The organism is Flavobacterium quisquiliarum, from assembly GCF_019308285.1.
Lineage (GTDB): Bacteria > Bacteroidota > Bacteroidia > Flavobacteriales > Flavobacteriaceae > Flavobacterium > Flavobacterium quisquiliarum.
Window position 1 is genome coordinate 1 of sequence record NZ_WWEM01000043.1, and the last position, 57,671, is coordinate 57,671.

48 protein-coding genes (1 of these 48 running past the window's edge) are annotated in these 57,671 nt (G+C 33.8%); 32 read left to right on the forward strand and 16 right to left on the reverse strand.

Features of this window, described 5'->3' with window-relative positions; all coding sequences use genetic code 11:
- The 6 genes from GSY47_RS25610 to GSY47_RS25635 all read right to left on the reverse strand — a co-directional run.
- Window positions 1-869: sugar kinase (locus GSY47_RS25610; protein WP_219071621.1), on the reverse strand; the 869-nt coding region annotated here is incomplete at its 3' end.
- Window positions 870-882: 13 nt separating this feature from the next.
- Window positions 883-2,286: a glucuronate isomerase gene (gene uxaC, locus GSY47_RS25615; protein WP_179005522.1), complete on the reverse strand. Its 1,404-nt coding sequence runs from the start codon at window positions 2,284-2,286 to the stop codon at window positions 883-885.
- Between the two features lie 24 nt (window positions 2,287-2,310).
- The gene (locus GSY47_RS25620; RefSeq protein ID WP_179005520.1) at window positions 2,311-3,102 is read right to left on the reverse strand and encodes a gluconate 5-dehydrogenase; all 792 of its coding nucleotides are present in this window, start codon (window positions 3,100-3,102) and stop codon (window positions 2,311-2,313) included.
- A 4-nt stretch (window positions 3,103-3,106) separates the two neighbouring features.
- On the reverse strand, window positions 3,107-3,946 hold the full coding sequence (gene kduI / locus GSY47_RS25625) for a 5-dehydro-4-deoxy-D-glucuronate isomerase (protein WP_179005518.1): 840 nt from the start codon (window positions 3,944-3,946) through the stop codon (window positions 3,107-3,109).
- A gap of 99 nt (window positions 3,947-4,045) precedes the next feature.
- Window positions 4,046-5,362 carry an MFS transporter gene (locus tag GSY47_RS25630; RefSeq protein ID WP_179005516.1) on the reverse strand — a complete coding sequence of 439 codons (1,317 nt, stop codon included), beginning with the start codon at window positions 5,360-5,362 and terminating at the stop codon, window positions 4,046-4,048.
- Window positions 5,363-5,409: 47 nt separating this feature from the next.
- Window positions 5,410-6,879 (reverse strand): MFS transporter, encoded by a 1,470-nt coding sequence (locus GSY47_RS25635; protein ID WP_179005514.1) that lies wholly within the window; start codon window positions 6,877-6,879, stop codon window positions 5,410-5,412.
- 406 nt (window positions 6,880-7,285) lie between these two features.
- Here GSY47_RS25635 and GSY47_RS25640 point away from each other — a divergent pair, with 406 nt between their 5' ends.
- Window positions 7,286-8,224, forward strand: a complete 939-nt coding sequence (locus GSY47_RS25640; protein ID WP_179005512.1) for an alpha/beta hydrolase — start codon at window positions 7,286-7,288, stop codon at window positions 8,222-8,224.
- An 84-nt stretch (window positions 8,225-8,308) separates the two neighbouring features.
- Here GSY47_RS25640 and GSY47_RS25645 read toward each other — a convergent pair whose 3' ends face one another.
- The 3 genes from GSY47_RS25645 to GSY47_RS25655 all read right to left on the reverse strand — a co-directional run bounded on the left by GSY47_RS25645 (window position 8,309) and on the right by GSY47_RS25655 (window position 13,476).
- Window positions 8,309-9,760, reverse strand: coding sequence for a PepSY-associated TM helix domain-containing protein (locus tag GSY47_RS25645; RefSeq protein ID WP_179005510.1), 1,452 nt, complete (start codon window positions 9,758-9,760; stop codon window positions 8,309-8,311).
- 72 nt (window positions 9,761-9,832) lie between these two features.
- Window positions 9,833-11,059: a DUF4374 domain-containing protein gene (locus tag GSY47_RS25650; RefSeq protein WP_179005508.1), complete on the reverse strand. Its 1,227-nt coding sequence runs from the start codon at window positions 11,057-11,059 to the stop codon at window positions 9,833-9,835.
- Between the two features lie 32 nt (window positions 11,060-11,091).
- A complete protein-coding gene (locus GSY47_RS25655) occupies window positions 11,092-13,476 on the reverse strand; it encodes a TonB-dependent receptor (RefSeq protein ID WP_179005506.1) in 2,385 nt (794 codons plus the stop codon).
- 107 nt (window positions 13,477-13,583) lie between these two features.
- Here GSY47_RS25655 and GSY47_RS25660 point away from each other — a divergent pair, with 107 nt between their 5' ends.
- The 9 genes from GSY47_RS25660 to GSY47_RS25700 all read left to right on the forward strand — a co-directional run bounded on the left by GSY47_RS25660 (window position 13,584) and on the right by GSY47_RS25700 (window position 23,629).
- The gene (locus tag GSY47_RS25660) at window positions 13,584-14,615 is read left to right on the forward strand and encodes an AraC family transcriptional regulator (protein ID WP_219071622.1); all 1,032 of its coding nucleotides are present in this window, start codon (window positions 13,584-13,586) and stop codon (window positions 14,613-14,615) included.
- Between the two features lie 792 nt (window positions 14,616-15,407).
- Window positions 15,408-15,722, forward strand: coding sequence for a hypothetical protein (locus tag GSY47_RS25665; RefSeq protein WP_179005502.1), 315 nt, complete (start codon window positions 15,408-15,410; stop codon window positions 15,720-15,722).
- A 227-nt stretch (window positions 15,723-15,949) separates the two neighbouring features.
- On the forward strand, window positions 15,950-16,639 hold the full coding sequence (locus GSY47_RS25670; RefSeq protein WP_179005500.1) for a hydrolase: 690 nt from the start codon (window positions 15,950-15,952) through the stop codon (window positions 16,637-16,639).
- A 216-nt stretch (window positions 16,640-16,855) separates the two neighbouring features.
- Window positions 16,856-18,643 carry an amidohydrolase gene (locus GSY47_RS25675; protein ID WP_179005498.1) on the forward strand — a complete coding sequence of 596 codons (1,788 nt, stop codon included), beginning with the start codon at window positions 16,856-16,858 and terminating at the stop codon, window positions 18,641-18,643.
- A 5-nt stretch (window positions 18,644-18,648) separates the two neighbouring features.
- Entirely contained in the window at window positions 18,649-20,016 is a 1,368-nt protein-coding gene (locus tag GSY47_RS25680; protein WP_179005496.1) for an alginate export family protein, read from the forward strand.
- A 25-nt stretch (window positions 20,017-20,041) separates the two neighbouring features.
- Window positions 20,042-20,599 (forward strand): 2'-5' RNA ligase family protein, encoded by a 558-nt coding sequence (locus tag GSY47_RS25685; protein WP_179005494.1) that lies wholly within the window; start codon window positions 20,042-20,044, stop codon window positions 20,597-20,599.
- Window positions 20,600-20,774: 175 nt separating this feature from the next.
- Entirely contained in the window at window positions 20,775-21,698 is a 924-nt protein-coding gene (locus tag GSY47_RS25690) for a helix-turn-helix domain-containing protein (RefSeq protein ID WP_179005492.1), read from the forward strand.
- Window positions 21,699-21,913: 215 nt separating this feature from the next.
- Complete coding sequence (locus GSY47_RS25695; RefSeq protein WP_179005490.1) at window positions 21,914-22,642, forward strand: SDR family oxidoreductase; 729 nt, start codon at window positions 21,914-21,916, stop codon at window positions 22,640-22,642.
- 222 nt (window positions 22,643-22,864) lie between these two features.
- The gene (locus GSY47_RS25700) at window positions 22,865-23,629 is read left to right on the forward strand and encodes an SDR family oxidoreductase (RefSeq protein ID WP_179005488.1); all 765 of its coding nucleotides are present in this window, start codon (window positions 22,865-22,867) and stop codon (window positions 23,627-23,629) included.
- A gap of 193 nt (window positions 23,630-23,822) precedes the next feature.
- Here the strand turns inward: GSY47_RS25700 and GSY47_RS25705 are convergent, their stop codons facing one another.
- The 3 genes from GSY47_RS25705 to GSY47_RS25715 form a co-directional block, all read right to left on the reverse strand.
- On the reverse strand, window positions 23,823-24,296 hold the full coding sequence (locus GSY47_RS25705) for a PepSY-like domain-containing protein (protein ID WP_179005486.1): 474 nt from the start codon (window positions 24,294-24,296) through the stop codon (window positions 23,823-23,825).
- A gap of 132 nt (window positions 24,297-24,428) precedes the next feature.
- Window positions 24,429-25,133: a LytR/AlgR family response regulator transcription factor gene (locus GSY47_RS25710; protein WP_179005484.1), complete on the reverse strand. Its 705-nt coding sequence runs from the start codon at window positions 25,131-25,133 to the stop codon at window positions 24,429-24,431.
- A complete protein-coding gene (locus GSY47_RS25715) occupies window positions 25,130-26,167 on the reverse strand; it encodes a sensor histidine kinase (protein WP_179005482.1) in 1,038 nt (345 codons plus the stop codon). The genes GSY47_RS25710 and GSY47_RS25715 overlap by 4 nt, the downstream gene beginning before the upstream one ends.
- A gap of 174 nt (window positions 26,168-26,341) precedes the next feature.
- On the opposite strand from GSY47_RS25715, the gene GSY47_RS25720 reads away from it, so the two are divergent.
- The 6 genes from GSY47_RS25720 to GSY47_RS25745 all read left to right on the forward strand — a co-directional run bounded on the left by GSY47_RS25720 (window position 26,342) and on the right by GSY47_RS25745 (window position 36,257).
- On the forward strand, window positions 26,342-27,727 hold the full coding sequence (locus tag GSY47_RS25720; protein ID WP_179005480.1) for a TolC family protein: 1,386 nt from the start codon (window positions 26,342-26,344) through the stop codon (window positions 27,725-27,727).
- Window positions 27,728-27,739: 12 nt separating this feature from the next.
- On the forward strand, window positions 27,740-31,030 hold the full coding sequence (locus GSY47_RS25725; protein WP_179005478.1) for an efflux RND transporter permease subunit: 3,291 nt from the start codon (window positions 27,740-27,742) through the stop codon (window positions 31,028-31,030).
- A gap of 232 nt (window positions 31,031-31,262) precedes the next feature.
- Entirely contained in the window at window positions 31,263-32,351 is a 1,089-nt protein-coding gene (locus GSY47_RS25730; RefSeq protein ID WP_179005476.1) for an efflux RND transporter periplasmic adaptor subunit, read from the forward strand.
- Window positions 32,352-32,623: 272 nt separating this feature from the next.
- Window positions 32,624-32,893, forward strand: coding sequence for a hypothetical protein (locus GSY47_RS25735; protein WP_179005474.1), 270 nt, complete (start codon window positions 32,624-32,626; stop codon window positions 32,891-32,893).
- Window positions 32,894-32,977: 84 nt separating this feature from the next.
- Window positions 32,978-33,649: a hypothetical protein gene (locus tag GSY47_RS25740; RefSeq protein ID WP_179005472.1), complete on the forward strand. Its 672-nt coding sequence runs from the start codon at window positions 32,978-32,980 to the stop codon at window positions 33,647-33,649.
- Between the two features lie 109 nt (window positions 33,650-33,758).
- Window positions 33,759-36,257: a DEAD/DEAH box helicase gene (locus GSY47_RS25745; RefSeq protein WP_179005470.1), complete on the forward strand. Its 2,499-nt coding sequence runs from the start codon at window positions 33,759-33,761 to the stop codon at window positions 36,255-36,257.
- Between the two features lie 90 nt (window positions 36,258-36,347).
- Here the strand turns inward: GSY47_RS25745 and GSY47_RS25750 are convergent, their stop codons facing one another.
- Window positions 36,348-36,581: a hypothetical protein gene (locus GSY47_RS25750; protein ID WP_179005468.1), complete on the reverse strand. Its 234-nt coding sequence runs from the start codon at window positions 36,579-36,581 to the stop codon at window positions 36,348-36,350.
- A gap of 543 nt (window positions 36,582-37,124) precedes the next feature.
- On the reverse strand, window positions 37,125-37,673 hold the full coding sequence (locus GSY47_RS25755) for a type 1 glutamine amidotransferase domain-containing protein (protein ID WP_179005466.1): 549 nt from the start codon (window positions 37,671-37,673) through the stop codon (window positions 37,125-37,127).
- Window positions 37,674-38,169: 496 nt separating this feature from the next.
- On the opposite strand from GSY47_RS25755, the gene GSY47_RS25760 reads away from it, so the two are divergent.
- From GSY47_RS25760 to GSY47_RS25785, 6 genes are all read left to right on the forward strand, one after another.
- A complete protein-coding gene (locus GSY47_RS25760; RefSeq protein ID WP_179005464.1) occupies window positions 38,170-38,847 on the forward strand; it encodes a response regulator transcription factor in 678 nt (225 codons plus the stop codon).
- The gene (locus tag GSY47_RS25765; RefSeq protein ID WP_179005462.1) at window positions 38,844-40,202 is read left to right on the forward strand and encodes a sensor histidine kinase; all 1,359 of its coding nucleotides are present in this window, start codon (window positions 38,844-38,846) and stop codon (window positions 40,200-40,202) included. The genes GSY47_RS25760 and GSY47_RS25765 overlap by 4 nt, the downstream gene beginning before the upstream one ends.
- Before the next feature lie 96 nt (window positions 40,203-40,298).
- Complete coding sequence (locus tag GSY47_RS25770) at window positions 40,299-41,585, forward strand: TolC family protein (protein WP_179005460.1); 1,287 nt, start codon at window positions 40,299-40,301, stop codon at window positions 41,583-41,585.
- 27 nt (window positions 41,586-41,612) lie between these two features.
- Window positions 41,613-42,698, forward strand: coding sequence for an efflux RND transporter periplasmic adaptor subunit (locus GSY47_RS25775; protein ID WP_179005458.1), 1,086 nt, complete (start codon window positions 41,613-41,615; stop codon window positions 42,696-42,698).
- 33 nt (window positions 42,699-42,731) lie between these two features.
- Window positions 42,732-45,836, forward strand: coding sequence for an efflux RND transporter permease subunit (locus tag GSY47_RS25780; protein WP_179005455.1), 3,105 nt, complete (start codon window positions 42,732-42,734; stop codon window positions 45,834-45,836).
- Between the two features lie 176 nt (window positions 45,837-46,012).
- Entirely contained in the window at window positions 46,013-46,438 is a 426-nt protein-coding gene (locus GSY47_RS25785) for a hypothetical protein (RefSeq protein WP_179005453.1), read from the forward strand.
- A gap of 28 nt (window positions 46,439-46,466) precedes the next feature.
- On the opposite strand, the gene GSY47_RS25790 is transcribed toward GSY47_RS25785, so the two are convergent.
- A complete protein-coding gene (locus GSY47_RS25790; RefSeq protein ID WP_179005451.1) occupies window positions 46,467-47,279 on the reverse strand; it encodes a mechanosensitive ion channel family protein in 813 nt (270 codons plus the stop codon).
- A gap of 357 nt (window positions 47,280-47,636) precedes the next feature.
- On the opposite strand from GSY47_RS25790, the gene GSY47_RS25795 reads away from it, so the two are divergent.
- The 7 genes from GSY47_RS25795 to GSY47_RS25825 all read left to right on the forward strand — a co-directional run bounded on the left by GSY47_RS25795 (window position 47,637) and on the right by GSY47_RS25825 (window position 53,130).
- A complete protein-coding gene (locus GSY47_RS25795; protein ID WP_179005449.1) occupies window positions 47,637-48,110 on the forward strand; it encodes a hypothetical protein in 474 nt (157 codons plus the stop codon).
- 371 nt (window positions 48,111-48,481) lie between these two features.
- Window positions 48,482-48,826 carry a hypothetical protein gene (locus GSY47_RS25800; RefSeq protein WP_179005446.1) on the forward strand — a complete coding sequence of 115 codons (345 nt, stop codon included), beginning with the start codon at window positions 48,482-48,484 and terminating at the stop codon, window positions 48,824-48,826.
- Window positions 48,827-48,998: 172 nt separating this feature from the next.
- Window positions 48,999-49,553 (forward strand): LemA family protein, encoded by a 555-nt coding sequence (locus tag GSY47_RS25805; protein ID WP_179005444.1) that lies wholly within the window; start codon window positions 48,999-49,001, stop codon window positions 49,551-49,553.
- Window positions 49,553-50,509 (forward strand): DUF3137 domain-containing protein, encoded by a 957-nt coding sequence (locus GSY47_RS25810; protein WP_179005442.1) that lies wholly within the window; start codon window positions 49,553-49,555, stop codon window positions 50,507-50,509. The genes GSY47_RS25805 and GSY47_RS25810 overlap by 1 nt, the downstream gene beginning before the upstream one ends.
- 24 nt (window positions 50,510-50,533) lie before the next feature.
- Complete coding sequence (locus GSY47_RS25815) at window positions 50,534-51,010, forward strand: hypothetical protein (protein WP_179005440.1); 477 nt, start codon at window positions 50,534-50,536, stop codon at window positions 51,008-51,010.
- A gap of 797 nt (window positions 51,011-51,807) precedes the next feature.
- The gene (locus tag GSY47_RS25820; RefSeq protein WP_179005437.1) at window positions 51,808-52,125 is read left to right on the forward strand and encodes a hypothetical protein; all 318 of its coding nucleotides are present in this window, start codon (window positions 51,808-51,810) and stop codon (window positions 52,123-52,125) included.
- A 135-nt stretch (window positions 52,126-52,260) separates the two neighbouring features.
- Window positions 52,261-53,130, forward strand: a complete 870-nt coding sequence (locus GSY47_RS25825) for a hypothetical protein (RefSeq protein WP_179005435.1) — start codon at window positions 52,261-52,263, stop codon at window positions 53,128-53,130.
- Window positions 53,131-53,149: 19 nt separating this feature from the next.
- On the opposite strand, the gene GSY47_RS25830 is transcribed toward GSY47_RS25825, so the two are convergent.
- The gene (locus tag GSY47_RS25830) at window positions 53,150-53,587 is read right to left on the reverse strand and encodes a cupin domain-containing protein (protein ID WP_219071623.1); all 438 of its coding nucleotides are present in this window, start codon (window positions 53,585-53,587) and stop codon (window positions 53,150-53,152) included.
- A 723-nt stretch (window positions 53,588-54,310) separates the two neighbouring features.
- On the opposite strand from GSY47_RS25830, the gene GSY47_RS25835 reads away from it, so the two are divergent.
- From GSY47_RS25835 to GSY47_RS25845, 3 genes are all read left to right on the forward strand, one after another.
- On the forward strand, window positions 54,311-54,904 hold the full coding sequence (locus GSY47_RS25835; protein ID WP_068842436.1) for a TetR/AcrR family transcriptional regulator: 594 nt from the start codon (window positions 54,311-54,313) through the stop codon (window positions 54,902-54,904).
- Between the two features lie 249 nt (window positions 54,905-55,153).
- Window positions 55,154-56,371, forward strand: coding sequence for an efflux RND transporter periplasmic adaptor subunit (locus GSY47_RS25840; RefSeq protein ID WP_179006319.1), 1,218 nt, complete (start codon window positions 55,154-55,156; stop codon window positions 56,369-56,371).
- 12 nt (window positions 56,372-56,383) lie between these two features.
- On the forward strand, window positions 56,384-57,671 hold the 5' end (the start) of the coding sequence (locus tag GSY47_RS25845) for an efflux RND transporter permease subunit (RefSeq protein WP_179005431.1). It continues 1,877 nt past the right edge of the window; the window shows 1,288 of its 3,165 coding nt (coding positions 1-1,288); the start codon lies at window positions 56,384-56,386; its stop codon lies beyond the right edge, outside the window.

Genomic DNA, 57,671 nt, shown 5'->3' on the forward strand with positions numbered 1-57,671 from the left:
AGTCCATAAATCAATCCGCCCATGAAAGCATCACCGCTTCCAACTCTGTCCACTACTGGAGTAACTTCTTTTACTTTTGCACTGTAAACTGCTTTTCCATCATACAAGATTCCGCCGATTCTTTGGTGTGAAGCACTTACTGAATAGCGAAGCGTTGTTGCAGCAATTTTAAGATTCGGAATCAATTCAAACAGTTTATCATATACTGCCGGAAGTGACTTTTCATCCTGGTAATTCGGATTTACCTTAGGAATTCCCAGCATAAAATACGCAGTATCAATATCTCCTAAAATGACATTACTGTATTTTAACATTTCTGGCATTACTTCGCTTGGCGTTTTGCCATATTGCCAGAGTTTTGATCTGTAGTTTAAGTCGCAGGAAATTTTGATTCCTTTTTTATGAGCGACTTTTATTGCTTCCAAACAGGCTTCTGCTGCTGTTTGAGAAATAGCTGGCGTAATACCGCTCCAATGAAACCATTCAGCTCCTTCTAAAACTTTTTCCCAGTCAACCTGTCCTTTTTCAATTGTTGACATTGCACTGTGTGCACGGTCGTAAACTACGTTACTCCCGCGTGTTCCTGCACCGGTTTCCAGAAAATAGATTCCTAAACGTTCTCCTCCGTAAACAATGTTTTTAGACTCGACATTCATCTTTCTGATTTCTTTTAATGCAGAAAAACCAATTTCGTTTTCAGGTAATCTGGTCACAAATTCAGCATTTACACCATAATTCGCCAAAGAAACACATACGTTGAATTCTCCGCCTCCATATGTAGCACCAAATGCCGTAGACTGTGAAAAACGCAAATGTCTTTCTGTCGATAATCGAAGCATGATTTCTCCAAATGCAACTACTCTACTCATTGTAAATACTTAATTAAAAGTTGAAATATTCTTTTGCGTTGTTATATGAAATATCAGAAACTAATTTTCCAATCCATTCCATATCATTTGGAAGTTCTCCACGTTTAATTTCATCTCCTAAAAGATTACATAAAATACGTCTGAAATATTCGTGTCTTGGGAATGATAAGAAACTTCTAGAATCTGTCAACATTCCAACAAAACAGCTGATTAATCCCATATTGGAAAGCGCATTTAACTGCTTAGTCATTCCATCTTTTTGATCTAAGAACCACCATCCAGATCCAAATTGTACTTTTCCACGAACACTTCCGTCATTGAAGTTTCCAATCATAGTCGCCATAACTTCGTTATCAGCCGGATTTAGGTTATAGATAATCGTTTTGCTTAATTTATCTTTACTGTCTAAAGCATTTAAGAAACCTGAAAGTTTTTGTGCCTGAGGATAATCTCCGATAGAATCCCATCCTGTATCTGGTCCTAAAATTCTATGCATACGTGCGTTGTTGTTACGTAATGCTCCTAAGTGAAATTGCTGTACCCAACCAAATTCATGATACGTTTCGCATAAGAAAATTAAAACAGCACTTTGGAATTTCAAAGCTTCTTCTGGTGTTATGATTCTGTTTTCTCTTTTCTTTTTGAAAATGGCAGTAATTTCAGATTCTGTAAATTCTTCAAAATAAATTTTATCTAAACCGTGGTCGCTTAATTTACATCCGTTTGCATTAAAGAATTCAATTCTGTTTCTTAATGCAGCCTGTAAATCAGTAAAAGTATTAATTGCAATACCGGACACATCCCCTAATGTGTCCAGATATGCATTATAACCATCATTAGCAATTAAGATGGCTTTATCAGGTCTGAAAGCCGTACTCATTTTGATTCCAGTCGAATTGTTTGCGAATTTTTTGTGATATTCTAAACTATCAATTGGATCTTCTGTTGTACAAACTAATTCAGCGTTTACTTTTTTAAGAAGGTTTTGTGTGCTGTACGCCTGAGAATTGATTTTCTCTGAAGTTTCAATATAAATTTTCTCCGCCGATTTTTCATTCAGCAAATCATAAATATCAAAATAGCGCGCTAACTCTAAATGTGTCCAGTGGTACAAAGGATTACGCATCGTGTACGGAACTGTTTTTGCCCAGTTTAAGAATTTGTCTTTATCTGAACCATTTCCTGTTACAAACTGCTCGTTGATTCCTAAAGTACGCATAGCACGCCACTTGTAATGATCTCCATTAATCCATACATTCGTAATGTTATCAAAAATCTTATCCTCGGCAATAAACTGCGGGTTTAAGTGATTATGGTAATCAATAATTGGCTGGTTTTTAGAGTAATTATGATACAACTCTTCAGCGTATTTATTTTCTAATAAAAAATTGTCGTGTATGAATGTATTTGCGCTCATGTCTTTTTAAATATAATTTGAGAATTATTCTTCGTTTGAAGGTTTTCCAATTGTTGCAAGAATTCCACCGTCAACATATAAAATGTGACCGTTTACAAAATCACTTGCTTTGGAAGATAAAAATATTGCTGCTCCAGCTAAATCACCTGGATCTCCCCATTTTGCAGCAGGAGTTCTGCTAATGATAAAATCATTAAACGGATGCCCGTCAACTCTAATTGGTTTTGTTTGTTCTGTTGCAAAATAACCTGGTCCAATTCCATTAATCTGAACATTGTATTTTGCCCATTCTGTTGCCATGTTTTTAGTAAGCATTTTCAAGCCTCCTTTTGCAGCAGCGTATGCAGAAACTGTATTTCTTCCTAATTCGCTCATCATAGAACAAATGTTGATAATTTTGCCTTGTCTTCTTTGAATCATTCCTTTTGCAACATGCTTAGAAACGATAAACGGACTTACTAAATCAATATCGACCACTTCTCTAAAATCTGAAACTTCCATATCTAGAAGCGGAATTCTTTTAATAATTCCGGCGTTATTAATCAAGATATCAATTGGCCCAACTTCGTTTTCAATTTTTGCAACAGCTTCTTTTACTTCCTGCTCTTCAGTTACATTAAATTTGTAACCAACCGCATTAATACCTTCAGCTTTAAGTGCTGCCACAGCATTATCAATTTTTTCTTGAGAAGAATTTCCATTCACAACAATCGTTGCTCCTGCTTGCCCAAGTCCTTTTGCCATTGCCATTCCCAATCCGTGAGTACTTCCTGTAATAAGGGCAACTTTTCCTTGTATGTCAAATAAGTTTGTCATTTTCTTATCTTAAATCAGTGATTTTACAAACATCCATATCTCCGTAATCTAAATTCTCACCTGCCATTCCCCAAATAAAAGTGTAGTTGCTGGTTCCTGAACCTGAGTGAATTGACCAAGGTGGCGAAATTACTGCCTGATGATTGTTCATCCAGATATGTCTTGTTTCCTGAGGTTGCCCCATAAAATGGCAAACTGCTTGGTTTTCTGGAATATCTAAATAAAAATAAACTTCCATTCTACGATCATGTACGTGAGCTGGCATTGTATTCCAAACACTTCCTGGCTTCAATTCTGTCATTCCCATCTGTAATTGGCAAGTAATAACTACACTTCCAATAATCATTTGGTTCACGGTACGGTGGTTTGCCGTTTCCATTGTACCCAACTGTAATTTATTAGCTTCAGCTAAACTCACTTTCTTAGTAGGATAAGTAGTGTGTGCTGGTGCAGAATTTAAATAGAATTTAGCAGGATTGCTTTTGTCATCACTTTTAAAAATCACTTCTTTATTTCCAGCTCCGATATACAAAGCATCTTTAAATCCTAATTCATAAGCTGTTCCTTCCACAACTACAGAACCACTTCCACCAACATTAATAATTCCAAGTTCTCTTCTTTCTAAAAAATAAGGCGCTTTAAGCGGATCGATTGTTTCTAAAGCTAAATCACCTTTTACTGGAACTGCAGAACCTGCGATGTATCTGTCGTAATGAGAATAAACCAGTACTACTTCATCTTCCTGCATTAGATCATCAATTAAGAATTCTTCTCTCAATTGTTGAGTATCATATTTTTTTACAGCTTCTGGGCTTGACGCGTATCTTGAACTATATTTTGTCATAATTTCTATTTAATGTAATCGATTGCACAAAATTAATTTTTTATATTGAAAAACCATAATTCAAACCAAAAATTATTTCGTTTGAATCATTTTTGTTTTTTATAACTCCACTTTTTTCATTCTTGGAACTAGGATATGCATAATCAGCCAAGCCAATAAATACGAAGCTCCACAGATACAAAACATAATAAAATAACCTGTTTCTATCTTGCCTATTTTAGTGTAATAAACAAACATATTTTTTTGAATAAGCACAGTTAATAAAATTCCGCCAAGCGCTCCAAACATTCCACCCATTCCTGTAACCGATGCAGTAGCTTTTTTAGGAAACATATCTGAAACTGTTGTAAATATATTTGCACTCCAAGCTTGATGCGCTGAAACCGCTAAACCAATTACCAAAATTGCAAACCAAATATTTATTGCTCCTAATTGCTGTGCAAATAAAACTGGCAAAACTGCAAAAGCATACAACAACATACTTGTTTTTCTTGCCTTATAAGCCGGCCAATTGTTATTTATTAATTTTAGCGGAAGCCATCCTCCACCAATACTTCCTATACTTCCAATCATGTAAACTAGAGCGCAAGGCCAAATAATTTCAGTAGCTGTGAGTTTATATTGTTTCATCAAGAAATCTGGCAACCAGAACAAATAAAACCACCAAACTGGATCTGTCAATAATTTACCAATAGCAAAAGCCCATGTCTGGCGAAATGAAAGCAACTTTATCCAAGAAACTTTTTCTTTTGATTCTTCTACCGATTCTTCTAACTTATCTGATGTAATATATTCTAATTCAGCTTGAGACAACCGTTTGTGTTTTTGAGGTACTTCATACAATAAAAACCACAATGCCAACCAAACAAAACCAACAATACCTGTTATGATAAAAGCCCATTGCCAGCCATATTTTTCTGCTATATGAGGAACTGTTAACGGAACAATAATAGCTCCTATATTACTTCCTGAATTGAAAATTCCAGTAGCTAAAGCTCTTTCTTTCTGAGGAAACCATTCGGCTGTTGCTTTTATTGCTGCCGGAAAATTTCCAGCTTCTGTAACTCCTAAAAACACGCGGGCTATTAAAAAACCTCCAGTTCCTGTTGCCAATGCATGTCCAATTGCCGCTAAACTCCATAAACCGGTTGCAATTGCATACCCCAATTTAGTCCCTAACTTATCAATAATTCCTCCCGCAACCAGCATCCCTAAAGCGTATGCAATTTTAAATGCCAATTCGATATTAGAATAATCAATCACTTCTTGCTCTGGCGTCCAATGAAACGCTTCTGCCAAAAAAGGCCTAAGGTAACTTATTACATTCCTATCGAGATAATTGACAGTTGTAGCAAAAAATACTAAACTGCAAATAGTCCAACGGTATCTTCCTATTGCTGCATTAGCTTGGTTCATGATTTGGTTTTGGTTTAGGTTGGTTAGTTAGTGTCGAAAAATCTTGGTTAGAGATTTGTAATCGGACTGTATTTTGGAACCAATGTTTTCATTACGATCCAGCCCGTCAAATAACAAACTGCACAGATAGAAAAAATGATAAAATATCCAGCTTCAATTCCTTTGAATCCCATAAAAACCATGTTCGTATCTTTAGCATAATCAAACAAAACGCCTGATCCTTTATTAATCAAAGTTGATCCTACCCCACCTGCTAAACCTCCAATTCCTGTAATGGTTGCTATTGCTTTTTTAGGAAACATATCTCCCACTGTTGTAAAAATATTTGCACTCCAAGATTGGTGCGCTGCACCCGCAATTCCAATGATAATTACTGGCACCCAATAACTAATATATCCTAATGGCTGTGCGATCAAAGCTAATAATGGGAAGAAGGCAAAAATCAACATAGCTCTCATTCTTCCTTCATACGGATTCATTCCTTTTTTCTCTACGAAATAAGTTGGAAGCCATCCGCCAATAATTGACAACAACGTAATCATATAAAGAACAAATAACGGCAATGCAGCTTCTGTAGAATCCATTCCGTAAACAGAACTTAAATACGCCGGAGTCCAAAATAAGAAGAACCACCACACACCATCTGTCATAAACTTACCAAAAGCAAATGCCCAGGTTTGTTTGTATTTAAAACAATCCATTAGAGAAACTTTTGAAGTTGTTTCTGGTACATAGCCTACTAATTTACTATCCGCAATATCATCTTGCTGAATATATGCTAATTCTTCCGCACTTACTTTTGAGTGTCTCTCTGGTTTATCATACATAAACATCCAAAATCCCATCCAAACAAATCCTAACGCTCCGATGATTATAAATGACATTTCCCATCCGAAAGATTTTGCAATAAATGGAATTGTAATTGGTGCAGCCAACGCTCCAACTGTCGCTCCTGCATTGAAAATACTAGTTGCAAAAGCTCTGTCTTTTTTAGGAAAATATTCTGCTGTAGTTTTAATTGCCGCAGGAAAGTTTCCAGCCTCTCCTACCGCCAAAACAAAACGAGCGAAAATAAATAATGCAACACTCACATTAATTACCATCGCTGTATCGCTAACTGTACTTATAATCTCTTTTGAACCATGAAAACCTACAAACCAATTTCCTGTAATGATTCCTGAAGTTGCAATTCCACAGAATGCATGAAGACAAGCTCCTACAGACCAAATTCCGATTGCCCAAAGAAATCCTTTTTTCGTATCCAACCAATCTACAAATCTTCCTGCAAATAATAAAGAAACAGCATAAAAAATAGAAAATAAAGCAGTGATATTTCCGTAATCGTTATTAGTCCAATGAAATTCTGGCGCAATAAAATCACTCCATGTTAAAGAAAGTACTTGTCTGTCTAGATAATTAATAGTTGTTGCAAAAAATAATAAAGCACAAATACTCCAACGGTATTTGCCTGCAGCTTTGACGCTCTCATTTACTGCAACAGTTTCGGTTTGATTCATAGTAAGTGGGTATTATAGTTTTGTAATTTTTGGTAATTTCAGCAACACTATTTACCTCTATTTAAAAATATTAAAATCAATAAATTAACAGTTCTAAAAAGAAATAATGTAATCGATTGCACAAATATAGTTTTTAATCTCTACAATCCAAATAAATTGTATAAAAAATAATTTAAGGTTTTCAAATAAACATATTACATAAAAAAAAGAATACAAAATTACACATTAAACAATATATTTGTTAAAAGAGACCAGGTGAAATTCATCCTTTTTACGGGGTAAAATTGTCCTAAAATAGTTGATTTTATAAGCCATTTTTAACAATTCCATCGAATTTAAGCCATCGGTTGCATTTATTACAACATACACGTATAAAATATTACAAACCAAATAATTACACTCGATATTGAAGACTAAAAAAACAAAAAGACTAAGAGGAATTACATTAAGTTTTCTTCTTTTTTCAGGAGCATTTTCTCTAAGTGCACAAAATCAGGTAATTCCATTATGGAATAAAATTCCTGATGAAATTAAAGCAGTTGATTATAAAGAAAAAGAAGTACTTAAGGACGGGAAAATGCAAAGTACAAGTCAGGTTTCTGTACCTACATTAAGTATTTTTATTCCGAAAGAAGCAAAATCAAATCAAACAGCCGTTGTAATTTGTCCGGGCGGTGGTTACACACATTTAGCTTTTGAGAAAGAAGGAACAAAAGTAGCAGAATGGTTCAATAGCTTAGGAATTGCTGCATTTGTGCTAAAATACCGCATGCCTACCGATTTAACTATGAAGAATAAAAATGTCGGCCCACTGCAAGATGGACAGGAAGCCATTCGTTATGTAAGACAGAATGCAGCAAAATGGAATATTGATGCAAATAAGATTGGAATTTTAGGTTTTTCAGCCGGAGGACATTTAGCGTCTACCGTATCAACTCATTATGATGATAAAGTTTATGATTCGGCTTTTAAAGTAAGTGCTCGACCTGATTTCTCTCTTTTGATTTATCCTGTGATTTCAATGCAAAATGAGACTACACATAAAGGTTCGCAGATTAATCTTTTAGGAAATAATCCATCACAAGATCTTTTAGATTCATTTTCAAATGATAAAAAAGTGACTGCTAAAACACCACCAGCATTCTTAATTCATGCTACCGACGATACTGTAGTAATACCCGAAAACAGTATCAACTATTATCTGGCTTTGAAAAAAAATGGAGTTACAGCGGAGTTACATTTATATGAAAAAGGCGGACACGGCTTTGGTTTAGGAGTCAATGACACTAGTAAATTCTGGACAAGAGATTGTGTGGAATGGCTTAAAGCGAATGGTTACAACTAAAAATAAGAAAGGCAAAACTTTTTCAAGTTTTGCCTTTTAATCAAAAAAAAAACAAAAAGGAATTAAAAAAACCATTTTAATATTCTAAGCAGTAACTTCTTGTTCTGCGTTATTTTTCAATTTAGAAACAGGAATTGCCTTGCTTGCTACTTTTGGTTTTGCAGCAGGTGCTTTCTTCTTACCAAATTTCTGTTTACCCCACCAAATGATAAATCCTGTAATAGGCAAACTGGCAGAAATTAAACTGGCTAAAAATGCAATAATTTTACCTGTTAGGCCCAGAACACTTCCTACATGAATATCATAATTCATTCTTCGGATTTTGTCTGGAATATTAGCTTCAATATATTTCCCTGAAAATGGGGTCTTAATCGAAATCTCTTTTAGCGACTGCTGATCAAAACTATAACGATCCATGTTGTAATAGGTGTTTTTCTGTTTGTAAACAAAAGCCCCAATAGGATCTGCAGGTTTTCCCGGAATACTAATCATGATTCCAGCGGCTTGAGGATTTTCTTTTTTAATATTCAACATTACTTTATCAGCCGTAGTAATTTTAAACTCTTTTACCTGAGTGGTATCCGATTTTGGTGATTCTCTATTTTCAACTAATGGCCTTCCTCCAGAAGTTACCCAATACAACGATTTACTCCACCAACCAAAACTCCAGACTAAACCTGTTACAGCAATAAAAAACAGAAAAATACAGCTGTAAAAACCTAGTACATTATGTAAATCATAATTGACACGTTTAAAGCTCGCGTCCCACTTAATTTTAAAACTTTTATCTATAATCGATTTGATCCATTTTGTAGGCCACCACAAAACAATACCTGAAATCAATAATACAACGAAAATCAAAACTGCGACACCTACTATAGGACGACCTATATCATAAGGAAGCCATAATGCACGGTGACCATTTAATATCCATCTGAAAAAATCGGGCGATTCTCCTCTAGAAAATGTTTTTACATTTAATATATCTCCAGTATATGGATTCATATAAACACTTATAAAAGTGCCACTTCTTCTTCCGCCCTTGCCTTTGCCTTTGCCCTTTTCTCCCTTTCCATTTCCTCTTTCTTTCCCCTTTTCATTATTTAAAGGTTTCAAATCAGCTTTCATTTTTCCGCCTTCATTCTTGGCGAAATCTTTCCTTTTATCTCCTCTCTTATGTTCTCCTTTTTCTCCTTCTTCTTTTTTCTCTACAAAATAACCTACAATTGCAGCTTCATCTTTTGCTCCAAAGGTTACGCTTGTAGCTTTTTTATCTTTCATTTTTTCATCAGCAATTGTTACCAATTGAGAGGGTAGTAAAAATGCTTTTTCTTGAGGTTTCACAAAGCGCCAGTCTTCGATTAAATCTTTAATTTCATGTTCAAAAACATAAATACAGCCTGTTAGGCTGACAATGACTACGATAATTCCAGACGCTAACCCAAGCCACAAATGCAGCCAAGCCATAATACGCTTGAAAAGCGATTTTTTACTTTTTTTCTTATTATTAGGTTTTGGTTTTGAAGAAGAAAACATAATTGGATAGATAAATAGAATAAATAAAAAGACCGTAAGTCCCCATTAAAATAAGGACTTACGGCAAAAAAATTAGTATTTTAATTTCTGGATAGCAGTAATTTGACCTCCTTCAACTTTCAAACCTCTTGTAGCCACAGCAGTTGTAGCGCTAATAGTATAAATCCAGTTTCCATCAGGTGTATTGATACCTACAATTGCAGAACCACCATCTTCTGTAGTAATATTGTAACGGCTTGTAACAGAAGTTAATGTTTCAGGCGCATTTGTTACCCATGTAAAAGTTTGGTTATAAACATCAGCAATAGCCATTTTAACAGCACCGTTGTTTTTTCCAGCGTTTCCATACATTAATAATAAGAACTTCCCTTTTGAAATATAACTTGTAGAAGAAATTTTGTATCCTCCAGATTTTTCTTGAACATTAAAGAAGTAAGATTGGTCAAACTCTGTAGTTCCTTTTTTGATTTTTATAACCGCAGAAGGTTTTGTCGAAGTTAAGTTAGAGTTACTTGTTGCAATAGCTCCAGAGAAACCATAAGCATCTCCATTTTCATCTGTAAATAATCCTTTTGTAAAATAAGCTCCTAAATAACTTGTACGGTTATCTTTGATTACTTTTTCTAATTTAAGTTCTGGATAGCTGTAAACTGCAACCCAAGTACTATCTGGATTTACTGTTCCAAAGTTATCTACCCCATCCCCTTTAATACTCATATACGGCATGTAAACTTTTTCGCCAACTTGAGTTGCCCAAGTAAAGAAAGCTCTTTCGCCATTTCCTGCCAATACTTTCGTATCTTGTTGTGCTTCTCCTTTAATAAGAGATTCTTTTGCATCAATTTTATACATTGAAGCGATAGATGCACCACTTCTTGGAACTTTTACTGTTAAGATATCACTATTTACAGCAGCAAATACGTGAACAGTCTCTGCTTGGAAATTTGATTTTTTAACCAAATTACCTTCAGCATTTAAGTTATAGGTAGTTACAGCTCCTGGATTACCTTGTCCGTAAAGCAAACTGAAAAAGTTGTTTTCTGCAGTAATATAATAACGGTAAGTTCCATCTTGTTCAACACCATTTCCAACTGTTGAAATAGTTCCTGTAGAAACATCATCAGCAGTTAACAAATAATCTGCAACTCCTGTCGCTCCTGTAGTAGCTGTAATTATATATTTAGTTTTTCCTGTGTCGCTTCCGCCTTCTGAGTTCTCTGATTTATCATCACTACTGCAAGAGAATGCAGTAAAAGCTATAAAAGCTGCAAACAACGCTAATGTGCTATTTTTTTTCATGGTTACTATTGTTTTGAATTATTAAAAAATTATTATTTAGACTTTGTAAAAAAGTATCTCAATTTGATGTAAAAAGCACGGCTTGGCTTTTGCAATGAAAAATTGTCATACAACTTATTATCCAGTAAGTTTTTACACTCTAATGCGATATTGTATTTTCCGTTCGCAAAAGTGTAAACCGCATTTAAATCATGATTAAACTGTTCTGGTATATCCAATTTGCTGGCACCTTGGCTTGGCCAGTACAAATAATAAGCATGAACATAAAGAAGATTGTATCCTACAGATAAATTATTTCCTTTTTTTAAAACATCGTTAAAGAAAACCGTTGCGTCAGCATTTCCATATAAGTAAGGAATATTAGGCATTCTGTCTTTATAGTAATAGGACACATAATTCTGATCTGGTTCGTATTTGGTCATATTACGTAAGTTCTGATACGTCATGTTTAAACCCGCAGTAAATCTGCTTTTATACGAATATCTGATTTCACCATCAAAACCATAATTTTCTACACTATCCTGATTAAGCGTAACCGTCTTGTTTTGATTGTTGTTGAATGTAGTTCTGATAAAATCTACAGCATCACGATACATTAGATTTAAATCAAATGCTAAGGCATTGACTTTATTAAAACTTGTTTGATAACTTATTCCTGCATTTGCATTTATGCTGGATTCCGCATTCAGATTAACGTTTCCTTCAACATTATTATTTGGATCTCCGAAAAGTTCTGTTGGAGTTGGTAGTCTAAAGGTTTTTTCAAAAGAAGCCTTAACCTGTAAATTTGGTTTTAAATAATAACTAGTTGCTCCTCCATAACCTTGTAAAGAGCTACTGCCTTTAAACTTTTGATAGGCAATATCACCTGCATTTCCTGTCGGATTGTAACTTCTAGTAAATACTCTCGTTAAAGAATAATTTTTAACAAAAAGAGAAGTACTCCATTTTTCGTTATAATCGAATTTATACCCTAATGCAGTTACATTGTTTTGTGATTTTTGAGGCTGCTGATAAACTAAAGATTGTGGATAAAGTTCATCACTGCTTTTACGATCAAAAGTATTGAAGGTATTATTCAGCATAAAAGAATGTCTTTCGCCTAAAGCATAGGTAATATTTGCGACAGCGATACCATTGTTGTTACGCATTTTTTGTAGCGTACGGCTGCTTTCTGCACCAGCTCCAGGATATTCTTTATAATCCCCAAACCAGTTATATTTTCTGAATACAGTATCAACTGTTTGTTCTTCGCCCAGATTAAAGTTTCCTGAAATATTCACATTTAATCCTTTAGTAAATAAGTCTTTAACCTGATATTTTAAAGTTGGCATTAAAATATTACCGCGAGTATAACGGTCCCCAAATACTGTAACCATTCTTGCTCCTGTCTGAATATCTGCTTTATTTTCTCCTGCGGTAAAACCAATCATTAACTTATCAGCGTATTTTTTACCCGTAATTCCAATGTTGATGATAGCAGTTTCATTTCTGTAAGTATCATGAAATCTTCTTACTCGGGCATTTGGATAATATTTTCCAGTATTTAAATCGGCAGTTTCAACATTTACCCAATAATTATTGTCGGAATAATTTTGAAAAAGATTCACTTCAGTAGTAAAACCGCTTTTTGCCGTATATCCAGCATTAGCTGCTGAACGATGCGTATTAAAAGAACCAAAAGAATAAGAAGCATCAACATAAGTTCTCGGCTTATTGTTAGTTACAATATTAACAGCACCACCCAAAGCGTCACCACCAAGCCAAATCGGCACAACACCTTTGTAAACTTCAACACGATCAGCAAGGTTAATTGGAATATTGTTCAATTGAAAAGAAGAACCAAAATTATCCATTGGAACTCCATCAATAAAAACCTTAATCTGATTTCCAGAGAAACCATTAATTGCAAGTTCAGATCTAGAACCTACTCCTCCCGCTTCACGAACACGAACTCCTGAAACTCTGTCAAGAGCATGTGATAAATCTAAAGTTGAATTATGAAGCTTTTTAGCATCAATAGCCGTGATATTGTAAGCTTGCTTATTTACTTTATCAGTAGCTGAACGACCTAAAACTGTAACACTTTCTAATTCCTGTAATTCGTTGTCCAATTGGACCGGAATATTCACAGAAGTTCCTGAAACTTCTATGCTTTTTTTAAAGCCCGAAAAACCAATTGCAGAAACTTTGATAGTATGTTTTCCTGGTTTAACATTTTTAAAAATGAACTTTCCATTTTCATCAGAAATCATGCTTAAGTCAGTTTTTTCTAAAACTACTGTTGCAAACGGAACGGTTTGACCAGATTTTTCAACAACTTGTCCAGTCACTGTAACCCCTTGATTTTGCTGGGAAAACGACAAGGACGAAAAGAAGAAAAATGAAATAAAAAATAAAATTTTTGGCGTTGACATATATTTAATTAGACTAATTATAAATAACTTTGCCGCAAAAGTACCATCAACTGATTCAAAAAAGTTAGGGAAAAACGGATTATTATTTTGTAAAAACGGATTAAATTTTGAAAATCAAGTCTACTCTCTCATCGCACGAAAAGCCAATAATTAATATAGAAGTAAATGCTCATTACAATCCCAAAAGTATTTTGAACGAAGAAAATATCGACCTTCAAAAGGAAAATACAGAAGAGATTAAAAGTCATATTTTAGCAACAGACGGAATGGTTTTAATAGATACTCAAATGTATTTTACAAAGCCTCAAACCGAAATTTTTGAAATTAATGACGAGTGTATCGTAATGGATTTTATAAGCTGTAACAATATCGAAACTCAAATAGATCAACTTGAAAATGAGAAGTATTTAAAGCAGAATACTCATAACATTTTTTACACTACAAAATATAAAGGCACTTTTAAAATTCCAGCATTTGAAAAAGTAAATTATTTGACCATTATTTTTTCTAAAGAATTCTATTTCCATGTAATCAATGAAGACTGGAAACTTCATGAAAAGTTCTCAAAAAATATTTTAATTCAGAAATCCAGTTATCTCACTTCAAAATATCTTCCCTTTACTTCTTCCATTCAGTGGATTATTTCTGAAATCAAAAATTGTAATCGGAAAGGAGCATTAAAGAAGATGTACATTGAGACAAAAATAAAAGAGTTGTTAATCCATCAATTAGAATCGGTAGTTTCTAAGCCCAAACCTGAGGAAAAAATCGACAGTGAAGAATACAACAAATTATTAGAAGCCAAACAAATACTAGACAACGATTATCGAAACACTCCTACTCTACCTGAACTTTCCCGAAAAATTTCATTAAACGAATTCAAATTGAAAAAAGGCTTTAAAGCATGTTTTGGCACAACTGTCAAAAGCTATATTATTAAGCTGAGAATGGAACATGCCAAAGAATTGTTCCAAAGCAAATCGGCAACAGTTAGCGAAGCGGCTTATAAATGCGGTTACAAAGATGTTTCTCATTTTTCGGCCGCATTTAAAAGTTATTATGGATTTTCTCCTCAGAAATTTAAAATCAATACCGACAGCATACAATTTTGGCTAATTGGACTTTCATTTTTATGGTAAAAAAAGGGTTTTAAAATTATGTCCGTCGACTTAATCTTAAAACCCCAAAAAAATTAGACATTAATTGTACATTGCAAACTATATACAAATACCCACGATCAAATGAATATGTCTTAATTAAAAATAAAAACGTTTCTCCAAAAACTGTTTTCTGTGAAAATTCTAAATGACATCTAAAAAGGTAAAGAATGTCATCGTTTTCAAATTTCTACATTCCAAAATTATAATGCAGAAAACAGATTCCCTTACGGTTTTCCACATTGCGATAAAAAAATGAGTTCTTCTTTAACCAAAAATAAACACAAGTTACTCATTTACAAATAATTAAAATAAAAACTTTAACAATATTTTTTGATAAATAAATTTAATTTTTCTTCAAAAAAACATTAAAAAGTGTAAAAATAACACTTAAATATCTTCTTTCTTGTCCTAGATTAAGCGGAATTCTTTTCATCACAAGCTACATTTGCATTGTAAGTTATTAGCTCTGTCAAAAACTGAAATCAAAAAACAAAGAAAAATCATTCTTGTTCTAGATTAAGTTGAGTTCAAAATAGAACAAATAAATTTGCAATATAAATTACAAGTTCTGTCAAAAACTGAAATCAAAAACAAAAAAAACTTAGCTTCTTAGCAACTAAGAACCTTAGCATCTTTCTTGTTCTAGATTAAGTTAAAACAAAAATGAAACAAATAAATTTGTAAAGTAAAATCACAAGTTCTGCGAAATAAGATTTAAAAGTAAAAAACTTAGAAACTTAGCACCTCAGAACCTCAGAAACTAAAAAGAAAATGAAAACACTTGAATTCTTATTACTCGGAAAAAACGAAGCGATATTGGCCATTTTACTTCGCCTTGTAAATGCTTATGAAGACTGGAACGCAGTCGCATTTAGCAACGAAACAGAAGCTCAGGACTATTTTCAGAATCACAAAATCGACGTTGTTCTACTGAGCTCCGGAATCGAAGATCACGTCGAAAAAGAATTTACTTTATTTTGTTTAAAACAACAGCTAGACGTAGAAGTAATTGAACATTTTGGTGGCGGAAGCGGCTTATTAAAATCCGAAATTCTCCACCGATTACATCTAAAAGGAAAAATATAGGTACCACATTTTTCTCTTTTAAAAAATTCATTAAAAGCTTAACGAAAATCATTTAACGAATATCCAATTTTTAATAACGATATATCGCTAGGATAACTATTGCCTTTTCTGAAAAACCTTTTAAAATCAAAACCTTAAAAACAAGGCATTTAATTTGAATGCAAAACATTGACAATCAAATACACAATATTTAAAAACCTTTTAATTAACAACAAAATCAAATTATCATGAAAAAATTAATCCTTACAGCAGCTTTATTATTTGTAACATTTATCGGATTCGCACAAAAGCCAAGTCCAGCACAATTAGATCCGTCCAATCATACTTTAGTTTTGATTGATTATGAAAGCCAAATGGCCTTTGCAGTAAGCAATATTCCAATCGATCAGCTTAGAAACAACACCGCATTAGTAGCCGGAGCATCCAAAATATTTAAAGTTCCGACCATTGTAACAACAGTAGCGGAAAAATCATTCAGCGGACCTGTTTTTAAAGAAATTGAAGAATTCTATCCACAAAAAACGTCAAACTATATTGATCGTACTTCAATGAATACTTGGGAAGATATTCCTGCGCACAAAGCGATAGTTGCAAAAGGTAAAAAGAAATTAGTTTTTGGCGGTTTATGGACAAGCGTTTGTATCGTTGGACCAGCTTTATCAGCAATCAACGAAGGTTATGATGTTTATGTAATTACAGATGCAAGCGGCGACGTTTCTAAAGAAGCGCACGAAATGGCCGTTACTCGTATGGTTCAGGCTGGTGCACACCCAATCACTTCATTACAATATTTATTAGAATTACAACGTGACTGGGCTCGTCAGGAAACTTATGTAGCTGTAACCGATCTAGTTAAAAAATACGGCGGTGCTTACGGTGTAGGTGTTCAATACGCTCACGAAATGTTGAAACACTAAATATTTTGAACGCGGATAAAACGGATTCGCTATCGCGAAGGCGCGGATAAAAACGGATTTTTAATTCAGCCTATTTACTTAAAAAAAATCTGTGTAAATCAGCGTCTTCGCGAATGCGAATCTGTAAAATCAGCGTCAAATTTTAATCTATCCAATGAAAAGACTGTGTGCTAAAAACATACTGTTTTTTTCTCCAACCAAACAAAAACCTCCACTATGAAACTCTCATTCAAAATAGCAGCTTTTCTTTTAATCATTTCCCTTCCAATTTTTGGGCAAAATAAAAAAGCGACTCTTATTGTACATCATGCCGTAATTCACACTTTAGACAACAAAAATACAATTGTCGAAGCTATGGCTGTCGCCGATGGAAAAATCCTGAAAACGGGTAAAAACAGCGAAATCTTAAAATTAAAAGACAAAAAAACAACGGTAATTGATGCTCAGGGAAAAACCATCATTCCTGGAATATTCGATTCTCACATGCACATCATCCGCGGTGGAAGATTCTATAATACCGAATTACGCTGGGACGGAGTTCGTTCTCTGAAAAGAGCTTTGACTATGCTGAAAGAACAAGCGCAAAGAACTCCTAAAGGACAATGGGTTCGCGTTGTGGGCGGATGGAATGCATATCAGTTTGAAGAAAAAAGACTACCAACTTTAGCTGAAATCAATGCAGCTACTGGCGATGTTCCTGCTTTTATTCTTCATTTATATGGGCACGCTTATTTAAACAAAGCAGGTTTAGCAACTTTAAAAATTGATGCGAATACGCCAAATCCAAATGCAGGATTAATTGAAAAAGATCCAAACGGAAATCCAACTGGATTGTTAGTGGCAGAACCAAATGCTTTTATTTTATACTCAACTCTTGCTAAGCTTCCTGAATTGACACAAGAAGAAAAATTCAATTCGACCAAACAGTTTATGACCGAAATGAATCGTCTTGGCGTAACGGCTATTATGGACGCTGGAGGCGGATTTCAAAACTTTCCAGACGATTACGGAGTAACAAACGGTTTATGCAAAGACAGCGATTTGACTGTGAGAATGCCATATTATTTGTTTGCTCAAAAAGCGGGAACAGAATTAAACGATTACACAAAATGGATGCAGACAGTAGAAATTGGCGAAGGCTGTGACGACGATCATCATTCAGATAAAGTGGAATATCATGTTCAGGGTGCAGGAGAAAATCTGGTAATGAGTGCAGGAGATTTTGAAAATTTCGATAAACCAAGACCAGAATTAAGCCCAGCGATGGAAGGTCAATTGACAGAAGTTTTGTCTTTATTAGTAAAAAACAGATGGCCGTTTAGAATTCACGCTACCTATAATGAAAGCATCACAAGATTTTTAAATGTAATTGAAGACATCAATAAAGAAACACCTTTAAACGGACTTTTATGGTTCTTTGATCATGCAGAAACAGTTTCGACAGAAAACTTAAAACGAATAAAAGCTTTAAATGGTGGAATTGCTATTCAGCACAGAATGGCTTATCAAGGTGAAAGTTTCATCAAAAGATATGGTAAAACCGCTGCTGCTAGCACTGTTCCGTTAAAGAAAATCTTCGAATTAGGAATCAAAGTCGGAATGGGAACTGATGGAACACGTGTCGCAAGTTACAATCCGTGGGTTGGTTTATACTGGCTGACAACTGGAAAAACTTTAGGCGGTTTAAAATATATGAATGATGAAAATATTCTAGACAGAACCAAAGCTTTACAATTGTTTACTTACGGAAGTGCCCAATTAATCAATATCGAAAAAGACAGAGGAATGCTGACTACAGATAAACTTGCTGATTTTGCTATTCTTTCTGATGATTATTTTAACGTTCCAGAAGAAAAAATTCTTAACATCGAATCAAAATTGACAGTGGTAAACGGAAAAGTAGTTTATGCTGCTAATGACTTTAGAACCTTTGCCAATCCAACACCAAAAGCAATTCCAGACTGGAGTCCAGTAAATTACTTTGGAGGTTATCAAAAAAACTAAATCAAATGAAAAATATATTCTTCTTATTGTTGCTTTTGGGAATCATTTTTTCTGCGAATGCACAACAAAAACCAGTTTTCCAAAGGCTGCGATATGAGGATGATGTCACTTATCTAAAAGCCGATTCGACGAAAACTTTATACGAAAAAATCAAATATATTCCGTTAGGAAAAAACGATAAATTCTATGCCTCAATTGGCGGTGAAGCAAGACTTCAATATACTTATACGGTTAATAACAAATGGGGAGATGAATCTGATGACGATGGCTATTTACTTTCCCGATATTTACTTCATACAAATGTTCAATTAGGAGTTTTTAGAACATTTGTCGAATTACAAAGCAGTTTAGCAAACGGAAAAACAGACCCAAGTCCTGTTGACGAAAATCAGCTAGACATTCATCAGGTTTTTCTGGATATTGATTTTATCCGAAAAGAAAACGAACAATTAACACTGCGTTCTGGAAGACAAGAAATGATGTATGGTTCACAGCGTTTAGTTGCAGTACGCGAAGGCCCAAATAGCCGACTAGCTTTTGATGCATTAAAATTATTTTACAAAAAAGACAATTGGCAGTCAGATGCTTTTTTCACACATCCAATCGCTAATAAACAAGGTACTTTTAATGACCGTTTCAATGAAAATGCCAAATTCTGGGGAAGTTACACCGTAATTCATAAAATACCTTTTATACAGAATATTGATTTCTATTATTTAGGATTATGGAAAAGCCGATCTGTTTTTGATGATGTTGTTGGCGAAGAAAACAGACAATCGATTGGAACCCGAATCTGGAAAAACAAAGGAAACTGGAAATATGATTTTGAGGGCGTTTACCAATTCGGAAACATCAATCAAAAAAACATTTCAGCGTGGACACTTTCCTCCTTTGCTTGTTATACTTTTGAAAATATAAAATTTCAACCCGAAATAGGACTTAAAACCGAGATCATTTCAGGTGACAAACATTCTGATGATGATCATTTAGAAACCTTTAATCCGTTATATCCAAGAGGCGCTTATTTTGGATTGGTAGCCTTAATTGGTCCTTCCAACTTAATTGATGTTCATCCTTCAATTAATTTTAGTTTATCCGAAAAATGGGCACTCGGATTTGATTATGATATTTTTTGGAGACAGACAATAAATGACGGAATATACGCCCCAAATATGCAGCTTTTATATTCTGGAAAAGACACAACCGAACGTTTTATAGGTTCACAGTTAATTTCGAATGTAAACTACGACATGAATAATCATTTAGGATTTACACTTGAAACGGGTTGGTTTAATGCAGGTTCATTTTTAAAAGAAGTTGGAACAGGAAAAGATTATTTTTACGCAACGTTGACAGCACAATTTAAATTTTAAATTTGTGTAATTCAAAGCCACAAAAATGGAAAAAACATATTCGGTTGTATTTTATTCTAAAGATCTAGTTGAGCCTGTTAAAAAAATGAAAAACTTTTTAAGAAGCAAAATCGATTGGTATAACAGCTGTAATTCTGAAGCACATATTACGATTTGTGAATTTACCATTGAAGAATCTCAACTTGATTCCATCAAACAAAAACTTTCAAAAATTGCAGATACTTTTACGCCTTTTGAAGTGTATTTAGATCATTTTGATTCTTTTCCAACAAACGGCGCTTTTTTTATTGGTCTAACCGAAGAATCAAAGAAGCATCTTGTGCCAATAATGAAAAAAACTCATGAAACCTTCAAGTCTTTAAAACATAAAAGCGACAATCCGCACCTATCAATCGGAAGAAGATTAACTCCAGAAAATCTTAAAATTGCTTCTGAACTTTTTACTTCAGTTAATTTGAACTTTTTATGCAATGAAATTGTTTTAAGAGAATTTGATCCAGCAGTAAAACAGTTTTTTGTAATGGATGCTTTTCCTTTTGGAAGTAATCCTGAACCTGAGTTTGTACAGGGAAGTCTTTTTTAATGGTTCTTCTGGTATTGCCACGAAGGCGCTAAGACACCAAGTTTTTTACCAACTAATGTTACCAATAGTTTTTATTATTGGAACATCATAAAAATAAACTTTGTGTCTTAGCGTCTTCGCGGCAAAAAACGCTTAACATTTTTTCGTATATTTGAATTTTACAACTCATCTTAATATGAAATCCCTAGATTCATTTTACCAAGATATTACCGAAGGTTCAGCAGTAGAACCTACTTCCCTATTACCAAATGACATTCAGAAAGAAATCGGGCATTTTAATGTTTTTGATATTAAGGAGCTTTTGGAACGTATGAAAGGAAAACCTGGAATGCCTTATGACAGAAGAGCTTATTACAAAATCAGTTTAATTAGGGGAAAAAACAGAGCTGAATATGCCGATAAAATAATCGACATTGAAAAGCAGGGTTTGTTATTTGCAACACCAAAAATTCCGTATAATTATTTACCGCAAGACACTAATCAAGGCGGACAATTTTGTGTTTTTACCAGCGAATTTTTATCAAAAAGTAAAAGCGGAATTGATCTGGACGAACTTCCAATTTTTGCTTCAGATGGTTATCCTATTTTTCAATTATCAGATGAAGAAGTCGAAGAAGTAGCTTTGATTTTCAAAAAGATACAAAAAGAAATCAATTCGGATTATATCTATAAGTACGATTTAATCCGAAATTATGTTGCTGAGCTGATTCATTTCGGACAGAAATTACAGCCTATAACTGCTTTATATTCTAAACACAATTCGGCTGCGAGGGTTTCTTCTTTATTTGCCGAATTATTAGAAAGGCAATTCCCAATTGAATCACCGCATCAGCGATTAGAACTTAGAACTGCAAAAGATTTTGCAGCGAGATTAGCTGTACATGTTAATCATTTAAACAAAGTCTTAAAAGAAAACACCGGAAAAACAACAACAGAGTTAATCAGTACAAGATTAACCAATGAAGCTAAAATACTTTTAAAGCAAACAGATTGGAATATTTCTGAAATTGCCTATTCACTTGGTTTTGAAGAATTAGCACATTTTTCTAACTTCTTCAAAAAACAAACTTCCTTGACGCCTCTGGCTTTTAGGAGTTAGGTTATTTCAGGTTTTACGAGCTGTAACCATGCAGTTTGTCATCCCGAGGAACGAGGGATCTCCGCAAGAAGCTCCACAAAGCTTTGGAATTTGGATTTTAAAACTTGGAATTTATCATTTCTGATTTGAATTTCGCAAACATCGGTTTGATATTTACAATTCCTCGCATCTGCTTTGCTCCTACCTTTGTCTAATCAAATTAAAAGAACGAAAAGATGAATTTATCAAACAACAAAATTCTAATAACCGGAGGTGCAAGCGGTATCGGACTTGGACTTACCGAAAGATTTATTCAGGAAAATAATACTGTGATTATCTGTGGTAGAAGAGAATCGGTTTTAAACGACGTTAAAGCAAAATTTCCAGCTGTAATTACAAAAGTCTGTGACTTGTCTATTGAAGCAGAACGTAAAGCACTTTACGAATGGATTTCTGAAAACCATCCTGATCTAAACGTATTAATCAATAATGCAGGAATTCAAAACTGGAAATCGATAACAGATGCTGATTTCTACGAAAGCATGAAAACTGAAATCAATACTAATATTGAAGCGCCTTTACATTTAACTTCCTTATTTATTCAGTTAAAATCTTTGACAACGGTAATGAATGTAACTTCAGGACTAGCATTCTCTCCCTTTGCAAAAGTTCCAGTTTATTCGGCTACAAAAGCATTCTTTAGATCGTTTACGCTTTCATTGCGTCATTTATTAAAAGCTAAAAATATTGAAGTAATCGAAATTATTCCACCTGCCTTAAACACTGATTTAGGCGGAATTGGTCTTCACGACGCACATCCAAGTGTAAGCAGTTTTATCGAATCTATTTTTGAACAGTTAAAAGAAGGAAGAACTGAACTTACTTTCGGAACCAGCGAAACCAGACTAAACGCAAGCGCAGAAGAGTTGAGAAATCATTTTAATGCGATGCATTCTAATCTTTAACATTTAATTTTAAACACATAGAAACATAGTTTCGCTTTGTCTATAAAGGCGTTTTACTCACATAAATACACATAGCTATGTGTTAGAAACTAGTTTCTTTCTATAATCTTTAAAAGAGAACTAAAATCTATGTTTCTATGTGTTTAAAAAATAATCGTATTAAATGTCTTCGACTTCGCTCAGACTGACAACAAACAATAAACAATAAACAATTAAAAAAAAATGGCAGTAAATACAAAAATAGCTCTGGTTACAGGCGGAAGCAGAGGTTTAGGAAAAAACATGGCAATAGCGATTGCTAAAAAAGGAATTGACGTAATTATTACCTACAACAGCAAAAAAGAAGAAGCTGAATTGGTGGTAAAAGAAATCGAAAGCTTAGGCCAAAAAGCGGCTGCTTTACAATTAAATGTTGCTGAATCAAATACTTTTGATGCTTTTTACAAAGAAGTAGAATCAACTTTAAGAAATACGTTTAATACCGATAAATTCGACTTTTTGGTAAACAACGCTGGAATTGGAATTCATAATTCTTTCATTGGAACTACTGAAGCTGAATTTGATCAATTGACGAATATTCAGTTTAAAGGACCATTTTTCTTAACTCAAAAAGGATTAAACGTTATGAATGACGGTGGCGGAATTGTAAACATTTCAACTGGATTAGCAAGATTCTCTTTCCCTGGTTACGCTGCTTATGCTTCTATGAAAGGCGCAATGGAGACTTTAACTAAATATCAGGCAAAAGAATTAGGAGCCAGAAAAATCAGGGTGAATATTGTTGCTCCGGGTGCAATCGAAACTGATTTTGGTGGCGGAGTTGTTCGTGATAATGAGCAAATGAACCAGCAAATTGCTTCTGTAACCGCTTTAGGAAGAGTTGGATTGCCAGACGATATTGGCGGTGTTGTTGCCTTTTTATGTACTGAAGATGCTCGTTGGATAAACGCTCAAAGAATTGAAGCTTCTGGTGGAATGATGCTTTAAATAGGTTATGAGTTATGAGTTAGACGTTAGGAGTTAGGTGTTAATCCCCCTTAACCCTTAACCCTTAACCCTTAACCCTTAACCCTTAACCCTTAACCCTTAACCCTTAACTTACCCAAAAAAACAAAACCCGATAAGCCTTAAAAACTTATCGGGTTTGTCGTTTCAAATATAATTTGAATTAGTAAGCAATTTAATTCTTTTCGATAATGACATCGAAACCGCCGTCTTTATCGAATTGGATATCGTAAAATTTGGCATCTTTTGTTATTCCAACTTCATAAGTTGTAATCTTATTATAATCCACTACAACAGCTATTTCTCGAATTGCCTTGGCTGGATAATTTTTCTTTAAATAAGCCTGCGCTTTAGCTGGTAACTGACTTAAAGGAATCTGCAGTTCATAAGCTTTCATGTTCCCTAAATTATCATAAATCGCCAATGCTTTAGTTTTGCTGTCAACATTGTATCTAGCTTCATAACGAATCTCGTCATTATCATCTCCTACATATTCCTCTGTCCAAACAGCTTCTTTACCAGGATATTCTTTCTCAAAAGCAAGTCGCACCTCTTCTGGCGGTGTTATTACTTTTTTCATGTTTGTTCCTTCTTGCGCAATTAAAAAACTGCTGCATAAAAATGTAAAAATCAAAAACACGTTTTTCATGGTTTCATTTTTAGAATTAAACTTCAAACAACGTATTAAAAGTACTACTTTTTAATGAAGTACAAATGAAGGAAACAAAATTTTTAAGAACGCTTTTTTATACTACAAATCAAACCTTTAGCTTAAGTTACATCACAATTCTAACTTTTTTAATCTATCAGTCAATTCTCTTTTATAAGTGATTCCAATTGGAATTCTTTCATTTTTAATTACGACAAAATCTTTTTCCGTAGCATCAATTTTATCTAAAGCCACTATATAAGATTTATGAATACGCATGAAACTCTTTTCTGGCAGACATTTCTCAAATTCAGTTGTCGTAATCGAAGCCAAATAAGTACGTTTTGTGGTATGCAGCTTTACATAGTTGCCAAAACTTTGTGCATATAAAAGCTGATCTAATTCTATTTCAATAAAATAGCCATCGACTTTTACACTTACAGAATTGATAATAGCTTCTTCTGTTTTCTTTGCATTTTCTGTTGCAAAAAAGCGGTCAATTGCTTTTAAAAACCTCGGGAAATAAATGGGTTTCAGCAGATAATCTATTACGCCATAATCGTAGCTTTCGAGAGCAAATTCAGAATAAGCCGTTGTCAAAATGGTTTTAGGATGTGTCGGCAGGATTTTAAGCAATTCCATACCCGAAATCTCTGGCATATTAATATCCAAAAACATTAAATCTACTGTGTTTTCGCGAAGGTAATTCATTGCTTCGATTCCATTGTAGCCTTGAAAAACCAACTCTAACTGCGGGTTCTGTTTGATATAATTCGCCAAAACATAATGCGCAGCAGGTTCGTCATCTACAATGATACATTTTTTGGTTTCTCTCATCCTACAAACTTTTTAAGCTGTATTTCCAAATCTACAACGTAGGTCTTTTTATCGTCCTGAATATCCAATTTATAGTCTTTTCCATAAATCAGGTTCAAACGTTCTATGGTATTTTTCAAACCGATTTTAGTCGAAATCACATCATTTTTCTTCGGAATTGAATTCGTAACATGAAGACTTAATAATCCGTTTTCAACTGTGATATTAATTTTTACAAAGCAGTTTTCAATTGCGCAGGTTCCGTGTTTAAAAGCATTTTCGATAAAAGCAATTAACAGCATTGGCGAAATTTTATACGCATTTTCGTTATCAACATTACTTTCAAAAGTAATATCGCAACGATACCCTACCCTTTCTTTTTCTAGCTGTACATAACTATTGATAAACTCCAGTTCGTCTTCTAAAGATACACATTGTTTACCGTTGCTCTCCAACTGATAACGCATTAACTGCGAAACTTTCATAATCAAATCGGGTGTTCTGTCTGGAAACTGAAGGCTGATTCCGTAAAGCGTATTAAAAGTATTAAATAAAAAATGCGGATTCAATTGTCCTTTCAAAGAATTTAACTGCATTTGATTGAACAACAACGCCGCATCGGTTTGTTTTCTGTGGATTCTATAAAACTTAAATACAATAATCGGGCTTAAAATACAGACCAAAGTTCCTAAAACACTCGCCAATTGATATGCATAACTTCTTTGATGCGAGTTTTGATACAAATGACATTTAGCAAACATATCCAGCATTGTAATTTCATAAAGCAAAACAGAAAATACAAAAACTCCAAAAAGTGTCAGAATGATATAAGTAAAAGGTTTATTCGCCTTAAATAAAATCGGAAGCAAAAAAAAACGGTTAAACTGGGCGTGCATATATAAAATGCAATAGAAAAATATACCCATTGCAATAGAAATGAAGGAACTGAATAACATCCAATCATTTTTCAAGGTATAAATTGTAAATGAAAAAAGGACAACTGCTACTTCCTGCCACCACTTGTTGTCCAATATGTTATCGATTCTTTTATTCATTATTAATTTTCAAATAGGGTACAAAGTTCGAACAAATATTTAATTTATATTTCGTAAAAATGACCAATTCAATTCGTCATTTACTAGTGCAGTACATCACTTAACCTGACTTTTATCAGGGTAAGAGAAATAAATTTGTTTCATCAAAAACATTTTATTTCACACCTTGAGTTTATGTATTTCAAAAAAATTACCATTTTATTTTTATTGATTTTTGCCTCAATTGGTTATTCTCAAACCCTGTCTTTAAAAGAAGCAGTAAAAACAGGACTTGAAAATTACGGTTCTATCCGAGCAAAAAACAATTACACCAATGCATCAAAGGAAACTCTAAAACAATCTCGTCGTGATTATCTGCCAAACCTGAATTTATCGGCACAGCAAGATTACGGAACTGTAAACGGACAAAACGGGCCGCTTTATGGATTTGGAGGTTTAGGAGTTGCTTCATCAGGTCTGCCTCTTCCGGAACAAAACTGGAATTCGGCTTTTGGTGCACTTTATTTAGTCAACATGAACTGGGATTTTTTCACTTTCGGAAAAACACAGGAAAAAATCAATTTATCTAAAATTGATGTTCAGGCTAAAGAAAAAGATTTACAGCAGGAGAAATTCCAGCAGGAAATCAAAATTTCGGCTGCTTATTTAAATCTATTGGCAAGCCAGAGATTATTGATTTCACAGCAAAAGAACTTAGACCGCGCAGAAGTCTTCAAAAAGACAGCTGTTGCGAGAGTTAAAAACGGATTATTGGCGGGAGTCGATTCTACATTGGCTACAGCCGAAGTTTCTAAAGCTAAAATCGCTTTAAACTTAGCTCGAAATTTCGTTAAGGAACAAAACAATAAATTAGTTGATTTAATGGGCGTTGCACCGCAGGATTTTGTTACCGACACCCTTTTTGTAACGCAGATTCCAAAAGAATTGATTCAAGGAAATGCTGCGAATGACAGTCTTCATCCATTGTTACAATTCTACAAAACGAAAATCGATTACAGCAATCAGCAGGTTAAATTATACAAACGTTTCTATTATCCAACGATGAGTGCTTTTGGAGTTTTACAAACCAGAGCTTCGGGATTTGATTCGTCTTATGCAACCAATCAAAATGCTTTTACCAGAAATTATTGGGATGGTGTAAATCCAGACCGCACCAATTATTTACTTGGAGTTGGAATTACTTGGAATTTAACTACTCCATTTCGTTCCAGCAAACAAGTTATGGCACAGAAATTTGTTTCTCAGGGATTGCAGGAAGAGTACAATCAGGCGGATAGAGAGCTGAAATCACAATTGAACTTTGCCGAAGATAAGATCAAAATTACTTTGGAAAATTATGCCGAAGCGCCTATTCAGGTTGATGCGGCCAAAAGAGCTTACCTTCAGAAATCGACTTTATACAAAAACGGTTTAACCGATTTGACCGATTTAACACAAACAATGTATGTCTTAAACCGCGCCGAAATTGATCGTGATATTGTCAATAACAATGTATGGCAGTCGTTTTTACTGAAAGTCGCTGCGACTGGTAATTTTGACTTATTTATAAATGAATTTTAACTATAGATCCAAATGAATTTAATACGTTTTGCACTCCGCAAACCCATCTCCATTTTAGTATTGGTTGCGGGTCTATTTTTCTTCGGAATCGGTGCCATCAAAGACATTAAGGTAGATATTTTACCGAAAATGAATTTGCCGGTTATCTATATTGCGCATCCGTTTGGAGGTTATACGCCAGACCAGATGGAGGCTTATTTTGCCAAAAACTACGTAAACGTTTTACCTTTTTCTAACGGTATCAAATCCGTAGAAACCAAAAATATTCAAGGGTTAATGATTATGAAATTAACCTATTATGAAGGAACCAACATGGCTCAGGCTGCTGCCGAGTTAAGTGCGCTTTCTAACAGAATCCAAGCGGCTTTTCCTCCGGGAACTCAGCCACCGTTTATCATTCGTTTTGATGCTTCTTCACTTCCAATTGGGCAGTTGGTTTTGAGCAGTAAAATACGTTCTAACAACGAATTACAGGATTTAGCCAACGTTTACGTTCGTGCTTCGTTTACTGCAATTCCCGGTTTATTATCTCCAGCTCCCTTTGGCGGAAGCCCAAGAACTATTGAGGTTAACGTAGATCCAGATTTATTGCGTTCTCATAATATGACGCCAGACCAAATCGTAGATGCGATTCGTTTAAACAACCAAACGGCTCCATCTGGAAACGTGCGAATGGGCGACAAAAACTATATTACACCAACAAATAATACGATCAAAGAAGTTAAAGATTTTGAACAGATTCCGTTATTCAAAGGCGGTGTTCAGAACTTAAAATTAGGAGATGTTGCTTCTGTAAAAGATGGTGCTGATATTACAGCGGGTTATGCTTTAGTAAACGGAAAACGTTCGGTTTATATTAGTATCGCAAAAGCGGGAGACGCTTCGACTTGGGATGTGGTTCAGAAATTGAAAAAAGAGCTTCCTAAAATTCAGAGTACACTTCCTGAAGATGTAAACATTACCTATGAATTTGACCAGTCTGTTTATGTAATCAACTCCGTAAAAAGTTTGATTACTGAGGGAATTATCGGTGCGGTTCTTACAGGATTAATGGTTTTATTATTCTTGGGTGACCGTCGTGCAGCTTTAATCGTTATTATGACGATTCCAATTTCGATTATTTCTGGGGTTTTATTCCTGAAATTATTCGGACAGACAATCAACTTGATGTCATTATCAGGATTGGCTTTGGCAATTGGTATTTTGGTGGATGAAAGTACGGTAACGATTGAAAATATCCACCAGCATCTCGACATGGGAAAACCAAAAGCACTCGCCATTTGGGATGCGTGTCAGGAAATTGCGTTGCCTAAATTATTGATCTTACTTTGTATTCTAGCTGTATTTGCACCAGCATTTACCATGGTGGGTATTCCAGGAGCGTTGTTCTTGCCTTTGGCTTTAGCAATTGGTTTTTCAATGGTTATTTCGTTCTTATTATCACAGACTTTTGTACCTGTAATGGCCAACTGGATGATGAAAGGACATGAAAAACATGAGCACGGTCCAGAAATTACAGATGATGAAGCTGAATTTAATGACAGCGGTATTACACCAGAATCAGAACAAAATCTGATTACTCAGAAGAAAGGTTATGTAGAAAGAGAAGACACCAATAATAACGGAAAAATTAGTCCTTTTGAACGTTTCAAGATTCGTTTCATGAGAATGTTGGACCGTTTATTTGTTCACAAGAAAATAACGAGTGTTGTATATTTAGTTTGTGCAACTGTTTTGGCTATCATCTTAATTAATTTTATCGGAAAAGACGTTTTCCCTAGAACCAATTCTAGTCAGTTTCAGTTGAGAATGCGTGCGGTTGACGGAACGCGTTTGGAAAGAACAGAAGAACAAGCCAGAGTTGTTTTAAAAGAATTGGAAAAAATGGTGGGTAAAGATCATATCGGAATCACGTCTGTATATGTCGGCCAACACCCTTCTCTATTCTCGATTAACCCAATTTATCTGTTTATGGCAGGTTCTCATGAAGCGGTTTTCCAAGTGAGTTTGAAAGATTACCATGAAGATATGGACGATTTTAAAGATGAGTTTAGAGCAAGACTTAAAAAAGTATTGCCTGATACTAAACTTTCTTTTGAGCCGATCGAATTAACAGATAAAGTTTTAAGTCAAGGTTCTCCTACTCCAATTGAGATTCGAGTAGCTGGAAAAGACAAAAAACGAAACGAATTGTACGCCACTCAAATTGTAGACAAACTAAAAGCCATTTCGTATTTCAGAGACGTACAAATTGGTCAGCCAATACATTATCCAGCCATGAATATTGATATTGACAGAACCCGTGCTGCCGAATTGGGAGTTGATATGAACGACATTTCACGTTCGCTTGTGGCTTCAACCTCATCTTCACGTTATACCGAAAAAAATAACTGGGTCGATGAAAAAGCGGGATTATCCTATTCTGTTCAGGTTCAAGTGCCTTTAAACAAAATGAAAAGCAAAACCGATATTGGAGAAATTCCGGTTCTAAAAAATTCGCTTCGTCCTGTTTTAAGTGACGTTGCCAAAATTACACCGGGATTTGTAAGTGGAGAAAATGACAATTTAGGGGCCATGCCATACATTACCGTAACGGCAAACATTTATCAAACTGATTTGGGGACGGCTTCAAAAGATGTGACCAAAACAATTAGTTCTTTGGGCGAATTACCACGTGGTTTGTTTATCACACCAATTGGGCTAAGTACTGTATTGACAGAGACCTTAAGCAGTTTACAAACAGGATTATTGGTCGCTGTGTTTGTAATCTTCTTAATGCTGGCCGCTAATTTCCAATCGTTCAAAGTTTCGCTGGTAATCTTAACAACAGTACCTGCGGTGGTTTTAGGATCTTTATTAATGCTGACTATTACAGGTTCTACGCTTAACTTACAATCGTATATGGGAATCATTATGTCGGTTGGGGTTTCTATTGCTAATGCCGTACTTTTGGTTACGAATGCAGAACAACTCCGAAAAATAAACGGAAATGCCTTGGAATCTGCGAGAGAATCTGCGGCGTTGCGTCTTCGTCCAATTATCATGACTTCGGTTGCGATGATTGCGGGAATGTTACCAATGGCAATTGGTCATGGCGAAGGAGGCGATCAAGTTTCTCCGTTAGGAAGAGCGGTTATTGGCGGACTATTATTTTCTACTTTTGCCGTATTATTGATCTTGCCACAGATATTTGCGTGGGCACAAGAAAAAACATCAACACAATCTGTTTCTTTAGACCCTGAAGACGAAGAAAGCATCCATTATATCTCATCAATAAGCAAGTCGAAAGTTGGAAAGTCTTAAAGTTGAAAGTCACATCGTCGTGTAACTAAAAAATAAACACATAGAAACATAGTCCCGAAACTTCGGGATTATGTCAAAAAAAGAGCAAAGAAGAAACAAGTTTCCACACATAGCCAACTATGTACATTTAAACTAGTGAAACGCCTTTTTAAAGCTTCAACAACTATGTTTCTATGTGTTAAGACAATTACACTCAACGGTTAAAAACATATTCATTATATAAAACCAAAAAATGAACACTAAAATTATAAAATATAGTCCGCTGTTTCTAGCAGCAGTATTTTTCCTGAACAGCTGTAATTCTAAAAAAGAAGAAGCTGTTAAAGCAGAAATCGAACCTAAAGTGGAAACCTTCGCTTTAGCGAAAGAAAAATTGACTACAGAATTGCGTTTGCCAGCCGAATTAACAGGTTTCCAACAAGTTGACTTGTATGCCAAAGTAAGCAGTTTTGTAAAATTATTGAAAGTTGATATTGGTTCTAAAGTAAAAAAAGGGCAGCTTTTGATTGTTTTGGAAGCACCAGAAATCAGTTCGCAATTGGCTGCAGCCGAATCGAGATTGAAATCTATGGAAGCGATTTATGCAACCAGCAAAAGCACCTACAACCGTTTGTACGAAACCAGCAAGGTTGAAGGAACGATTTCTAAAAACGACTTAGAAATGGCAAGCGGTAAAAAGAATTCTGATTACGCTCAGCTTCAAGCTGCAATTGCGGCTCATAAAGAAATTGCGATTATGAGAGGTTACTTAGAAATTCGCGCTCCATTTGATGGTGTTGTCGCAGCTAGAAATGTGAATTTAGGTGCATTTGTTGGCCCAGCAGGAAAAGGTTCAGATTTGCCTTTATTGACGATTCAAGAGCAAAGCAAATTACGTTTGGCGGTTTCTGTTCCAGAATTGTACACAGGCTATTTACACCCAGGCGACGAAATGAGTTTTAATGTAAAATCGTTACCAGAAACTTTTACAGCAAAAATTACCAGAATGTCTGGCGCTTTAGATTTAAAACTTCGTTCTGAAAGAGTCGAAATGGACGTTCACAACACCAAAGGAAATTTATTGCCTGGAATGGTTGCCGAAGTTTTGTTACCGCTTAACGCGAAAGACAGCACATTTGTAGTGCCAAAATCGGCGGTGGTAAATTCTGCGGAAGGTTTATATGTGGTGAAAGTGGTAAACCACAAAGCGACACGAGTGGACATTAAAAAAGGAAGAGAAATTGAAGATAAAATCGAAATTTTCGGCGACTTAACTCCAAACGATAAACTGGTAAAAATTGCCAGCGAAGAAACTAAGGAAGGCGATATCATAAACGAATAACCTGCGTTTAGTCTTCTTTTTAGTAGATTACCAATTACTGTACGCATTCTTCGGAGTGCAAATCTAAAATTTGCCTTAGGACAGTTCCTCTTTTTGGAGGGACTGTCCTTTTTTTTCTCTCAAAAATTTTAAAAACAGGTATATATACTCTCTTTTCATATTCTCTAAATTGTTAAAATTGCTTCAATTGACTTTAAAAATATATACGGTTTTCCGTAAAAGAAATATAAATCAGCGTTTTAAATTTGAAAATTAACTTTAAATATAGAATTATGGCAAATTTTACAAAAACACAAATGTTATATGAAGATCAGTACACATGGAGAAGAGATGGCGGTGATGGGCCTTATATTGGAAAAATAGATCGAGATAGATTAGATCGAGATGAAGGGTATGAAGTCTTAGATTTTGCAAATTCATGCTTAAAAAGTGGTGTAGGCGTGGAAGCACTACACAAATTTGAAAGACTACTTAGAGAAAAATTACCTAGTAATGTTGTAATGAAAAATCAAATTATCGATTTCTTGAATAAAAATTGGTAATAATATAGAATATGAAAAGTCTCGTTGTTTACAAGACTTTTCATTTCACTTTTTTTATAACTAGTTATTAATTAAATTATGTTTATGCTTAAAGGACTAAAAATTGATCATAATGGTAAGTCAGTAATATGCTATATTGAAGATTTTAGCGATGAATTGAAGTCAGAGATAAGAAGTCAATTATCTGGAATTTATAATGGTTTTCATATAGTTAATGAAGACCCCATTTTTTATTCTTATAAGTATACTCTTAATTTATTTCTTTATGAGTTTGATAAGAAGTCATCTAATATTAAAAAAGGAATGATAGGTGAGCTTCTTTCACATGTATTATTAAATATAATATCAAAAAAACTAACTTCAATTTCTGTATATAAAAATAAAGAAGAGAACAGTATTAAAAAGGGATTTGATATTTTATACTATGATAAACATAATAATAGTTTATGGTATACTGAAGTGAAATCTGGTAAAGGAAAATCTACAAAATACAATAAAGTTTTACTAAACAGATCAAAAAATGGTATTAGTACTATGTTGCAAAGTAAAAGGCAAAAATTGTGGGACAGCGCATTAATTGATTTGCAATTAGTGATTAAGAATGGGATAAATCATAAAAAAATAAAAAATCTTCTACAAATGGATAGTCCCGTTTCTATAAGCCCAAATGATAAAAAAAAATGTGATTCTAATTTCGGTCTTATATTACGATATAAAAGATACGATCCTATTAAAATCAATAGAAGATTTTTGTAAAAAAACCATTAAAGAGGATTTGTTTAATGATGTAATTGTATTTTCTATACAAAAAAACACTTATAGCAAGGTGATTACATTTTTAAAAAAAGAAGCTAAAACTTAGAGTATGGAAATAGAAGATATCACACTAAAGAAGATCAAAGATAATATTAAAAAAACTGATTTTTATGATGCCTATGTTAAGTTGCTAATACATGAAAATAATAAAATCAGTGACGAAGAATTAAAATTACTTTTTAAATTATCACTATTGTTTTTAAATTTTGGAGATCAAAATTTGAAGAAGTTAGGTTATCGTATTATTCTAAATTACACTCTAATATATAATGACTACAAACCTTTATTTGATATTTCAATAAATTTGGGATACATACCAATATCTAAATTTATTGAAGAAAATCATTTAGATACTTCACGTATTGAAAACTCTTTTTTTAATTCTTTTCTTTCATCTTATCAAGATAATTATAAGGAGAAAAATATTTATTTATCACATGGGCAAAAAAAGTTAATAAAATTTTCTAATGAAACAGAAAATAATTTGGTACTAATTGCCCCAACATCATATGGCAAATCAGAAATTATAATTGATAAGGTTTTTAAGAACATAAAAAAAACGATCTGTATAATTGTACCAAGTAAAGCATTGTTGGCACAAACAAAAAGACGATTATTAGAACACAAATTAGCTAACAAAATAAGTAGAATTGTTACTCATCCAGAAATGTACAAAGGTACAGAAAAAAGATTTGTGGCTGTACTAACTCAAGAAAGATTGTTAAGATTACTTCAAAAAAATTCAAACTTAAAATTTGATTTAGTACTTATAGATGAAGCTCATAATTTAATGAAAAAAGATAATCGGGCTACTTTATTAAGTCAAGTACTTTTGATTCTTTATAAGCGAAATGAAAAAACGCTACTAAACTTTTTTTCTCCGTTTATTGCAGATCCAGAAAATCTTAAAATTCCGTACGCAAATTATGATATTGAATATGAAAGAAATTTAGAAAGTATAAAAATTGAGAATTATTTCGTTTGTAATTTATTTGATCAAGATTCGAGGATGTATATGTACGATCAATTTTTCAATAAATTTCTAAAAATCAGTGATATATTTTTTTTAAATGAAATAGATATTTTAAATTTTTATAGTGCAAAAAAAAATATTGTTTATTTAAATAAACCAAAACATATTGAAGATTTCGCATTGGAATTATCTAATATTAAAAATGAAACTAAATTAATTAATGAAGTAAAAAATAATATTTCAGATTTTTTACACCCAGAATATAATTTATTAAGATGTATTGAAAAAGGAGTAGTTTATCATCACGGTTCTATGCCTGAAATTGTTCGATTATATGTAGAGGAAACTTTTTCATCAAATAAAAATCTTCAATTTATCGTAACAAGTTCAACGTTATTAGAAGGAGTAAATATTCCAGCTGAAAAAATTTTTTTATTAACAACCAAAATAGGAAGAGCAGGTTTTTCAAAATCTGAATTCAAAAATCTAACAGGTAGAATCTGCCGATTTAGAGAATTATTTGGAAAAGAAACAGGTAATCTAAGAATGTTAATGCCTCAAATATATATTATCAAAAGTAAATATGAATGGGAAAGTGCAAATCCTAGAAATTTTTTAGAAAATAAAGCAAGAATTGACTTAAAGATGGAAGATGAAGTTGATAATTTATTATTAGAAGAGAATATAGATAAATTAAGTAATGAACAGTTAGAAAAGCTACATGAAAAGTTAGAATATCTCGAAAATATTGAACCTGACACAGTAGAAGTAGATGTTGAATATGTAAAATCTAGAATAGCTAAATTATGTTATAAAAATAATGTCGTTGAATTTGATATAAAGCTTAACGAAAGAACTTTAGTAAAGAATTTGTCAAACAAAAAGATGACAATAGTCAACGATTCTTTATCATTAATTAATCTTATTTATGAAGTTTTTATTAAGGACATTAATTTTTTAGATAAAAAAGGAAAAGACTTTGTAGATGGAAATAGAAATTTTAAAAGAATTGAACACGAATCAGCTCAAAAATTCTATTCTAAATTTTTAGATTGGCGTTGTTCAAGCGCATCTTATAAAGAAATGATAGGTTATTTTATAAGCTATTGGAAAAATTTACCTTTTGAAAAAAGAGGTCATGTATTTGTTGGAAAGACATGGGGAGAACAAAAAAGAAATGATACCGATACAAAAGCCTTGTATATAAATTTAAATATAAAAACGGAGAGCCAAAAAATTAATTTAGCTATAGTTCGTATAAAAGAAGAACAGGATTTTGTAGATTATAGCTTAATGAAATTTATAGAAATTTTGAATGATCTTGGAATGATCAATAAAGATTTTTATGAAAAATTAAAATATTGTAGCTCAGATAAAAGGATCATCACATTAATGAAAAATGGTTTTTCATTAGAATTAGCAAAATGTATTATTAACGATGAGTATTCTGACTTAATTAATATTGATGTATCTAATGATCAGATCAAAATTCATGAAGCCATTATAGAGAGAATGGAGACTAATATGGAAAATAAAATTTTAATATTTGAAATTAAATATCATATACATTACTAATGTAGTATTTGGTCACATTAGTACTTCAAAAAACTTAAAATTAACCAAACCTCGATTTCATAAAATCGAGGTTTTTCATTTTAAAAAACCTTACCCCTCACTCAAATAAGGATTCAAAATCTCCGCCAATTCATTGAGCCAATAATAATTGTCTTCAAAATTTGTTAGTTCGATTTGGAGGGTTTCGTGTTGTCGCATAACGCCGAGAGCTAAAATGCAGTTTACTTGTCTTAGTATTTTAGCCATATCTTCGGGATCGATAATATGGTTAAAAAAATCAATTAGCCTTGTTTCGGCTTCTTTGGAAAGGGTGTTTGTTTTCATAAAGTGAAGAATTTAAGAAAAAACCCTTATACCTTAGCAGTCTTACGCTTCTTCACGGCGTCAAAGTCCTTTCGGAGCTTTACTACATAGCACAAGGGCAAATTTTATGTTGTCTTAATGTGAAGATTTAAGAACTCCAAATGTAAGAAAACTATTTAAAGAAAGATTTTTCTTTCAATAATTATATTCCTTTTATCAAATATAAGAAATCTATATTTCAACCGCATTTTTGTCATTTCGAGGAACGAGAAATCTTCGCGAGAAACTCCACAATCATTGTAAAACATAGCCTCTGGTTTCAACCAGAGGAACGCCAAGATTAATCCTCAAATATTTAAAAGAATCATTTGCCTCCAGCTTTAGCTGGAGGTTTAATAACAATCATAAGTAAGGCTTTAGCCAAATGCGTATTTCGGCTAAAGCCTTGTTATTATTGAATCTTTTAATCCCCTAGTTAAAACTAGGGGCTATTCAATAAAAAAATGCAAGACCAAAATTGATCTTGCATTTTTCTATAATTTAATATCCCATTAGAATAGCTAATTACGCTCTCTGACGCTCGTGTATTCCTTCTTTAATTTCTTCCACCATTTTTTTATTAAAAGCGGGTAAATCATTCGGGTTTCGGCTGGTTACTAATCCGTTGTCTACCACAACTTCTGAGTCTTCCCATTGTGCTCCAGCATTTTTCAAATCGTTTTTAACAGAGAAAAACGAAGTTACTTTTCGACCTTCTAAAACATCCGCATCTACCAGAATTTGAGGTCCATGACAAATAGCGGCTACTGGTTTTTTACTTTTAAAAAAGGAACGTACAAAATTTACTGCAGCTTCTTCTCTTCTTAATAAATCAGGATTAATTACTCCTCCAGGCAAAACCAAAGCATCGTAATCAGCTTCATTTGCCTGATCTAATACTACATCAACATTATATTCTTTGCTCCAATTTCCGTCTTTCCAAGATTTGATAGTTCCAGATTTCAAACTGACGATATCTGCATTCCAACCCTGTTCTTCCAGATAGGCTTTAGGAGACGCTAATTCTGATTCTTCAAAACCGTTTGTGGCTAATATAGCGATATTCTTTTTCATAATTTTAAATATTTAAAACGTTATTAAATTGATTTACCTAAAATTAGTTATTTGAGGAAGCCAAAGAAAATAGATCCTGTTAAAGCTTTCTTTAATAAAAGTTAATTAATTGAAATTCAGGTTTTTATTAAAAATTAAACTGAAATTATATAAGATTCATGTTAATTCGGTTTACTATTTTATACGTGATAAGTCTACTATTTTTGTCAATTTCGACCGAAGGGAGACCTGAGCGATAGCGAATAGGCAAAGCAAATCACACTAGAAACTCTGCCAAATAAGTCGTCAATCTTTGTCGATTAGCGAGTGTGATTTCTCGTTCCTCGAAATGACAAACAAAACGTTTACAACAAAAACCTTTCAACAACTTACCTGAACTTATATGGTTCAAAAAATAATTGCTATTTTTGATAATCCTATTTTTTGAAAACAACTTATCAGAAGATTAAAACATTTCCGTTTTAGTCAAAACAGCAATCATTATAATTTACCATTTATGAATGTTTTACTCATTGAAGATGATAAACGCATCAGCGAATTTATTGTAAAAGGTTTAGAAGAAAACAACTTTACGGTGCATTTGGCCGAAACGGGCGAGATTGCGCGAGACCTTATTCAGCAGGACATTTGGGATATTATTTTGATGGATATTATGCTTCCGGGTATAGATGGCATTCAGCTGGTTAAATTAATGCGTTTTAAAAAAAATCATACACCGGTTTTAATGTTAAGCGCTTTGAGCGATACTGACGACAAAGTAAATGCTTTAGATTCCGGCGCCGATGATTATCTCGTAAAACCTTTTCATTTTAAAGAGTTGATTTCGAGAGTGAACGCACTTACCCGAAGAACAAAATTTAATTACGATAAAGAAGAAACCTTGTACACGCTGGGAAGTTTAACCATAAATCCTGCAGAACATAAGGTTACAGAAAACAACAACCTCATCGATTTATCGCCGCGAGAATACAAACTGCTTTTGTATTTATTAGAAAACAGAAACAAGGTAATTCCGAGAACACAAATATTAAATGCCGTTTGGGGCATTAATTACGATAATAACACCAATGTGGTCGATGTTTATATTTCGTATTTGCGAAACAAAATTGAGCAAAACCACAAATTCATCCATACCATAAAAGGAACGGGTTACATGCTAAAAGAAGAGTTATGAAAATACGCAGCAGATTTACCATAATATCGTCTTTTACATTTAGCGTTGTATTTGTCATTGCTTCGGTCATTACCTATTATTCCTTTTACAGTTATTCTGAAAAAATAGTCTACAACGAACTTCAAAAAACATGTTTGTTAACTGGGATTTTTTATCTGGAAAAAGATGAACTGCCAGAAAATCAGCATGTATTAATCGGACAGCAGTTTAGGGAAAACTCGCTGGAAATCGTAACACGGGTTTACAACAACAAAAATCAGATTGTTTATGGCGATAAAACAATTGACAAAAATATAAATGCGTCGAGATTAGATTATATCCGAAAAAACAGAAAACTGAGCTTTAAATCCAGACATCATTTTTATTTCGGGAATTATTATCATGATAATCAGGGAGATTTTGTGGTTTTCGTAAAAAAAAATGACACCGAATTCAAAACCATGACAGACCGTTTATTGATCATTATGATTATGGTCTTAATCATTGGTTTAATTACGATTTATATTGTAAGCCGTGTGCTTTCTAATTTGGCTTACAGTCCCATAAAAAACATTGTGGATCAGGTCAATGAAATTCAGGCTTCTTCACTTGATCGTCATATTATTACGCCCAATACCAAAGATGATATTCAGGAATTGGTAGAGACTTATAATAATCTGTTCAAACGTTTGTCTGATACTTTTATCATTCAAAAGAATTTTATCAATTATGTTTCGCACGAATTCAAAACGCCTTTAACCGCTATTTCGGGTAATTTGGAAGTCTTTGCCCAAAAAGACAGATCGAGTGCAGAATATAAAGAAATGGCTGAAAAAGTGCTCGAAAACGTTTATCAGATCGAAGAAACCATGAATACGCTTATGATGCTTTCGGGACTTCGAAATAATACTGAAATGAATGAAATTTTCAGGGTCGATGAACTGGTTTGGGATATCAACGATCAGCTTCCAGATATTTATGAGCTAAAAAGTTCTCCAATACAAATTGTTCTCGAAGTGGCAAACGATAAACTGCTTTCGATAAAAGGAAACCGCAACGAAATTAAAATCGCACTTTACAACATTATCGAAAATGCCGTAAAATATTCGAACGGAAATCCCATTAAAATAAGCCTTTTAGAAATACAAAATCAACTTAAAATTGTAATTGAAGATCGCGGAACAGGCATTAGCGAAGAAGATTTAAAATTCATCAGTCAGACTTTTTTCAGAGGCAAAAACGTAAAAGACATCAAAGGCAGCGGTGTTGGACTTTCGCTTGCGAATATCATCTTCAAACAAAACAACATCGATTTTACGATTGCGTCCAAAAAAGACGAAGGAACAACGGTTACCTTACTGTTTCCGCCACTCTAATCGTTTTCTAATGTTGCTCTAACCGTCTTATAACACACATCAAATTAGGGGCTAATATACCGCAGATAACTTTGCAGTATATTAAAACTACTTAATTTGAAACGTTTACTATTTACCCTGCTTATTATTGTATCCTTCAAAAGTGCGGCACAAATTACCGCCATTAAAGATACCATTGTGCTCTCTAGAAAACAGGCCGAAACTTTGTTTTTAGAGAAGAATATTTCTCTTATTTCCGAAAAGCTGAATATTGATATTGCCGAGGCTCAGGTTATTCAGGCTAAATTATGGCCCAATCCTACGCTTACTATTGGCGAAATCAATCTTTGGAGCAATGCTACTGCACAAGAATTACCTCCGTTATGGGGAAATTATGGAAAAACACAGCAAGTCAATGCAGAATTAGAGCAATTGATTCAGACCGCAGGAAAACGCAAAAAGATGATTGCCATGGAAAAAGTTAGCGCTGCTATCGCTAAGGAATACTTCAAAACTTTTCTGCGCAACCTAAAAATCGAATTTAGAGGCAATCTTACCGAATTACAGTACAATCAGGCTCAAGAAGCCGTTTATCAAAAACAGCTTTCATCGATGCAGACTTTGCTGAAAGCGTATGCCAATCAGGTCAAACAAGGAAACGTCGGCAAAGGCGAATACATCCGTCTGAAAGCTACAGAGCTTCAGTTTCTGAAAGAAATCAGTGATCTTCAAAAAGACAATAATGCCCTTCAGAAAGAACTTAAAGTTTTAATGAATCTGCCTGCAGAAAGTTTTATTAAACTTACAGAAGAAGGTTTTGTTCCTGATAATTCGAAAATCGAAAATCTCAACATAGGAAACCTGATGGCATCGGCAGTAGAAAATCGTCCCGACATGAAAGTGCTCAAACTCGGAAACGATTATAACGACACCAAATACAAATATGAAAAAGCCATGCGTACGCCAGATGTTACCCTTGGCGTAAGTTATGACCGAGGCGCGAGTTTAATGAATGACTTTGTGGGTGTTGGTTTCTCTCTTGATCTTCCGTTTTTTAACAGAAATAAAGGAAATATAAAAGCAGCCAAATTAGCCATCGATCAAGGAAAATTACAGACAGAAGAAAAAACCAAAAGCATTCAGTCTGAAGTCCTGCAGTCTTATGAAGATTTATTGGTTACCCAAAAATTATACGAAAGCGTCGAAGCCAATTATGAAGGAGATCTGGATAAACTTTTGGAAGCCTATCGCAAAAACTTCATGCAAAAAAATACGAGCATGTTGGAATACCTTGATTTTGTTGATGCCTACTTAGACAACAAATCGATTTTGCTCAATTCTAAAATGGACCTGAATAAAAATCTCGAAGAACTGCGCTATATCTCTGGGCAGGAAATCAATTAAACATCAATTTCTCAAAATAAAAAGATAATGAAAAAACTTATAATCCCAATGCTTGGGTTAATGCTCGTTTACGGATGTGGCAAGAAAGAAGAAGTAAAAAAAGCTCCCGATGAAAAATTCTGCATCGATAAAGATTTAAAAGAAAAAATTACCATCGAAGCTGTTCAGAAACGTCCTGTAAGTGAATCTATAAACCTTACTGGAAATATTACGTACAACAGCGATCATGTAGTTCAATTTAACAGTCTTGTTGAAGGCATTATAACCAAAACTACTTTTTCATTGGGCGATTATGTTCGAAAAGGACAGGTTTTGGCCGAAATAAAAAGCACCGAATTAAACAGCATGCAGTCTGAAAGCAAATCGCTTCAATCGCAGATTACTGTGGCGCAGCGAAACTTACAATCGGTAAAATCGATGTATGAAGACGGTATTTCTTCACAGAAAGATTTAATGCAGGCACAAAGCGAACTAGATGTTTTAAAATCGTCTCTTGAAAATGTAAGAGCCAATCTCGCTATGTTCAGCGCCAGCAGCGAAAGATCTGTTTTTCAAATCAAAGCACCGACTGAAGGCTATATTGTAGACAAAAACATAAGTCCGGGAATGCAGATTACAGACGGCAGTGATCCGCTTTTTACGATTTCTGACTTAAAAGAAATCTGGGTTATGGTTAATGTTTATACCAGTAATCTAAAAAATGTAACCGAAAATATGGCTGTAGATGTTACAACGCCAGCTTATCCGGGAGAAATTTTTAAAGGAAAAATAAAAATGATGGCTAAAGTTTTTGATGCCGATGAACATGTCCTAAAAGCCCGAATTGTAATGGAAAACAAAAACCTGAAACTAAAACCAGGAATGACTGCCGATATTATTATCGATAAAAGCCTTGGTGGCGAAGCTCTTGCCGCTGTTCCAGCAAAAGCTGTGATTTTTGACAATAACCGTGACCACATTTTAATTTATAAAAACGACTGTACGATTGAAACCAGAGAAATTAATCCGGTTATCAAAAACAACAACTGGGTGTATTTTGACAAAGGCGTTAAGGAAGGCGAAATGGTCATTACCAAAAATCAGCTTTTAATTCACGAAAGATTAAAAAACTAATTATCCCCAAAACGGATAAATACAATACAAGACATGAAAAAATTTGTACAAGGTTTAGTAGCTTTTTCGCTAAAAAACTCCCTCATCGTTTTTTTCTTTACCGCTATTTTACTGGTTTCGGGTATAGTAAGCTACATCCACACGCCTATTGAAGCCTTTCCCGATGTAACTAATACAAGGGCGAGAATCATTACACAATGGCCGGGAAGAAGTGCCGAGGAAGTAGAAAAATTCATCACGCTTCCGATATCCAAACAAATGAACACTATTCCGAAAAAAGCAGAAGTGCGTTCTATTTCGCTTTTCGGATTATCAGTAGTAACGGTATTATTTGATGACGGTGTGGAAGATTTTTATGCACAGCAATATGCCTCAAACCGTATGGGCGGACTTGATCTTCCTGAAGGAGCCGATGCAGAAATTGATCCGCCTTCTGGAGCAACGGGCGAAATCTTTCGATATGTTATTAAAAGTGATCTGCCTATAAAAGAAATTCAGGCAATTCAGGATTGGGTTATTGAAAGAGAATTGGTTGCCGTTCCCGGAGTTGCTGATGTGGTAAGTTTTGGCGGGGAAGAAAAAATGTTCGAAATCAAAATTAACCCGACACAGCTAGAAAATTACAATTTATCGGCATTAGATGTTTACGAAGCCGTTTCAAAAAGTAATATCAATGTCGGTGGAGATGTCATTCAGCGTGGCGATCAGGCTTATGTCGTTCGTGGTGTTGGTTTAATTAATAAGGTCGAAGATATTGGTAATATTTTAATTGAAACCAAAGGCGGAGCTCCCGTTTTGGTAAAACACGTAGCCGAAGTTTCGATCTCGGCAAAACCAAGATTAGGACAAGTTGGTTTGGACGGAAATGACGATGTAGTCGAAGGAATCGTAGTGATGCTTCGTGGAGAAAACCCAGGCGAAGTGATCAAAAAGCTTAAAGAACGCCTGACCGAACTTAACGAAAGAGTTTTACCAGACAATGTCAAAATAGTTCCGTTTATCGATCGTACGGAATTGGTTAATACAACCGTAAAAACCGTTACCAAAAACCTGACAGAAGGTATTTTACTGGTATCACTAATCGTATTTATTTTTCTTTACAACTGGAGAACTTCTTTGATTGTGGCTTCTGTAATTCCGCTTTCGTTTTTGTTTGCTATTGTAATGCTGCGAATTCAGGGATTACCTGCGAATTTAATTTCGATGGGAGCTTTAGATTTTGGATTACTACTCGAAGGAACGCTCGTTATTGTCGAACAAGTTTTTGTATCCCTCGAAAAGAAAGCACATAAAGTCGGAATGGAGCGTTTTAACAATATGAGTAAAATGGGATTGATCAAGAAAAGTGTTGGTAGTGTGGCTACTTATATTTTCTTCGCCCTGATTATTTTGATTGTGGCTTTAATGCCTATTTTCTCTTTCACTAAAGTAGAAGGAAAAATGTTCTCTCCCCTGGCCTTTACTTTAAGTTATGCGCTTTTGGGATCGTTAATCTTATCGCTTACCTATGTTCCAGCCATGTGTAAAGTGATGCTGACGAAAAACATTGTCGAAAAAGAAAACATGATTTCACGTTTCTTTAGAGAGAATCTTTACAAACTGTTTCAATGGAGCACCAAACATCGTAAAATTACTATTTATGCCTTTTTAGCTTTATTAGCAATTTGTTGCGCTAGGTTTGCTTTTTATGGATCAGAATTTATTCCGAAACTGAACGAAGGAGCTATTTATGTGAGAGCAACGCTTCCAAACAGTATCAATCTCGATGAATCTGTAAGATTGACTAAGGAAATGAAAGCCAAAATCAGGAAGTTTGAAGAAGTAAAATTTGTGCTTTCGCAGACGGGAAGACCAAACGACGGAACCGACCCCACAGGATTTTTTAATATCGAATTCCATATCGAATTAAAACACAAAGACGAATGGAAACATGATATCAGTAAGGAAGAACTAATTGCCGAAATCAAAAAAATACTCGATGTATATCCCGGAATTGCTTTTGGTTTCAGCCAGCCAATTCAGGATAATGTGGAGGAATATGTTGCCGGAGTCAAAAGTCCGCTGGCGATAAAGATTTTTGGAAGCGATCTTTTTCAATTGGAAGAAATGGCGGCAAAAGTGGCTAATTCGATCAAAGACGTAAAAGGAATTGAAGATATTAATGTCTACAAAAATATCGGTTTACCCGAATTACGAATTCAGCTTGACGACGAAAAAATGGCCCGTTATGCCGTTACGACAGCCGATGCACAAGCCGTGATCAGAATGACCATTGGCGGACAGGCCGCAACCAAATTTTATGATGACGAAAAAGTATTTGACATAACCCTGCGTTTCGAAAAAGAATACCGAGATTCAAAACAAAAAATTGAAGGCATTCTTATTCCAACCATGAATGGCAAAAAAGTACCGCTAAAAGAAATTGCAACAGTAGATTATAAAACTGGGCCAACTTTTATTTATCGTGAAGGAAACAGCCGTTATATCGCGGTAGGTTTTAGCATTGAAGGACGAGACTTGGGAAGTACAATCGACGAAGCGCAGAAAAAAGTTGCTGCCGAAGTAAAACTTCCGAAAGAAAATGTCATGAAATGGGCAGGAGAATTTGAAAGTAAAGAAAGAGCCACCAAACAATTGGCCATGATTATTCCAGTCGTTTTAGTTCTGATTTTATGTCTGCTGTATTTTAACTTTGGCAACTTCAAAGACACTATGATTGCTGTAACTGCAATGCCTTACGCCTTTATTGGCGGATTCCTTTCTCTTTGGGTAACAGGAACTGTTTTCGGAATCTCGGCAGGAATTGGATTTATTATTCTCTTTGGAGTCAGTGCCATCGATAGTATTGTCCTCATTGGAATGATTAGGGAAAATATGAGAGCGGGAATGCATTTAAAAGACGCTATTGCACATGGAATTCATAGCCGAATTCGTCCTATTGTGATGATTGCCCTCATGGGATCTTTAGGATTATTGCCTGCTGCTTTATCAACCGGAATGGGATCTGAAGTGCAAAAGCCGTTAGCCATTATGATTGTGGGCGGTTTAATAACTTGCATGATTTTATCACTGACAGTTTTACCGCAAGTATTTTATCTAGTTTACCGCAAAAAAGATCCAAGCAACACAGAATCTTAATCTTACTTATATAAATTTAGGAAAAGCACCTTTAGACATTTTGTTTGAAGGTGCTTTTATTGAAATAATACAAATCTAAAAAATACCTTATACTAATACAATTAAAACTTTTAAGGGTAAAACATATTAAACCAGATTTTTAAATATACGTCAAAAATGATTTTAATCTTTTTTTTATGAAACACCAAACCAACAATCAGAATATTAGCGGACTGTCAAAAGAAGAGCTGTTAAATCACGTAAAACTTAGTATAAATCCTAAATTTCAAGACTGGGTTTTATTCCAAAACGGAACATATATCATTTTTGATGACGCAGATAGCATTGCTGACATAGAAAGCGAAGCCATAAAACTTATAAAAGAATTTGGTCCAGTTAACTCTGGAGGGCGATCTGAAGATTTTGATGTTACCGATTTAAACAAAACTAAAGGCTGGATTGTTTCAGGATACGGATACGGCATTTATACGTATGTACATCCAAGCGAAATAAAATCTAAAATCCCAGATATTATTGAAATCGGCTTATACGGACGTACTAAGAGAGACTTGGATGGCAATACTCTTATTGTAATCCATATCAACCGAAAATTAAAATCATAAAGAAATTTAAAAACTCTTAATCCCTATTCTACTTCAGTACAAACCCATTTTCCTTCAATGTATTCAAAACTTCGCCAATGATTTTAGAACGACATTCAGAGTTTTTGCCATACGGTCCCGTTTTTACCCAATATCGAATATTAAGCTGAATGACACCTGCAGCCGCAACATCGGTAATAACCGCAGCGTTTTCGTAATCTTTATCCGTTACATCTTCATTATTATGAAGCACTTCTTTTACGAGTTCGATGGCGCGCTGATAATCTGAACCGTATTCTAGTCCTACGGTAAAAGTCTGCAAAAGAAAACCTTCGCTGTTGTAGTTAATTAGTGTATTTTTAATTAAAAGTGCATTAGGAATATAAATGATTTTAGAATCACTTTTTACTTCAGTATCACGAAGATTCAGGTTGATGACTTCGCCTTTAACACCATTGCTTTCGATAATATCTCCAATATTAAAAGGACGTTTGAAAGCCAGTAGAATTCCGGCAAGGAAATTTTCGCCTATATCTTTAAGTGCAAAACCAATAACAAAAGCAGAAATTCCTGCTCCCGCAAGCATGCTTTGCGCAACTCCATCAAGTCCGATAATTCGGAACATAAATAAAATTCCAATAATAATTAGAACCGACTTGATTAATCGAGCAATAAAAACAGCCAAAAGCCGGTCATGCATTTTCATTTTAAGGCGATTACCCGCAAAAATACCAACTCGAGTAGCAATAAACCAAGAAATAAGAACAACTAAAATTGCTAAAACAAATTTTGGCGTAAGATCAACAATACTGTAATAATAATTTTCTAAATGTTTAAAAACGTCCTGAACAAAATCTTCCATAATAATCAGCGTAAAAAGTAAAACTTTAAATTACGTTTTCAGAAACAGATGAGTTTACAGGATTTACCTATAATTTTATAAAATCTATCGTTAATATTCTTCTGCTATTACAACAATTTAGTTCAGGAAGGCAAGTTGTTTTTTTTACGAAAGTACTTAGGTAAAAAAATTATTTAAGTTCAAATTTGTAAAGAAAAAAAACTTCAACACTCTGAGCCTTTGTAACTTCATCTTATCTAACTTTTTAAATTTAAACTTTTTATAGTGTTTTTATAACTTTTAAGAGTCATTGCGCCAGTATTTTAAACCCTAATTTTACAGAACTCGTAAATGATATAGTACTTAAAATAATTTATTATGCAGACGATACAAAAAGTTATTAAACTACTATCTAAAAAATACAAATCACGTATTTCTATTCTTAATAATAATCTAGACGGTAAATTTAGTTCTATGCTGGATAACAAGAATGGCACCATGTTTTCTGTCTCTTATGATTCTTTATATATATTCAAGGATTCAAATGACAATCTGTGGTCTACCACACCAAAGTCTTTTGTTTATAATGAAAAGAAATATTATCCAAGAGTAGGACAAGAATACACAAGGAAGGATGGCATTAAATATACTTTTACAACAAAAGAACATGTTCTAGAAAAAGCTGTAGCCTATTTTGAAAAATTTACTGATCCTAACTACGGAATTAAGATCGTAAACCAAAAATTGTTTTTCTATGAAGGACATGATAAAACAAAAAAAATCAATTTAAACCTTCATAAGTTTAAAGCCCGAATGTTTGACAAAACTGACACTTATGTTTCTTTCAATTAAAAATACACTGATAAACCACTATCAGTAACGACACTAAAAAAGGCGGTTCAGAAACGATATAACCTGCGTTTCGCTTTTATTTTAGTAATTACTTTAACTGTATGCATTTTTTAATGCCGCATTTTTAAAATTTTGATTTGGTTTTAAAATGCAAAATTACAATTTACTCAAAAGGGCAGCACTTTAATTAGTTGCTGTCTTTTTTTTAACCTCATTCGAAACCTAAAAACAAACTTTTACAACATAAAACCAACTCAAAAATACTTTGTAAAAAAAACTTATTTTAATACAAAAAAAACTTTTAGTGGCTGAATCGATAAAATTCGTAATTTTAAATTTACAGTTTCAAAGACAAAAAAAATCCACATGTTATGCCACTAACAAAAAAAATCACGGACTTACTGTCTAAAAAATACAATTCCAATATTAGTATTTTAGGCACATATACCAGCAGTAAATACACGTCTATACTGGATAATGATAATGGAACAATCTTCATTGTATCTGACGCTGACCTCTACTCCTTTAAAGATCAGGATAGGAATCTCTGGGTAAACGTTACTGATTCCTTTCATGCAGACGGAAAAGAACATTATCCTAAAATGGGAGAATCATACAAACTTGATCATGGAGTGCAATACAGTTTTACCACAAAAGAGGCAATTGTTGAAATGGCCACCGATTATTTTGAAAAGCACAAACACAATATTGCTTAAACTATGTTTTAAATATTATATCCTTATACAATCACTTCAATAAATCTATCAATACAGTACTCTCAGAAGTGCTGTTTTTTTTTGTTAGACAACCACTATTTCCTACAAAAAAAGAGTCTAACTTGTTTCCTTTTGTATATATTTGCTCCCTAACCTATTAAAATTTTAAGTTATGTTTATTGTTATAATACTTCTTGTATTTATCTTTATTGGTGTATTAATTTATAATTCGCTTATTGGAAAAAAGAATCAGGTAACCAACGCTTTTTCGGCTATTGATGTGATGCTGAAAAAACGTTTTGATCTAATTCCGAATCTTGTAGAAGTGGTAAAACAATACACCAATTACGAACAAAGCACTTTAACTAAAATTACAGAATTACGTGCGCAAGCAAATTCTGGTTCTCTAACAGAAGCTGAGAAAACTAGTCTGGACACTCAATTAAGCACTGCTGTAAAAGGTTTGATGGTTCAAGTTGAAAATTATCCAGATTTAAAAGCCAATACCAATTTTTTAAATTTACAATCTACTTGGACAGAAAGCGAAGAGCAAATCGCCGCAGCAAGAAGAACCTATAATGCTGCTGTAACCGATTACAACAATGCGATTATGATGTTCCCTGGAAATCTATTTTCTGGAATGCTGAATTATACTAAAATCGATGTTTTGGAAACACCAGAAGAAGAACGTAAAAACATTAGTGCAAAAGAGCTTTTTAACAATTAATGGATTCAGAATATACTAGCACCAAAACCTTGCAAGAGGTTTTAAATACATTAGAAATCGACCGCAAAAAAATATCCGAAACCTACAAAAGCGCTTATATCTTATTTGGTCTCGCGGGTCTTGTTTTGATCGTTGGTTTCTTGATTCGGTTTCCAACATTGGCTGTGTTTGGCGCTTTGGTTCCTGCTATCATAGGCATTATAACCTATTACAGAGTAGATGATGATGCCAGAAAATATAAAAACACTTATAAAATCAGTGTGGTTGGATCTGCTTTAAAAGAGATTAATGAAACATTAACCATTACACCTCAAAGCGGATTACCACATTATGAGTTTGTAAGTTCTGAGCTTTTTACAACCCGCCCAGATCGTTATAAGACACAGGATTTAGTAAACGGAACAGCTGATAAAACCGCTTTTTGGTTCTCAGAAGTACATGCCGAATACAAAACCGAAACGCATACTAAAAACGGAACACGCACAGAATGGCATACCATTTTTAAAGGAATTATTTTTGTTGCCGATTTCAATAAAAACTTTAATGTTTCGACTGTTGTTCGTCCAAAAAGTTTTGGAGATTCTATTGGTTCCTGGTTTTCTAAGAACGTTTTCAGCTTCGGCAATACCGATTTGGTTCAATTAGAAAATCCTTATTTTGACAGTAAATTTGTAACCTATTCCAGAAATCAAATTGAAGCTAGATATATTCTGACACCTGCCATGATGGAAAGAATTCTGGATTTAAACAACAAAACAGAGGAGACGATTTCGATTTCTTTTATAAATTCTAAAATGTATATTGCTTTTCCGTTGTCTCACAATTACTTTGAAGCACCTATTCATTCTTCACTTTTAGATCCCGATTTACTTACAGATGATCTTTCAATTGTTCGTTTTATGCAGGATATTGTTCAGGAACTGGATTTGAATACTAGGATTTGGGGGAAGGAGTAATATTCTAATTTATCTGGAAACAAAATGAAATCAAAATTTTCTTACCGTACCTATCTATATGTTATTTTTACTATTTTCTCCATTGCTGTCGCAATTTCTCTTTTTATAAATAGCAAGGAAACATTTGGAGAAGATGTCGTTATGAAGTTATTTTTCATAGGCTCCTTATTACTCTTTACAAACCTTTTCCTTATTTCAGGACTTATAAAACGTGTAATTTCGGTAACATTAAGCGAACAAGAAATCAATATCAAAAACTTTTTGTTTAAGGAACGTAAAATCTTTTTTACTGATTTAGATGGATTTGAAACTACCATAGAAACATCAAGAGCAGGCGATTACGAAGTTTTACTTTTGATAAAAGACAAAAAAATTATACTTCAATTATCGCAATTCCATATTTCGAATTATTTTGAATTAAAAGATTTCATTAAAACCAAAACAACAGATTTAGGTTTTATACCATCGAATATTCTAAATGACTTGAAACGTTATTTTTAAAATTCTTAGGTATATAAGATATATATTCACATGATCAACATTATACTAAAAACAAATACTGCTTAATTAATTTTATAAAAAATAGTATGCGAACCGTTTTAGTATTTCTTGCTCTTAGCAATATCATAATATCTATAATTATAACTGTAAGGAGTATTTATACTAACAGTTATTTCAGCGAATATTACAATCTAAAAAGTTTAAAGAATAAAGAACTTTACGTGAATAATGATTTTTTAGTAATAAAAAGAGTCTTTCAGGATACAGGAACTGGCGAGGGAACTAGCCTAGCTTATACCGTTGAACGCAAAATTTTAAGCACCAACCTCCCAATAAATCTAAGAGTAAATAAACTAGAATATCTTAAATCGGATTTAGTTAAACAATCTATTTATAAAAGTAAATTAACTGGAGATTATTTTTAAAAGGATGCCCCAAAAGAATATTATGATGTCGAAACTAGATCTTTTTATCTATTTATTTCTTTTAAAATTTATCTTTATATACTAGTCTTTATTGCAGCTTATAAACTTATCATTTACTGGAAAACTCGTAAATACAAGATATAATTTATAATACTATATTGCAGATTTATAAAGATCATTCAAAGTTAAAAAAAAATAAAATTGGTTTGTTTCTTTACAAGAAATTTCAATAAAAAAACGATGCTAAAAAACATAAAAACTTCATTTATTATTAGTACCAGCATAATAATACTTTTAACAATATTGGGATGTCTTAGTTCTTATCCTCTTTTGAAAGTATTAGCAATTTTCTTCCTCATTCTGAGTATTTTGATGAATTTAATTTTATGCTTCATCATTAATTATATCAACAATAAGCTTTCTGTTATAGTTTCTGCTTTACTTTTTATTCTGGCAATTTTAATGCTTTGGACAATCAAAGTCCATTATTATGAATTTACCAATTATGAAAATTGGCAATTCTATAATTATCAGCCCGTTTTATCTAAAAAATTAGATTTGGTTATTGGTAAAAATGCCTTAGAACTTGAATACTTTTTATGTATGCTTTTACTTAATTTAGTGTCAAGTTTTATTGGACTTTTGATAACTTACTTTAGAAAGTCGCGTAACGCAATTTTAGAAGAATAAATTAGTACTGTAACATATAATGAGAAATGATTTATCATTGTCTTTTATACTAGTAGAACATCACTCACAAAAAACAAATAACTCAAACGCAACCTTTTGACAAAAAACTCATCTATTTAATAAAAACTATAGAATATGAGCAAAATTTTAACTTTAAGCATTATTACCTTTCTACTTTTCAGCTGTTCTTCTGATAATTCAGATGTACAAAAAGAAGAAAAGTTAGATGCTGAACTGGCAAAAGGTCCTAATTCATCAAAAATAAATCTAGCTATTGGAATTAATAACAATGCTGATTTAAGTTTAGTTTTTAAAACTTTGAACGAACTAAAATTTGATATTAGGCAAATGCATGGCTTTTTATATCTTTCTAATACTCCTAAAAGCGATATTCCAGATTTAATAGATTTATTAAATACAAAACCTTACATAAACACAGGTGCCTGGCAGGCAACAAACAGCAGTGTTTTTTATCATGCAGAAGAAGGTAAAACCTATATTGTATGCAGTTTTTTTGAAATGAATGAAAGCAATCAAAAAGATTTCTTAGATTTAATTTCGTCCTTAAAACTAAACCAAAAGGAAAAAGGCAATCTCTCTTTAAGCATTCCCGAAGGAACACAAACATATTGGAAAACAGAACTAAAAAAATATTCTTTCGTAAAATGGACTGAAACATTTGATCAGGTTTGTATACGATACGAACAAAGACCTGTAATTTCTGCTGATGTCCCTGCAATAGGAAATGTAAATAAGATAATCCCAATTAAAATAAAATTCAATGTTCTAAATGGATGTGGTAGTTTTGATAGTCTCACTGAAACAAACTTAGGAAATACAAAGACCATCAGCATAAAAGCTAAATATGAAGGATGTTTTTGCACCCAGAATATTCCAATAATTGAAACTACCTATAATTTTACACCGACAAAAACGGGAATATATCGTTTTAAGTTTTCAAAGGAAAATGGAGAATCTCTAACGTATTCGATCAATATCCAATAATTAAAAACGATACTTGTATCTACCTTAAATCTTTTTTAATTACCAAATACTTTAAATCTGTTTTTCCTGCATTACTAATTCCATGCTCCGCATTTGGCGGGCAATAAAAACTGGTATTTGGCCCAGCTGTAACTGTTTTTCCGTCAAGATAAAATTCGGCTGTGCCTTCCAGAATATAAAAGAATTCTTCTTCAGGATGATGATGCGGCGCGTGGGTAGATTTCCCAGGTTCAACGATACTCATTTTTAAGGTGTTCTCCTGAGTGAAATCTTTATCAGCAAACCAATATTGATAGCCCACTTTGGTTCTCTTCGCTTTGTCTATTTCAAAATGATTGACACAGTTTTCAATTGTATATTGTGGTGGTGCGGTTTCTTTTTTGGTTTCCTGAGAAAAGGCAATTTGCTGGAAGAATATAATTGCGAATGTGGTTTTTATGATAGTTGAACTTTTCATTTTTTTTCTTGTAATGTTACGAAAAATATTAATACGGGTAATTGCAATGCTGTTTTTATGATAATGAAGAAGTAGAAGTAAAAATGAGTCGTTCCTATGGAACTCTCTCGAGATAACAATTACTCATCCAACGGATTGAAATCCGTTGCTAAAATATATTTCATTCCTAACGGAATTTTTACGGCAAGAAAGAGCCATAGGCTCGACGCATATTGTAGGGCTGGATTTTAATCCAGTTATTCAGAATCCCTGCATTTAAAAAAGATCCATGGGATCGAAACATATTTTAGGCGTATTTTAATATGTGCCGTTCCTACGGAACTCTTTCATCATGACGATTACTCATTCAACGGATTGAAATCCGTTGCTACAATATATTTCATTCCTAGCGGAATTATTCGGATCAAACTTTGACAAAGTTCTAATGAAAAAATTTACGTTATCGCCTAGCCCTGATCGAAACGGTATCCTTTTATGTCTCGTTTTTTTCTAACGAGACATAAAAGATATAGTGAAGAGCAGGACAAGTGGTCTTAAAAACGAAAAAGTTCTGCTCCTTAATAAAATCACACCAAAATAAATCTCAATAAAATAAAGGGTTCTCAAAGCTTTTTGTATTAATCTATGACACGATAAGAAAATATTATGATAAAAATATTTTGAAATTCAAAAATCCGCCATACATTTGCCTAACAGTGTTAAACGATTTAATACTTGAATACAATGGCTAGCAAAGATCGAATTTTAAGACAAAAAGAAGAGACAAGGAACAATATCCTTGGCGCTGCTTATGATATCGTAAAAGAAGAAGGCTGGAATGGTTTGAGTATGCGTAAAATTGCAGATAGAATCGAATATACTGCTCCTATTATTTATGAATATTTCTCGAATAAAGAAGCAATATTAGAAGAACTGACTGGCAAAGGTTTTATCAAACTGACTAAAGAACTGCAAATTGCAATTGACAAGTTTGAAAAACCCGAAGATCAATTAGAAGCCATGTGGATGACTTACTGGGACTTCGCTTTTACCAATACTGAAATGTATCAGTTGATGTTTGGTGTTCAAATGACCTGTTGCGCACAGCGATGTTCGGCTCAAGAGGGACCTTACAAATTATTCACTCAGGTCATTGCTGAAGTAATGAAAGACAGCAATCCGAGTCAAGATATCATAAAACAAAAGTATTTCACTTTCTTTTCTGTTATTCATGGTTTAATTGCCATCAACATCATAAACAAAAGTGATATTTTAGAAACAATAAATGCTCAAATTTTGAAAGATGCCATTGGTGGTATCATCAAATCAATACAATAATATTTTTTTCAATTTTTACTTAACAGTGTAAAATAATTTAATTTGGATAATGTAAAATCCTTTTTTTTTATAACTTTCACTTAACACTGTTAGAAAATTTAATAGAGATAATAAAAACTCTTTTTTTAGACTTTTACTTAACACTGTTAAATATTTTAATACTGATTTAAGAACAATTGAAAAATGATTAAAGTTTGGCAGTTTGCGCACATTTACTTAACAATGTTAAATAATTTAATTCAATTAAATATGAATCCCGAGAATGCCAGAATACCAAAGAATTTTATCCGAGAAAATGTTCAACCAATTAAAACCACAATGAAAATGAAAAATGTAATTATAACCAGTTTTATTCTGGCCCTAGTACTAAGCAGCTGTGCTGATAAAAATCAGGCACCTACTGCTCCACCTCCACCGGTTTTACCAGTTTTGGCTATCACAAGTGCCAATACAACAACTGACTCTGAATATCCTGCTGCCATACAAGGAACTGTTGACGTTGAAATTCGTCCACAGGTAAGCGGTAACCTTGACAGAATTTTTGTTGATGAAGGATCTTACGTAAGCAAAGGACAAACTTTATTTAAAATAAACGAACGTCCGTATCGTGAGCAGTTAAACAATGCTTTGGCAAGTCTTCACGCAGCTGAAGCGGCTTTGATCAACGCAAATTTAGAAGTTGATAAATTGACACCGCTAGTACAAAACAAAGTAGTTTCTGATTATCAATTGAAAACGGCTAAAGCTTCTCAAAAAATTGCTGCTGCGAATATCGAACAGGCAAAAGCAATGGTAGGTTCTGCTAAAATTAATTTAGGATATACAAACGTAACAGCTCCAGTGAGCGGTTACATCGGAAGATTACCTAAAAAACAAGGAAGTTTAGTTTCGGCTTCTGATGTTGAAGCGCTTACTACTTTATCTGACGTTCATGAAGTATTTGCTTATTTCTCTTTAGGTGAAACGGATTTCATTCACTTTAAAGAACAATATGCTGGAAATTCATTAGGCGATAAAATCAAAAAACTACCTCCAGTTACTTTGATTTTAGCAGATAACAGCGCTTATCCAAAAACAGGAAAAATCGATATGGTTGACGGTCAGTTTGATAAAACTACTGGAGCGATCACGATTAGAGCGACTTTTCCAAATGCAAACGGAATTTTACGTTCTGGAAACACAGGAAGAATCCGTTTAGGATTAAACCACGACGATGCGATTTTAGTACCGCAAGCGGCTACAATCGAAATGCAGGATAAAGTTTTTGTTTTCACTGTAGGTAAAGACAACAAAGTAACTAAAATGCCTATTACCGTTGTAGGTAAAAGCGGTACCAATTATTTAATTAAAGACGGCGTAAAATCTGGTGATCAAATCGTGATGAGCGGTATTGACAAACTTCAGGATGGACAAGCGATTCAGCCAGAAAAATCAACTAAAGTTGCCGAAGTAACTAACAAAAAATAATCAGAAGAAATAATGTTCAAAATATTTATACAAAGACCTGTACTGGCAACCGTAATTTCCATTTTATTGGTGATTCTGGGAGTATTGGGTTTAACTAAACTGCCTTTACAACAGTTTCCTGATATTGCGCCTCCATCGGTTTTGGTAACGGCGGTATATCCGGGAGCCAACGCAGAAACGGTTTTACGTTCTGTGGCACCTTCTATCGAAGAATCTATAAATGGTGTAGAAAACATGACTTACATGAGTTCTACAGCCAGTAACGACGGTACTTTGGCAATCACCGTTTTCTTTAAACTAGGAACTGATGCCGATCAAGCTGCGGTAAATGTACAAAACAGAGTTGCACAGGCAACGAGTCAGCTTCCTGCGGAGGTTGTACAGCAAGGTATTGTTACGGCGAAACAACAAAACAGTTTCATCATGGCAATCGGTATGTATACCGAAGATGAATCAAAATACGATCAGACTTTTGTTGCCAACTATGCACAGATTAATATTATTCCGGAATTAAAACGTATTCCGGGTGTAGGTTCTGCTAGTATTTTTGGTGGTGTAAAAGATTACTCTATGCGTGTTTGGTTAAATCCGACACAAATGTCAACTTATAAAGTGACGCCAAGCGAAGTTATGGGCGCGATTCAAGACAAAAGTTTGGAAGCGGCTCCTGGGAAATTTGGAGAGCGAAGCAAAGAAGTTTTTGAATACGTTATTAAATACAAAGGGAAATTAACTAAACCAGAAGATTATGAAAATATTGCTATACGTTCTAATGCAGATGGTTCAGTACTTCGCTTAAAAGATGTAGCGCGAGTTGAACTTGGTGCTTACTCTTACAACAGTTTAACTCGTTTAAATGGTAAAAAAGGAATTGTAATTGGGGTTATTCAGTTAGCTGGATCAAACTCAAATGATATTCAGATTGCCATTAACAAAATGATGGAAAAAGCTTCTAAAGATTTTCCAAAAGGTATCAAACACAATATTTTCTATAGTACAAAAGTATCTCTTGACCAATCTATCGAACAAGTTGAGCATACATTACTAGAAGCTTTTATACTGGTTTTTATTGTGGTATTTATCTTCTTGCAAGATTTTAGATCAACATTAATCCCGGCTATTGCTGTACCTGTAGCAATTTTAGGAACGTTCTTCTTCATGCAGTTATTCGGATTTTCGATCAACCTTTTAACGCTTTTCGCATTAATTCTGGCGATTGGTATTGTGGTCGATGATGCCATTGTGGTAGTCGAAGCGGTGCATGCGAAAATGGAGCACAAACGCTTGTCTCCAAAAATCG

Coding starts and splice junctions, on each gene's coding strand:
- uxaC (WP_179005522.1), bottom strand. CDS start 2,286: ATGAGCGCAAATACATTCATACACGACAATTTTTTATTAGAAAATAAA.
- GSY47_RS25620 (WP_179005520.1), bottom strand. CDS start 3,102: ATGACAAACTTATTTGACATACAAGGAAAAGTTGCCCTTATTACAGGA.
- kduI (WP_179005518.1), bottom strand. CDS start 3,946: ATGACAAAATATAGTTCAAGATACGCGTCAAGCCCAGAAGCTGTAAAA.
- GSY47_RS25630 (WP_179005516.1), bottom strand. CDS start 5,362: ATGAACCAAGCTAATGCAGCAATAGGAAGATACCGTTGGACTATTTGC.
- GSY47_RS25635 (WP_179005514.1), bottom strand. CDS start 6,879: ATGAATCAAACCGAAACTGTTGCAGTAAATGAGAGCGTCAAAGCTGCA.
- GSY47_RS25645 (WP_179005510.1), bottom strand. CDS start 9,760: ATGTTTTCTTCTTCAAAACCAAAACCTAATAATAAGAAAAAAAGTAAA.
- GSY47_RS25650 (WP_179005508.1), bottom strand. CDS start 11,059: ATGAAAAAAAATAGCACATTAGCGTTGTTTGCAGCTTTTATAGCTTTT.
- GSY47_RS25655 (WP_179005506.1), bottom strand. CDS start 13,476: ATGTCAACGCCAAAAATTTTATTTTTTATTTCATTTTTCTTCTTTTCG.
- GSY47_RS25665 (WP_179005502.1), top strand. CDS start 15,408: ATGAAAACACTTGAATTCTTATTACTCGGAAAAAACGAAGCGATATTG.
- GSY47_RS25670 (WP_179005500.1), top strand. CDS start 15,950: ATGAAAAAATTAATCCTTACAGCAGCTTTATTATTTGTAACATTTATC.
- GSY47_RS25675 (WP_179005498.1), top strand. CDS start 16,856: ATGAAACTCTCATTCAAAATAGCAGCTTTTCTTTTAATCATTTCCCTT.
- GSY47_RS25680 (WP_179005496.1), top strand. CDS start 18,649: ATGAAAAATATATTCTTCTTATTGTTGCTTTTGGGAATCATTTTTTCT.
- GSY47_RS25685 (WP_179005494.1), top strand. CDS start 20,042: ATGGAAAAAACATATTCGGTTGTATTTTATTCTAAAGATCTAGTTGAG.
- GSY47_RS25690 (WP_179005492.1), top strand. CDS start 20,775: ATGAAATCCCTAGATTCATTTTACCAAGATATTACCGAAGGTTCAGCA.
- GSY47_RS25695 (WP_179005490.1), top strand. CDS start 21,914: ATGAATTTATCAAACAACAAAATTCTAATAACCGGAGGTGCAAGCGGT.
- GSY47_RS25700 (WP_179005488.1), top strand. CDS start 22,865: ATGGCAGTAAATACAAAAATAGCTCTGGTTACAGGCGGAAGCAGAGGT.
- GSY47_RS25705 (WP_179005486.1), bottom strand. CDS start 24,296: ATGAAAAACGTGTTTTTGATTTTTACATTTTTATGCAGCAGTTTTTTA.
- GSY47_RS25710 (WP_179005484.1), bottom strand. CDS start 25,133: ATGAGAGAAACCAAAAAATGTATCATTGTAGATGACGAACCTGCTGCG.
- GSY47_RS25715 (WP_179005482.1), bottom strand. CDS start 26,167: ATGAATAAAAGAATCGATAACATATTGGACAACAAGTGGTGGCAGGAA.
- GSY47_RS25720 (WP_179005480.1), top strand. CDS start 26,342: ATGTATTTCAAAAAAATTACCATTTTATTTTTATTGATTTTTGCCTCA.
- GSY47_RS25725 (WP_179005478.1), top strand. CDS start 27,740: ATGAATTTAATACGTTTTGCACTCCGCAAACCCATCTCCATTTTAGTA.
- GSY47_RS25730 (WP_179005476.1), top strand. CDS start 31,263: ATGAACACTAAAATTATAAAATATAGTCCGCTGTTTCTAGCAGCAGTA.
- GSY47_RS25735 (WP_179005474.1), top strand. CDS start 32,624: ATGGCAAATTTTACAAAAACACAAATGTTATATGAAGATCAGTACACA.
- GSY47_RS25740 (WP_179005472.1), top strand. CDS start 32,978: ATGCTTAAAGGACTAAAAATTGATCATAATGGTAAGTCAGTAATATGC.
- GSY47_RS25745 (WP_179005470.1), top strand. CDS start 33,759: ATGGAAATAGAAGATATCACACTAAAGAAGATCAAAGATAATATTAAA.
- GSY47_RS25750 (WP_179005468.1), bottom strand. CDS start 36,581: ATGAAAACAAACACCCTTTCCAAAGAAGCCGAAACAAGGCTAATTGAT.
- GSY47_RS25755 (WP_179005466.1), bottom strand. CDS start 37,673: ATGAAAAAGAATATCGCTATATTAGCCACAAACGGTTTTGAAGAATCA.
- GSY47_RS25760 (WP_179005464.1), top strand. CDS start 38,170: ATGAATGTTTTACTCATTGAAGATGATAAACGCATCAGCGAATTTATT.
- GSY47_RS25765 (WP_179005462.1), top strand. CDS start 38,844: ATGAAAATACGCAGCAGATTTACCATAATATCGTCTTTTACATTTAGC.
- GSY47_RS25775 (WP_179005458.1), top strand. CDS start 41,613: ATGAAAAAACTTATAATCCCAATGCTTGGGTTAATGCTCGTTTACGGA.
- GSY47_RS25780 (WP_179005455.1), top strand. CDS start 42,732: ATGAAAAAATTTGTACAAGGTTTAGTAGCTTTTTCGCTAAAAAACTCC.
- GSY47_RS25785 (WP_179005453.1), top strand. CDS start 46,013: ATGAAACACCAAACCAACAATCAGAATATTAGCGGACTGTCAAAAGAA.
- GSY47_RS25790 (WP_179005451.1), bottom strand. CDS start 47,279: ATGGAAGATTTTGTTCAGGACGTTTTTAAACATTTAGAAAATTATTAT.
- GSY47_RS25795 (WP_179005449.1), top strand. CDS start 47,637: ATGCAGACGATACAAAAAGTTATTAAACTACTATCTAAAAAATACAAA.
- GSY47_RS25800 (WP_179005446.1), top strand. CDS start 48,482: ATGCCACTAACAAAAAAAATCACGGACTTACTGTCTAAAAAATACAAT.
- GSY47_RS25805 (WP_179005444.1), top strand. CDS start 48,999: ATGTTTATTGTTATAATACTTCTTGTATTTATCTTTATTGGTGTATTA.
- GSY47_RS25810 (WP_179005442.1), top strand. CDS start 49,553: ATGGATTCAGAATATACTAGCACCAAAACCTTGCAAGAGGTTTTAAAT.
- GSY47_RS25815 (WP_179005440.1), top strand. CDS start 50,534: ATGAAATCAAAATTTTCTTACCGTACCTATCTATATGTTATTTTTACT.
- GSY47_RS25820 (WP_179005437.1), top strand. CDS start 51,808: ATGAATTTAATTTTATGCTTCATCATTAATTATATCAACAATAAGCTT.
- GSY47_RS25825 (WP_179005435.1), top strand. CDS start 52,261: ATGAGCAAAATTTTAACTTTAAGCATTATTACCTTTCTACTTTTCAGC.
- GSY47_RS25830 (WP_219071623.1), bottom strand. CDS start 53,587: ATGAAAAGTTCAACTATCATAAAAACCACATTCGCAATTATATTCTTC.
- GSY47_RS25835 (WP_068842436.1), top strand. CDS start 54,311: ATGGCTAGCAAAGATCGAATTTTAAGACAAAAAGAAGAGACAAGGAAC.
- GSY47_RS25840 (WP_179006319.1), top strand. CDS start 55,154: ATGAATCCCGAGAATGCCAGAATACCAAAGAATTTTATCCGAGAAAAT.